This is a genomic window from Pseudomonas sp. Pseusp9, from assembly GCF_059491265.1.
This window is the reverse complement of the sequence record NZ_CP168500.1, coordinates 2,286,486-2,344,156: the sequence shown is the minus strand read 5'-3', so window position 1 is coordinate 2,344,156 and position 57,671 is coordinate 2,286,486. Positions and strand designations below refer to the sequence as shown.

Below are 57,671 nucleotides of genomic sequence, written 5' to 3'. Positions count from 1 at the left end.
GCGTTGACCTGCTTCCAGCCGCTGCCCTCCTCGCCCACCAGCGCGTCTGCGCCGAGCAAGACGTCGTCGAAGGCCACTTCGGAGAAATGCGCATCACCTGCCAGATCGACAATGGGACGCACGCTGACGCCGGGCTGCCTGAGATCGATGATGAATTGCGACAGGCCATTGTGCCGGTCCTCGGGCGAACCGCTGGTGCGCACCAGGGCGATCATGTAGTCGGCGTGGTGGGCGTTGGTGGTCCAGATCTTGCGCCCGCTCAGGCGCCAGCCCTCAGGGCAACGGTTGGCGCGGCTGCGCACGCTGGCCAGGTCCGAACCGGAGTTCGGTTCGCTCATGCCGATGCAGAAAAACGCCTGGCCTGCGCAGATTCGCGGCAGGAAAAAATCCTTCTGCGCATCGCTGCCGAACTTCAGGATCAACGGCCCGCTCTGCCGTTCGGCGATCCAGTGCGCCGCCACCGGGGCACCGGCCGACAGCAGTTCCTCGACCAGCACGAAGCGACTGAACGCATCCAGTCCTGCGCCGCCGTAAGCGGCCGGCAAGGTCAGCCCGACCCAGCCGCGCTGCGCCAGTCGGCGGCTGAAGACGGCGTCAAAACCGGTCCAGCTGCGCGCGCGCACAGCCGGCGAAACCCTCGGCAGATGCTCGGCCAGAAAGGCTTTGACCTCGGCACGAAAGGCCTCGGCGTGTGGCGGCAGCGCAGTCAGGCGGAAGGCGTCGAGCAAGCCGCTCACTGGGCACCTCCACTGACTTTGCCGTACAGCGTCACCACGCAGGCACCGCCCAGTCCGAGGTTGTGGGCCATGGCCAGGCGCGCACCTTCGACCTGCCGCTGCTCGGCGTTACCACGCAATTGCCGGGTCAGCTCGTAGCACTGCGCCAAACCGGTCGCGCCCAATGGATGGCCCTTGGAGAGCAGGCCACCGGACGGATTGATGACGATTTGCCCACCGTAGGTGTTGTCGCCGTCCATCACGAACTTCTCGGCACCACCCTCGGGGCAGAAACCCAAGGATTCGTAACAGATCACTTCGTTCTGGGCGAAGCAGTCATGCAGTTCGCAAACATCGATGTCCTGCGGGCCAACGCCAGCCTTCTCGTAGACCTGGCCCACGGCGGCGTGGGTCATGTGGGTGCCGACCCAGTCGAGCATCGACGGTTTTTCGAAATTGAAGGACTCCGGCGTATCGGTGGTCATCGCTTGGGCGACGATTTCCACGTCGCGGCGCAGGCCATGCTTTTTCGCAAAACGCTCGGACACCAGGATGGCCGCGGCACCGCCACAGGTCGGCGGGCAGGCCATCAGACGCGTCATCACACCGGGCAGAATGACCGGGTCGTTCATCACGTCTTCGACGCTGAGCACCTTGCGAAACAGCGCCAGCGGATTGTTGGCTGCATGACGGCTGGCCTTGGCGCGCACAGCGGCAAAGGTTTCCATTTTCGTGCCGTATTTGTGCATGTACTCGCGCCCGGCACCGCCGAAAGTCCGGATGGCCTGGGGCATGCCGTCCATGTCGGCGGTCAGGCCACGCAGGATCGGCAGAAAGCGTTCACGGGTTGGCGGGCGGTCGTCCCAGTGGGACTTCAACGCACCGCCCTGCATCTGCTCGAAGCCCACCGCCAGTACGCAATCGGCCGAGCCGGATTCGATGGCCTTGCGCGCCAGGTACAGCGCGGTGGAGCCGGTCGAGCAGTTGTTGTTGACGTTGACCACCGGGATCCCGGTCATGCCCACTTCGTACAACACGGTCTGGCCGCTGGTGGAGTCGCCGTAGACATAACCGGCATACGCCTCCTGCACCAGGCGGTAATCGATGCCCCCATCGGCCAGGGCCAGACGCACGGCCTCGGCCCCCATCTGCACGTAGGTCGGGCTGTCGCTGGGCTTGCGAAACGGGATCATGCCGACGCCGGCAACCAGTACTTTTTCGCTCATGGTGTCACCTGAAAATGAGGGGGAAGGATCACAACTGGCGCGCGATCAGTTCGCGCAGCACTTCGCTGGTGCCACCAAAGATGCGCGTGACGCGCATGTCGACGAAGGCGCGGGCAATCGGGTACTCGAGCATGTAGCCGTAGCCGCCGTGCAGCTGGACCATGTCGTCGATGCATTGGCAAAGCGTCTCGGTGGCGAACAGCTTGGCGATGGCCGACTCCTGCACGGTCAGGCGCCGGCGCATGTGTTCGGCGATGTAATGGTCGATGGTCAGGCGCACGGCGGTGGCCTTGGCCTTGATGTCGGCGAGTTTGAATTTGGTGTTCTGGAAGTCCCAGACGGTCTGGTTGAAGGCCTTGCGGTCCTTCACGTACTCGACGGTCTGCTCCAGCAGGCGTTCGAGTTTCGCGGCGCTGTACAGGGCGATCACCAGGCGTTCTTGCGGCAACTCTTCCATCAAGTGCATGAAGCCTTTGTTTTCTTCACCGAGCAGGTTGCCCACCGGCACGCGCACCTCGTCGAAGAACAGCTCGGCGGTATCGGCCGCGTGCTGGCCGACCTTCTCCAGCTTTCGCCCACGACGGAAACCTTCGCGATTGCACTCGACCATGATCAGGCTGCAACCCTTGGCCCCGGCGCCCGGATCGGTCTTGCACACCACAACGACCATGTCGCAGGTCAGGCCGTTGCTGATGAAGGTCTTGCTGCCGTTGATCACCCACTCGTCACCGTCGCGCACGGCGGTGGTGCGGATCGCCTTGAGGTCGGAGCCGGTGCCCGGTTCGGTCATGGCCACCGCCAGTACGGTTTCACCCGAACAGATTTTCGGCAGCCACTGCTGCTTCTGCTCTTCGGTGCCCAGGCGCACGATGTACGGCGCGACGATGTCCGAATGCACACCCAGGCTCCAGCCCGAGACACCGGCGCGGTACAGCTCTTCGATCAGCACCGCCGAGTGGCCGAAGTCACCGCCGCCACCGCCGTACTCGGTCGGTACGGTCAGGCACAACAGGTTGTGGCGCCCGGCCTTGAGCCAGGTTTCCCGGTCGACCTGCCCGGCCTCGTCCCACTGCGCCTGCTTGGGCAGGCATTCACGCTCGAAGAAACGCCGCGCGGTTTCACGCAGCATTTCGTGGTCTTCACGGTAGACGGTACGGTTGATGTGCATCGGGATCTCCAGTGGGTTGCCAGGCGGGCATGCGCCTGGTTCGTGAGTCCACTGTATTGATGCGGGTGGGTGGTGAAGCCACCCGGATCGGGTAGCGAATTGCGGGGGTTGAAAAGCTGATTTCACGCAATGGAATACCGCCCCCTGTGGGAGCGAGCCTGCTCGCGAAAGCGGTGGACCAGTCAACATCAACGCTGGCTGTCATGACGCCTTCGCGAGCAGGCTCGCTCCCACAGGGGATATGTGGTGTGGTTACTTGCGCAACTCGCGCTTGAGGACTTTGCCGGCGGCCGACAGTGGCAGTTCATCGCGGAACTCCACGCTTTTTGGGCACTTGTAGCCGGCGATGAATTCGCGGCAGTGCAGGCGCAGTTGCCCTTCATCGACCTGGGCACCGGGCTTGCGCACCACCACCGCATGTACCGCCTCGCCCCATTGCTCGTGTGGGACGCCGATCACCGCACACAGCGCCACCGCCGGGTGCCGGGCAAGGACGTTCTCGACCTCCGCCGAGTAAACGTTTTCCCCGCCACTGACGATCATGTCCTTCAAGCGATCAACGATGAACAGATAACCCCGCTCGTCCATCCACGCGGCATCGCCGGTGAACAACCAGCCGTCGCGCAATGCCTTGGCGGTTTCCTCGGGCTTGTTCCAGTAGCCCTGCATGATGTTCGGCCCGCGCACGATGATCTCGCCCACCGTGCCCCGCGCAACCTCCCGGCCCTGCGGGTCGACGATCTTCACGTTGACGCCCAGGCCGCCACGTCCCACCGATCGCGATAACCCGCTGAGGCGCGCTTCGGGCGTGTGGTTGCATGGCAGGTTGCTGGACACCACCGGACAGGCCTCGGTCAGCCCGTAGGAATGTGAGAGTTCGATGTCCGGCAGTTTCGCCAGCACTTGCTCGACCATGTCCCCGGCGCTGGGCGATGCACCGTAGGTCAGGCGTTTGAGGCTGCCGAGGTCGTGGCGCTCGAAATCCGGATGGGCCAACAGGGCAAGGATCATCGTTGGCACCAGCAGCGTCTCGGTGACCCGTTCGCGCTCGATGATCTGCAATGTCTGCAGTGGATCGAAGCCCGCCACCAGCACATGGCTTTCACCGGCCAGGAACTGAACCAGGGCGCGGGCCAGGCCGGCGACATGGAACAGTGGCGCGACATGCAACAACAGGCCACCGCGGATCGGCGGCATGTCCACCATGCGCGGCACGCACGCCGACCACAGGTTCAGGTGCGACTGCATCACGCCCTTGGGAAACCCTGTAGTGCCGCCGGTGTACATGATGCAGGCGAGGTCTTCACCACCACGCCCGGCATCCTCGACCGGCGCGGCCTGGGCAATCAATTGCTCGAAACCCAACATGCCGGCCGGCACCGCACCGTCCCCTGCATAAATCAGCAACGGCACGCGACGGGCCCTGACACAGATGCCTTCGGCCAGCGCCGCGAAGTGTTCGTCGACGATGAGAATGCCGGTACTGCAATCGTCCAGCGAATAGACAATCTCCGGCACGCTCCAGCGCGCGTTCACCGGGTTGAGCACCCCTCCGCCCCACCACACGCCCATGATGTATTCCAGGTAGCGGTCGCTGTTGAGCGCGAGCATGCCGACCCGATCACCCGCCGCCATGCCGAGCGCCTGCAAGGCACCCGCCAGGCGGGCCACACGCTCGCCAAACTCGCGGTAGGTGTGGCGGCGTTCACCGAAGAGGGTCGCGATGTGTTCCGGGTCCTGTTGCAACGTACGTTGCAGGCATTGAGTCATGTACATGCGGTCAGCTCACGCCCCGATCCGTGCCGCGCCAGAACGGCTCGCGCAGATCGCGCTTGAGCACCTTGCCCGCACCGGACAATGGCAAGGCTGTACGGAACTCCACGGTTTTCGGGGTCTTGTAGCCGGCAATCTGGCGACGACAATGTTCGATGAGCTGGGCGCTGGCCACATCGCTGTCCGGCTTGAGCACCACCACCGCATGCACCGCTTCGCCCCACTGTGCGCAAGGAATGCCGATCACCGCGCAGGCGGCAACGGCCGGGTGACTGGCGATGGCGCTTTCCACTTCGCCGGAATACACGTTCTCGCCACCGCTGACGATCATGTCCTTGAAACGGTCGACAATGTAGATAAAGCCATCCGCGTCCATGTAGGCGCCGTCGCCGGTGTGCATCCAGCCGCCGCGCAGGGCCTTGGCGGTTTCCTCGGGCTTGTTCCAGTAGCCGAGCATGATGTTCGGGCCACGCACGACCACTTCACCGACGGTGCCGCAGGGCACTTCGTTGTCATTTTCATCGACGATGCGCACAGTGACGCCCAGCCCCGGTCGCCCGGCCGAGCGCAGGCGACCGTTGGCGATGCCTTCGGCACTGTGGTTTTCCGGACCGTTGGCAGTTATGGGTGGCGCCGCTTCGGTCATGCCGTAGCCCTGGGTGAACTCGACATTCGGCAAGGCTTTCAGCGCCAGTTCCAGCAAGGGCACGGCAATCGGCGAGGCGCCATAAGTGAGGCTGCGCAGGCAACTCAGGTCATGTCCGGCGAAATCGGGATGCATGATCAGCGCCGCAAGCATGGTCGGCACGATCAGGATGTCGGTGATGCGCTCGCGCTCGATGGTGCGCATCACGTCCTGGGCATCGAAGCCCGGGACGAAAATGCTCGGCAAGCCCAGCAAGGAAATCAGGATGACCCGCGACAACGCCGCCAGGTGGAACATCGGCGCGATGTGCAGGGTCAGGGCGTCCGCCGGCACCGGCACATCGGCCGCACGGGCCACGGCAGCGCTCCACAGGTTCATGTGCGATTGCATCACGCCCTTGGGCTGGCCGGTGGTGCCGCCGGTGTACATGATGCTCGCCAGATCGTCACCGCCGCGAAACGCGTCGTCCACCGGCTCGGCGTCACGAATCAGTTGCTCATAGGACAGCATGCCTTGCGGCAATGGCCCGTCGCCGATGTGAATCAGCAGCGGCCGCACCTTGGCGCTGCTGGCGATGTCTTCGGCCATGGCCAGAAAGGTGTCGTCGATCAGCAGGATGCGCGTGTCGCAGTCGTCCAGGGAGTAGACGATTTCCGGCACGCTCCAGCGAATGTTCACCGGGTTGACCACACCGCCGCCCCACCAGGTCGCCAGGAAATACTCAAGGAAGCGGTCAGAGTTCAGGCCCAGCAAGCCGACCCGGTCGCCAGTCCGCATCCCCAGTTGCTGCAAGGCCCCGGCCAGCCGCGCCACCCGGTCGGCCAGTTCGGCATAGGTGCGGCGGCGCTCGCGAAAGACCGTCGCCACGGCTTGGGGACGTTGCTGTAGCATGCGGTGCAGGCCTTGGGTCAGATACATGGGGTTCTCCTGTGAATTATTGTTGTCAGGTCAGGACGAAGTCGGCGCTTGGCCGATGTGTCAGGTGCCGGTGTATTTCGGTGAGCGCTGCTCGACCTGGGCCATGCGCCCTTCGGCGTGATCTTCGCTGTCGCGCAGCAGGCCCCAGTGCAGATGGGCCTGGGTGACGAAATCCCGGGGGGCGAGGTGGGCGGTCTGCAAGGCCAGGCGCTTGATCGACTGCACCGCCAGCGGGCCGTTGGCAGCGATGCGCTCGGCCAGATCCAGCGCCGCTGGCAGCAGACGGTCCTGGGGCAGCAGCTCTATGACCAGACCGACATTCAAGGCTTGCTGCGCGCTGATCGATTCGCCGGTCAGGGCCATTTTCATCGCGTGTACCGTTGGAATGGCGCGCAGCAGGTACTGCACGCCACCGGCCGCCGGAATGGTCGCATCGCGCACTTCGGGCAATCCGAACGTCGCATTGGCCGAGGCGATGCGCAGATCGCATTGCAGTGCCAGCTCCAGACCGCCCCCCAGGCAGGCACCGTTGATAGCGGCAATCACCGGTTTCCAGATGTCCAGGTCGCTGAGGTCGAACAGCCGGCTGTAGCCGCCCTCCTCGGCTTCGGTCTCGCGGCTTTTGAGGGTGCCGGCGACAAAACCGGAGGCCGCCAGCAACGATTCCTTGTGGCTTGCACCGCTGCAAAACCCGCGCTCACCGGCACCGGTCAGGACGATGACCCGCACCTGCTCGTCATCCTGGCAGGCACCCAGGGTCTTGCGCAGGTGCATCAGATCGCTGACGGACAACGCGTTGTTCGACTGTTGCGCATCGAGCGTGATGAGTGCCACGTGATCGATGATCTTGAACTGAATGGCCATGGACGAGCTCCTGCGCTGCGCCGATCTTTATGTAGTTGTTCGAGGCGAACGCGCTCAGGCGCGCAATCCCAGACCCAGTTCACGCAAGCGCTCGATGGCCGCCGTGTCGAAACCCCAGTCGCGCAGTGCGTCGCCGCCGTGCTCACCACGCTCGGGGGCCGGTTGCGGTTGCGCCGATGGCGTGCCCAGGAAACGCGGCGCCGGGACCGGTTGCACCACCCCGTCGACCTCGATGAAGCTGCCACGGGCAACGCCGTGGGGGTGCCTTGCCGCTTCGGCGAGGCCAAGCACCGGCGCAACGCAGGCATCGCTGCCGTCGAAGGCTTCTACCCATTGCTGGCGGGTACGGCCGAGGAACGCGGCGGTGAATGCCTCTCGCAACCGCGGCCAGCCAGCCCGGTCGTGCTGATTGGGCAGGTCTGCGGTGGAGAGTCCGAGAATTTCCAGCATCTGCGCGTAGAAGCGCGATTCAATCGGCCCGATTGCCATGTGCTGGCCGTCACGGGTTTCGTAGGTGTCATACCAGGGCGCGCCGCCATCGAGCAGGTTGCTGCCGCGCTGTTCTTTCCAGTGCCCACCGGCCAGCAGACCCCAGATCGCCGAACCCAGCTGCGCCGCCCCCTCGGTCATGGCCGCGTCGACCACCTGCCCGGCACCACCGCGCTGCACGTTGACCAGCGCCGCAAGCACGCCCATCGCCAGCAGCATGCCGCCACCGCCGTAGTCGCCCACCAGGTTCAGCGGCGGCACCGGACGACCACCGGCCGGGCCGATGCTCGACAACACGCCCGACAAGGCGATGTAGTTCAGGTCATGCCCGGCGCGGTCGGCCATCGGACCGGTCTGGCCCCAACCGGTCATCCGTGCGTAGACCAGCCGTGGATTGCGCTTGAGCACGTCGTCAGGGCCAAGGCCCAGACGTTCCATGGTGCCGGGGCGAAATCCTTCGATCAGTACGTCGGCACGTTCGATCAGTTCCAGCGCAGCGGCGACACTGTCCGGGCGCTTCAAGTCGAGGGTGACCGAACGACGATTGCGCCCGGTGATATCGGCACGCTTGCCTTCCAGCTTCGGCCCCAGGTCAGCGGCCTTCTGCGGGCGGTCGATGCGCACCACGTCGGCGCCCATGTCGGCCAACAGCATGGTGCCAAACGGCGCCGGCCCGATTGCCTCAAACTCCACCACCCGAATGCCGCTCAGTACGCCCATCGCCAACGCTCCACTGTTCTGACGGAGCGCCGCAGCACTCCTATTCTTGTGCCTTCCAGTAGAGCAATCCGTTGATCGGCGACCACCACCCACATCGGGTGGTGGCCGCCAAAGACAGGCTCATGCCGCCCATGGTCTGGGTTACACTCGATGAGATTCGACGCACTCACAAAACAAAAAAGAATCGGACCGCCCCATGGATAAACACCGCAAGTCCAATGCATCGGACACCCATGCCAGCCAGGCCTTCAATCCGGTTCAGTCCCCTATCGTCAGCACCAAACTGATTCCGCCGCGCAGCGCCGGACGCCTGATTTCCCGCGAACGCCTGCAGGAGCAAATGCTCAAGGCCCGCCGCCTGCGCTGCATCGTACTCAAGGGTCCGGCCGGTTGCGGCAAGACCTCGACCCTGATCGCCTGGCGCCAGGCGCTGTTGCCATTGGGGTTCGACGTGGCGTGGCTGACGCTGTCGGCGGATGACAACGAACTGACGCGTTTTCTTGACTATCTGCTGGCGAGCCTCGGCCAGATCGACCCACAGCTCGTGCACGAAGCGATTCAACTGGAAGGCCGTGGTATCGACAGCGAAGCCGTGGAGCGCACGATCATCACCCTGGTGCGCAGCATTGCCAGCCGCGGGCGTGAACTGGTGCTGGTGCTCGATGACCTGCACCACCTGACCGACGTGGGCATTCACCAGGCCCTGCAATGGCTGATTGATTACGCTCCGGCCAACCTGCACCTCGCGCTGGTGTCGCGCAGTGCCGTGCCGTTATCCCTGGCGCGCTTGCGCAGCCAGGAGCTGGTGCTGGAATTGAACCTGCGCGACTTGCGCTTCACACCCGCCGAATCCGAGCAGTTTCTCAAGACCCAACTGGGCGACGTCAGCGCCGGCGACGCCCGGCAGATGCATGAGCTGACCGACGGCTGGGTGGCCGGGCTGCAACTGCTGGCAGTCAGTCGCAAGAAGAATCGTTCGGCTGTCACGGCCACCGATCAGGCACAAGTGCGCGACGATCAGGCGTTCGCGAAGTTTTTCGAAGTCGAGGTGCTGTCTCACCTGACACCGACAGATCTGGACCTGATGCTGCTCATGGCCGTCTGCAACCGTTTCTGTGCATCCCTGTGCGCCGCCCTCAGCGGCAATCCGCAAGCGGTCGGCTCGGCCAGCACGATGTTGGCCCGCCTGGAGCGCGACAACCTGTTCCTGATCCCGGTGGACAGTGCCGGGCGCGAAACCTGGTATCGCTTGCACCCATTGCTGCGCGAGACATTGCTCAAGTATTTCGACTCGCGCAGCAGGACCGAACAACAGGCGGTGCACGCGCGTGCCTGGGTCTGGTTTCACGACCACCAATACCTGGACGAAGCGGTTCACCATGCCGTCATGGCAGGCGACCCCGATGCCGCGGCCGACCTGGTGGAGCAGCACGCCGAAGCCTTGTACGCCCATGGCGACTTGCGCATGTTGATCGAACTGGTCCGGCTGCTGCCGTTCGAGCAAGTCCAGGCGCGGGTCAAATTGCGTATTCTCAAGACCCGGATGCAGCTCTATGCGCGGGATTTCGCGGCCTGCGCCCAAAGCCTCGATCAACTGTTCAGGGACGTTCCCGAAAGCGACGTCCATGACCGCTTCATGATCGCACTGCTGCGGGCCTCACTGGCCCTGCAACGCGACGACACCGACGCGGCGATGACCGTACTGCCGCAACTGCTCGACCCGCCCGCGGGCAGCAACGCCGTTGCCATTGGCTCGTGCCTGAATATCCTGTCCTGGCTCTACATGCACCGCGGTGACTACGAACGGGCCCGTCAGGTGCAACTTGACCGCCCTGCCTTGCTGATCAATGGCGAACCGCTTCTGGGCACCACGGCGGGCAGCCTGCAGGGTCGTTGCCTGGTCGGGTTGAGTCACGCCCTGGAAGGCCAGATGAAGCTGGCCGAACGGGTTTATCGCGATGTGCTGCATGAAGCCGCCCAGTGCGGCAAAGCCGGCACCGACGCAACGTACCTCGCCACCGCCCTGCTGGGTGAGGTGCTCTACGAAACCAATGACCTGGACGCCGCGTTCAAACTGCTGGCGGGTTGGGTCGATATTCTTGAGCGGATTTCGATTCCGGACTCGGTCCTGCGCGTTCTTCAGGTGCTGTGGAAGGTCCAGTGGCTGGCCGGCAACCGTCAGGAAGCGTTCGCCTTCATCGACCGACTCGACGAGTACGCGATCAAGCTTGGCCTGGATCGCTTGCAGACCTACTGCCTGACCTGGCAGGTGTACTGGAATACTTTGCTCGGCGAGACAGCCATCGCTCAGGCCAAACTGGCCCGGCTGGAGACTATCGACGCCCGTCACCGCGACTCCGGGCCCAGCGCATTCAAGGAAATCAACATCCTCACCGAGAACGTGCGGGCCCGTTGGCAAATTCACCAGGGTGACCTCGACGGTGCGCTGCAACGCATTGACCGACTGATCGAAACCTGTGACCTGCAACGTCGGCATTTGGCCACAGTGCGCCTGATAGTCCTCAGTGCCGTGATCGAGTCCCGCCGTGGCAACCTGGAGTCTTCGCGTACCAGGGTCATGGAAGCGCTGCGTCGCGGCCAACGTTTGGGCATGCTGCGTACCCTGCTCGATGCCCACCCCGATGCACTGGATCTGATTTGCGATATTGCCGGCAAGGAAGAAAACCTCGACCCGGTGCTTGCGTTTTATGTCGAGCGCCTGCAAGCGGCGCAGGTCTCGACACTCGCCGTCCCTACGGGCAAACCTTCGCCAACCGCGACAGGCAAACCGCTCGCCACTGGCATCGAGCCGTTGAGCGAACGGGAAATCGAAGTCGTGCGCCTGTTGGCCCAGGCCCTGCCCAACAAGAAAATCGCCCGCGCCCTGGGGCTGTCCCCGGAAACCGTGAAATGGCACCTGAGCCATATCTACAGCAAGCTCGGCGTCAGCAGCCGCGATGAAGCGGTGGCGCGGGTGCGGGATCTGGAATCGCAAAGCGATGCGGGCCACTGAAGACAAACCGCCCCCCTGTAGGAGCGAGCTTGCTCGCGAAAAACGTCAAGACGACGTGGGCATTCAGACAACCCGCGTCATCGTTACCCACCATCGCGAGCAGGCTCGCTCCTACAGAGGTTGTGCATGATTTTCAAGGCATCACAATCCTTGTGAATTCCCTCTCCGCCACCCACCTCGGGTGGCGTTCGCCCGATGTACCCAAGCCTATCGTAACCCTCAGATCACAGGCGCAGTCCGCGCCTTGCGTAAGCGTCCGGCCCAAGGCCGGCCTGCCATTGATGAGGAGTCTTGCGTGCACATCGCCCGAACCGTTTTCCGCGACGACCATGAGATGTTCCGCACCACCGTGCGCCGTTTTTTCGAGCGTGAATGCCTGCCGCGCCAGGCCGCCTGGGACAAGGCCGGCCAGGTCGACCGGGAAACCTGGCTCAAGGCCGGCCGCGAAGGCTTGCTCGGCATCACCCTGCCCACCGAATACGGCGGAGGTGGCGGCGATTTCGGCCACTGCGCGGTGTTCAACGAAGAGTTCGCCAGGGCTGGCGTGAGCGGTGCCTACTTCGGCATGCATTCCGACGTGATTGCCCCGTACATCAACCGTTGCGGCAATGAAGAACAAAAACAGAAATGGCTGCCGGGCATCTGCGCCGGCGAAATCATCCTCGCCATCGCCATGACCGAACCCGGCACCGGCAGCGACCTCAAGGCCGTGCGCACCACCGCCGTGCGCGATGGCGACGAGTACGTGATCAATGGCAGCAAGACCTTCATCAGCAACGGCCTGACCGCCGACCTGGTGATCGTCGTGTGCAAGACCGACCCGGCCGCCGGCGCCAAGGGCATCAGCCTGATCGCTGTGGAAACCAGCCGCGCCGGCTTCAAGCATGGCCGCAAGCTGGAAAAGGTCGGCCAGCATGCCCAGGACACCGCCGAGCTGTTCTTCGACAACGTTCGCGTGCCGGTGGGCAACCGCCTCGGCGAGGAAGGCCTGGGCTTCACCTCCCTGATGGGGGAACTGCCGCAAGAGCGTTTTTCCATCGCGATCTCGGCGGCCGCCAAGCTTGAACGCCTGCTGGAGCAGACCGTCGAGTATGTTAAAGACCGCAAGGCCTTCAACCAGACCGTGTGGGACTTCCAGAACAGCAAATTCAAGCTCGCCGACATCAAGGTCCAGGCCACCGCCCTGCGGGTGATGGTCGACCACTACCTGGGCGAACACATGCGTCGCCGGCTGACCCTCGAAGAAGCCGCCATCGCCAAGCTCCACACCACCGAAACCCTGTGGAAATGCATCGACGACATGGTCCAGCTGCACGGCGGCTACGGCTACATGATGGAGTACCCGATTGCCCGCGCGTTCGTCGACATGCGCGTCAACCGCATCTACGGCGGCACCAGCGAAGTCATGCGCGAAGTGATCGCGCGCAAGCTCTGAACCTCTCTAACAACAAGGAAAACAACGATGAGCAATAAAGTGTTCGTTGCTGGCGTCGGCATGATCCAGTTCAAGAAACCGGGGACCAACGAGCCCTACGACATCATGGGTGAACAGGCGATTCGCCTGGCCCTGGCCGACTGCGGGCTGGACTTCGGCGACATCCAGCAGGCCTACGCCGGCTACGTCTACGGTGACTCAACCTGCGGCCAGAAAGCCCTGTACCGCGTGGGCATGACCGGCATACCGCTGATCAACGTCAACAACAACTGCGCCACCGGCTCCAGCGCGCTGTTCCTGGCCCGTCAGGCCGTGGCCAGCGGCGCGGTGGACTGCGCCCTGGCATTCGGCTTCGAGCAGATGAACCCGGGTGCGTTGAAATCGGCCTGGACCGACCGTGCCCCGGCCACCGAGCGGGCCCTCAAGCTGACCAACGAACTGGTGGGCATGCCCGACCTGCCAACCGCGATTCGCCAGTTCGCCGGTGCCGGTTACGCGCACATGCAGAAGTACGGCACCCGCCTGGAAACCTTCGCCAAAATCCGCGCCAAGGCCAGCCGTCACGCCGCCAACAATCCATTGGCGGTGTTCCGCACCGTGGTCAGCACCGAAGAAGTCCTGGCCGCACCGATGCTGTGGGAAGGCGTGCTGACGCGCCTGATGGCCTGCCCGCCGACCTGCGGCGCCGCGGCGAGCATCGTGGTCTCCGAAGCCTTCGCGAAAAAACACGGCCTGCGCACCGACGTGCTGATGGCCGGCCAGGCCTTGACCACTGACCTGCCGAGCACCTATGACGCCAAGGACATGATCCGCGTGGTCGGTTTCGACATGACACGCATGGCCGCCGACATCGCCTACAACCAGGCCGGCATCGGCCCGCAAGACATCGACGTGATCGAACTGCACGACTGCTTCGCCCAGAACGAACTGCTGACCTACGAAGGCCTGGGCCTGTGCGCCGAAGGCGCGGGCGAGCAATTGGTATGCGACGGCGACAACACTTATGGCGGCGAATGGGTGACCAACCCGTCCGGCGGCCTGCTCTCCAAGGGCCACCCGCTGGGCGCCACCGGCCTGGCCCAGTGCTACGAGCTGACCCACCAGTTGCGCGGCACCGCCGAGCAGCGCCAGGTGCAGAACGCACGCATCGCCGTGCAGCACAACCTCGGTCTGGGCGGCGCCTGCGTGGTGACCGTGTACCAGAAAAACTGACACGGCCGGTAACCCAGGGAGCCATTCAGATGATCGACAAGAAACACATCGGCAGACAACTGCCCACGTTCCTCGCCACCGCCGAAGCCGGACAACTGCGCTTCTTCGCCAAGGCCACCGGAGAAACCAACCCGATCTATTTCGACGCGCAGGCCGCCCGCGATGCCGGTCATCCCGACCTGCCGCTGCCGCCGACCTTTCTGTTCTCGCTGGAATTCCAGATCCCGTCCAACGCCTGGCGCGACGAACTGGGCATCGTCACCGCACGCATCCTGCACGGTGAAGAGTCGTTCCGTTATCTCCGCATGGCCTACGCCGGCGACACCCTGCGCTTCGACGTACGCATCGCCGACATCTACGACAAGAAAGGCGGTGCTCTGGAATTCGTGGTGCGCGAAACCCGAGTAACCAACCAGCACGGCGAGCACGTTGCGGACCTGCGCAGCGTGCTTGTGCAGCGCAACAGCTGAAGCGGAGAACCCTGATGAACGCGATTAGCCTGGAAAAAATCAACATCGGCGACACCCTGCCGCCACTGGCCCTGCCGCCGATCAACCGCACCACCCTGGCCTTGTTTGCCGGCGCGTCGGGCGATCACAACGCCATTCACATCGACACCGACTACGCGCGCAAGGCCGGCATGCCCGATGTGTTCGCCCACGGCATGTTGTCGATGGCCTACCTCGGTCGCCTGCTGACCCAGTGGGTCGACCAGCGCCAGCTGCGCGAGTTCGGCGTGCGCTTCATGGGCATCACCCACCTGGGCCATCAGATCACCTGCACCGGCGTCGTGGTCGAGCGTTTCGAAACCGACGGCGAACAACGGATCAAGGTCGAAGTGCGCACCACCAATCAATACGGCGAGACCAGGATCGTTGGCGACGCCGTGATCGCTCTGTAAACAAAACCCATCATTGAGGAGCAACACCCCATGGCAAAACTCGAAGGCAAAGTCGCACTGGTCACCGGCTCCGGTCGTGGCATCGGCCAGCAGATCGCCCTGAAACTGGCGAGCGAAGGCGCACGCATCGTGATCAACGACCTGGACGCCGACCCGGCCCACGAGACCGCAGCAATGATTCGCAAGCTGGGTGGCGAAGCGGCCGTCTGCCACGGCAACGTCAGCGCTCCGGACTTTGGCGACCGCTACGTCAAGACCGCGATGGACAACTTCGGCGCCATCGACATCATCGTCAACAACGCCGGCTACACCTGGGACGACGTGATCCAGAAGATGAGCGACGAGCAGTGGTACGCCATTCTCGACTGCCACATGACCGCGCCCTTCCGCATCCTGCGTGCCGCCTACCCGATCATCAAGGCCCAGGCCCAGGCAGATATGGCCGCAGAGCGCGAAGTGTTCCGCAAGGTGGTGAACATTTCTTCGGTGTCGGCGCTCAATGGCAACGCCGGGCAGATGAACTACTCCTCGGCCAAGGCCGGTGTAATCGGCATGACCCGGGCGCTGGCCCGTGAATGGGGCCGTTTCAAGGTCAACGTCAACGCCGTGGCGTTCGGCTTCATCGAAACCCGCATGACCAAGGCTGACGCCCATGCCGGCGCCACGGTGAACATCGAAGGTCGTGACATCCGCGTCGGCATCAGCCCGGAAGCGGCCAAGTCGTTCGCCCAACGCAACCCGCTGGGCCGCCCGGGCACCGTGCAGGAAGCGGCCGACGCCGTGTACCTGTTCTGCTCGCCGGAGTCGAACTACATCACCGCCCAGACCATCGCGGTGGCCGGCAATCTGCAATAAACAAAACTGTAGGAGCGAGCCTGCTCGCGAAAAACGTCAGGACACCGCGCTCAATCAGACAGCCCGCGTCTTCATTGACGTCCATCGCGAGCAGGCTCGCTCCTACAGGACCGCAGGATCACTCCATGAACATGACTGAAAGCACCATCCACCGCGCAGTGCCGATGGAGGCAGCTTCATGAGCGACCTCATGCACCCCTTTTCCATGGCCGGCAAAACCGTGCTGGTGGCCGATGCCACCACCCGGCTCGGTGCCCATTTCGCCCGGCTGATCAGCCTCGCGGGTGCCCGGGTGGCCCTCGGCGGGCCACACCCTGCACAGCTTGAGCAGCTGCAAGCCGACCTGCGCTGGGAGGGCGGCGAGGTGCTGATCGTCAGCCTCGACAGCGCCCGCCGCCCCAGCATCGAAGCGGCGCTTGCCGCCGTCGAGGAGCGCTTGGGCAGCGTCGATGTGCTGATCAACAACAGCGCCGAGCGTGGGCACGTGGTGCCGCACAATCACCTTGTGCATTGCACCAGCCAGCACATGATCAAGGCCGAACGTGGCGGCAGCATCGTCAACATCGAGCCGCCACCGCGCCCGATCAGCGCGCCCAACCCCTGTCTGCGGCCCAACAGCAGCCTGATCCGCATGAGCCGGGCCATGGCCCAGTCACTGACGCCGCACCGGATCCGGGTCAACGTGATTGCCGCCGGACGCGGCAAGGACACTGCTCTGCAGGAGCTCAACGGCCCGCTGCTGTTGCTGGCCAGTGGCGCCGGTGCCAGCGTCACGGGTGCGGTGTTGCATGTCGACCATCACGCCACCTGATACGGGTGGCGTTTTATTTCCGACGCCCCCTGAACATCGCGATCGGTCGCCCTGCGCGACGCCCGTCAACAAGGAGCCGGTCAGATGACTCGCATAAAAAAGTGGCTGCCGAAACTCGCCCTGGTGGCGACAACGGTCATGGCAATGGCGGCCAATGCCGCCGACAAACCCAACATCCTGGTGATCTTCGGCGATGACATCGGCCAGACCAACATCAGCGCCTACTCCATGGGCGTGGTCGGCTACAAGACGCCGAACATCGACCGCATCGCTCACGAAGGCATGCTGTTCACCGACTACTACGCGGAGAACAGCTGCACCGCCGGGCGCTCTTCGTTCATCACCGGTCAGTCACCGCTGCGCACCGGCCTGACCAAGGTGGGCGTACCGGGGGCGCCGATCGGCATCCAGAAGCGCGACATCACCATCGCCCAGGCCCTCAAGTCCCAGGGTTACGCCACCGGCCAGTTCGGCAAGAACCACCTGGGTGATCGCGACGAATACCTGCCGACGAATCACGGTTTCGACGAGTTTTTCGGCAACCTGTATCACCTCAATGCCGAAGAAGAACCCGAGCGCCCGTACTGGCCCAAGGACGACCCGGACTTCGTCAAAACCCGTACGCCACGGGGCGTGATTCACAGCTACGCCGACGGCAAGATCGAAGACACCGGCGCCCTGACCACCAAGCGCATGGAAACCATCGACGACGAAACCACCGCGGCGGCCCAGGCGTTCATCGAGAAGCAGACCAAGGCCGACAAGCCGTTTTTCGTCTGGATGAACACCACCCGCATGCACGTGTTCACCCATGTGCGTGACTCGATGAAGAGCCAGAGCGGCATGCCCGGCAACGAGTATGCCGACGGCATGCTCGAGCACGATGGTGACATCGGTAAACTGCTCAAGACCCTCGACGACCTGAAGATCGCCAACAACACCATCGTCGTCTACACCTCCGACAACGGCCCGAACCAGTTCTCCTGGCCGGACGCGGCGACCACGCCGTTCCGCAACGAAAAGAACTCCAACTGGGAGGGCGCGTACCGGGTGCCGGCGATTGTGCGCTGGCCGGGCAAGATCAAGGCCGGTGCAGTGTCCAACGAGATGTTCTCGGGCATGGACTGGTTCCCTACCCTGCTCGCCGCGGCGGGCGATACCGAGGTGAAGGACAAGCTGTTGAAAGGCTGGGCGCCGACCTCGGGCGGCAGCAACTTCAAGGTGCACCTCGACGGTTACAACCAGTTGCCTTACCTGACCGGTCAGCAACCCAAAGGTGAACGCCGCGAGTTCTACTACTTCAATGACGACGGCGTGCTGGTCTCGATGCGCTTCGACAACTGGAAAGTGGTCTTCGCCGAACAGCGCGAACCCGGCGGTTTTGCGGTGTGGAGCAGCCCCTTCGTGGCGTTGCGCGTGCCCAAGCTGTTCAACCTGCGCATGGACCCGTATGAGCGCGCTGACCTGGTTTCGGATCAGTACAACGACTGGCTCGTGAAGAACTCCTACCTGCTGGCCGCAGGCGTGGCCAAGGCTGCGCGCTTCCTGCAGACCTTCATCGAGTACCCGCCGAGCCAGAAACCCGCCAGTTTCAGCATTGACCAGATCCGCGCGGCGGTAGACGCGAAAATCGAAGAAAAGCTGAAAAGCCAGGCCAAACCGTAAGAGGTGCCTCACCATGACAAAGTCCCGGTCATTCGGGGCTTTGTCATTGAGGAATCTGCACCAATGGCCAACCGGCCCGGCTGAAATTAAGCTTGGGCTAAGGTTGCCTCGTTAGGCTCGACGCTTTCCGGTAGTCGAGCATTTCGAAGATGGGTAGTGTCGATACAAACGCCAAGCCACCGTTCAGCATCGTGCTGGTCAATTACAAAACCCTTGATTTGACCAGGATCTGCCTTGACCTTTTGCGTGAGCCTGTTCGCAAAGCCGGCATTGCCGTCTGGGTGGTGGATAACGGTTCGGCGGATGCCAGCGTCGAGTATTTGCGCTCACTCGACTGGATCAACCTGATCGAACGCGATGCGCCCGCCAAGGAGCCGGGCCACATCGCCCATGGCAAAGCACTGGACATGGCACTGGCCAGGGTCGAAACCGACTATCTGTTCCTGATGCACACCGACACCTTCGTCTTCGACGCAAACGTCTTCGAAATGATGATGGAGCACTGCACCAAGGATCGAAAAGTCATCGCGGTCGGCTGCACCGAGCAACTCAATCGCGGCTTGCCAAGGACTGTCTGGCGCTTCACTTCACGCTTCGCCAAGCACCATTTCCGCCGCCTGAAACTGTCCCTGGGCCTGCGCTCAAAAGAACCGAAGCCCTACACCGAGACATACCTGAAAAGCTTCTGCACCCTGTGGAATTGCAGGCTGATGAAGCAACAGGGCCTGCATTTCCAGATCGATGATCGAGTACCCGGCTATGAACTGCAGGACCGTGTGCTCGGGCTTGGCCACAAGGTCGTGTTTCTGTCGCCCGGCAAGATCTTCAAGTACCTGGACCACGTCCAGGCCGGCACCGTCGCCGCCGCTGGCGGCTATGGCCAGGATCACCGACGGACCAGAATGTACCAGAACATACTCAAGCGCTTCAGTGCCGACAATACCTCGATGCCTTGAACAAACCTCGCATATCCGACTACAAAAAAGCCCACTGACCATTGCTGGTTCAGCGGGCTTTTTTGCATCAGGCTCACTGGCTCATGATGAACGTCGCCAGGCTTTTCAGGTCGTCCGAGCTCAACTGCGCGAAAGGCGGCATGGGCACATCCCCCCACTTTCCGCTGCCACCGTGCTCGATGCTGGACATGACCCGGGCCAGAGCCTGCGGGTCATTGGCATATTTGGCCGCCACATCGTGATAGGCCGGGCCGACGACCTTGTGGTCGACCGCGTGACACGACAGGCAGGCATTGTCCTTGAGCAAGGCCGAGGCGACTTTCGCCACCGACACCGTCGGTGGCTGATCCGCTGGCGGGTTCGAGGCCGCCTGAACATCGGCATCGCTCGCCTTGGCGCTGCCGTAGGTCACCGCCAGATAAGCGCCGATAACACTCACATCCCGGTCGCTGATCGGCGCACCGTACACGTGCTGCATCTTGCTCGCTTCGGCGGTCCACTGCGCCAGGCTCATGCCCGGAGGCTGGAAGTTGATGTAATCGGCCGAATGGCAGATGGAACACTTCTGCTGGGCCAATGGGTAGCCCGGCAATGTACTGGGCTTCAAGGCAGCCGTTTCGGGCGGCAGCGTAATCGAAAGGGGTGCTGCGCCGGCCATGCTGGCCAGACCGATCTGAGCCGCGCACAGCAAGGCGGTCATGAATTTCATGGGTTTCATGCGGCCCTCCTCAGGCGACGGTGACGTGGCTGGTTTCGACGACGTGGCGACGGTAGCCACCGGGGTTCCAGTCGGCTTGCAGCGGTTGCGTCTCGCCGGCACTGTTGCTGGCTCGCACCATCAACTGCGTGGCGCCCTTGCTGGTAAAGGTGATCGGCAGCGTCCACTCGCGGAAGGAGAAACGGCCAAGGTCCTGCCCGAGGGTGGATTCACGCCAGGTTTTTCCGCCGTCGATCGACACTTCCACCTTGTTCACCCCCACGCCGCCGTCGAACGCGATGCCCTTGAGCACCACACTTTTGTTCAGCGGCAATACCTCGCCGTGCTTGACGCTGGTGATGAAACTGCGCACCGGCAATTTTGAAATCGGCTTGGTTTTCTCCGGCGTAGTGCCGGGAGCAACACAGAAGCAGTCGTTATCCGGAACCCGATAACCCTTGGCCATGAAAAAACCGTCGTAGGTATGGTCGACGACTTCGATCTCGCTCAGGTGCTTGACCCAGTACGTGCCGAAGTAACCTGGCACCACCAGGCGTATCGGGTAACCGTTGAGAAATGGCAGGTCGGTGCCATTCATCGACCAGGCGATCATCGGCTCGCCGTCCATGGCATGGCTGATGTCCAGCGCCTTGATGAACTCCGGCGTGCTCGGCAGCACCGGTTTATCCAGGCCACGGAAGGTCACTTGCCTGGCCTCGGCCTTCACCCCGGCCTTTTCCAGCACCGCCTTGAGCGGCACCCCCAGCCAACGCGCATTGCCCATGGAGCCATTGCCCAACTGAGCGCCGAACACCCGCGGCATCGAGAAGCCCCGGCTGTTGCCCGAACACTGATTGACGGCCACCACTTCCACCGGCTCGGCGAGGGCCTTGAGGTCGGCGAGGGACAGTGACAGCGGCGTGTCGACCACACCCTTGATCGTCAGGCGGTAGGTGTCGGGGTCGATGCTGGTCGGGAAGTTGGCCAGGTGATAACGCACGAAAAAGGCGTCATTGGGCGTGATCGGCCCTTCGTTGAAGACAGAGAACGGCGTCTCCAGATGCGGTGGACGCGTGGTCACCAGGGTCAACGGACGCTTTTGCGGGTATTGCACCAGCGGTCGAGGGCCCGCGGCAAAGGTCACTTCCTCGGCAGACTCGCTGACCGCCCCGCTTTCCTCGGCAGCCCTGGCGAGGCTGGCCAACGGCGAGGCTGCCACAGCCAGAGTGAATGCATCGCGTAAAACCCGCCGGCGACTCGGCTGGCTGCTGTCTACAAAACTGAACTTCATTGCACGCTCTCCTTGATTGTTTTATCGAGATGCAACTGACAGTTCCTCGTCAGGATGAAGAGGCATCAGCCTTGATGTGCCAGTGCGGGTTCTCTTTATTGTTCGATGTCGATAAACAAACCAGTATCGTCAGGTGCACATGGCTTGCTTCGCATTGAACGTCAGGGACTTGGCAATTGATGACAGGGGTTGTCGATATGTGCGGCATAGAGAGATGCCGTTTCAATGGCTTTTTTTCACATTAGCCTAAAAACTGCCATCGCCTGCTACCGCCAAGGCAATCGTCTATTGAACTCCCAATGCCAGAGAGGATGAACGCCAACCTGTGTAGGAGCGAGCTTGCTCGCGATGGTCGTCAACGATGACGTGGGCTGTCTGAATCCCCGCGGTGTCCCGGCGTCTTTCGCGAGCAAGCTCGCTCCTACAGGGAAACGCGTTCAATCGCGATCAGGTCGGCTATCAGGCCGCCTCGCTTTGACTCTGGCTTTTGCTTTTGCTTTTGCTTTTGCTTTTGCTTTTGCTTTTGCTTTTGCTTTTGCTTTTGCTTTTGCTTTTGCTTTTGCTTTTGCTTTTGCTTTTGCTTTTGCTTTTGCTTTTGCTTTTGCTTTTGCTTTTGCTTTTGCTTTTGATCTTCTTGCCCCATCGAGAGGCCGAGCGCAGGTTCTGCGCAGTGGGCAACCCGGCATGGATGCCGGGTTAGCCGCGTACGGCCATGGATGGCCGATCGCGGCGGGCCCACGGAGCAGGACCGGAGCGAGGGAATGCCGAGCCTTGGCGAGGCACCGAACGTCAGGGGCAAGAGCCCTTGGTTACTTGGGGCTTTTCCAAGTAACCCGCTGTAAAAGCGGAACCGTTAGTGGCCGTGACCACAACAACGGATATGTACACAAAAACAACGTCGCCAGACACAAAGCCTTCGCGAGCAGGCTCGCTCCCACAATGGGACTTCATACATCCGCAAATTCAGCCAGGTTCGCGATCAATTGAAAAACCGCTGCTAAAGCCTAAAAACTGCTTCGCCTGCTACTGCAAGGCAACAATCTGTTGAATCCCCAGTGCCAAATTGCATTCAGGGCTGCAGAGGATAAACGCCAGATCGTAGGAGCGAGCCTGCTCGCGATGGTCGCCAGGACAACGCGGGCATTCAGGCAGCACGCGTCATCGTTGACGTCCATCGCGAGCAGGCTCGCTCCTACAGGTATTGATGGCGCCCGCCAATGCCAGGTCGGCTATCAGGCCGCCTCGCTTTGGCTTTGGCTTTTGATCTTCTTGCCCCCATCGAGAGGCCGAGCGCAGGTTCTGCGCAGTGGGCAACCCGGCATGGATGCCGGGTTAGCCGCGTACGGCCATAGGACCGGAGCGAGGGAATGCCGAGCCTTGGCGAGGCACCGAACGTCAGGGGCAAGAGCCCTTGGTTACTTGGGGCTTTTCCAAGTGACCCGCTGTAAAAGCGGAACCGTTAGTGGCCGTGACCACAACAACGGATATGTACACAAAAACAACGTCGCCAGACACAAAGCCTTCGCGAGCAGGCTCGCTCCCACAATGGGACTTCATACATCCGCAAATTCAGCCAGGTTCGCGATCAATTGAAAAACCGCTGCTAAAGCCTAAAAACTGCTTCGCCTGCTACTGCAAGGCAACAATCTGTTGAATCCCCAGTGCCAAATTGCATTCAGGGCTGCAGAGGATAAACGCCAGATCGTAGGAGCGAGCCTGCTCGCGATGGTCGCCAGGACAACGCGGGCATTCAGGCAGCACGCGTCATCGTTGACGTCCATCGCGAGCAGGCTCGCTCCTACAGGTATTGATGGCGCCCGCCAATGCCAGGTCGGCTATCAGGCCGCCTCGCTTTGGCTTTGGCTTTGGCTTTTGATCTTCTTGCCCCCATCGAGAGGCCGAGCGCAGGTTCTGCGCAGTGGGCAACCCGGCATGGATGCCGGGTTAGCCGCGTACGGCCATAGGACCGGAGCGAGGGAATGCCGAGCCTTGGCGAGGCACCGAACGTCAGGGGCAAGAGCCCTTGGTTACTTGGGGCCGGGCGGCGCTCCGCTTTTCCAAGTAACCCGCTGTAAAAGCGGAACCGTTAGTGGCCGTGACCACAACAACGGATATGTACACAAAAACAACGTCGCCAGACACAAAGCCATCGCGAGCAGGCTCGCTCCTACAATGGGACTTCATACATCCACAAAATCAGTTGGGTTCGCAAAAAATGGAAAAACCAAAAAAGCCCGCCAACCGTCACCGGTTCAGCGGGCTTTCTTTTATACGGGTCAGCTAACCCAAACATCCCACCTCAACGGCAGGACATCCGAATCACAACGCCATATCAGCCGATGCATTAGCCTTCGGCGCTTTTACAGCCGTATCGACCGTCACAGGCTTCACAGCCGGCGCAATCACCGCTGGTGGCGGAGTCAGTTCCAGCACCTTGGCAGTGTAGGCCCACTCTTCAGCAACCTTCTCAGCGCTGACATTCAGCTGGGTACCGTAGCTCGGCACGATCTGATGCAGTTTTGCCTGCCACTCAGGAGTCGCAACCTTGTCCTTGAACACCTTCTGCAGCACGGTCAGCATGATCGGCGCAGCGGTCGAAGCACCTGGAGAGGCGCCCAGCAGGCCGGCGATGCTGCCGTCTTGCGAAGCAACGATCTCGGTGCCCAGCTTCAACACGCCACCAGCCGCTTCGTCACGCTTGATGATCTGCACGCGCTGGCCGGCTTGCCACAGGCGCCAGTCTTCAGCCTTGGCGTTCGGGAAGTACTCCTTCAGGGCGTTCATACGGTCTTCGTCAGACAGCATCAGCTGGCCTGCAAGGTACTCGACCAACGGGTATTCCTTGATGCCGACCTTGGTCATTGGCCACACGTTGTGCGTGGTCGTGGTGGTCAGCAGGTCCAGGTACGAACCTTCTTTCAGGAACTTGGTGCTGAAGGTCGCGAATGGGCCAAACAGGATCACGCGCTTGCCGTCCAGCACGCGGGTGTCCAGGTGCGGAACCGACATCGGCGGTGCGCCTACCGAAGCCTTGCCGTAGGCCTTGGCCAGGTGTTGCTGGGCGATGGTCGGGTTCTCGGTCACCAGGAACGAGCCGCCTACCGGGAAGCCTGCGTATTCCTTGGCTTCAGGAATGCCGGACTTCTGTAGCAGGTGCAGGGCACCGCCGCCGGCGCCGATGAACACGAATTTCGCGTCGGTTTCGGTCTTGCTGCCGTCTTTCAGGTTCTTGTAGCTGACGCGCCAGCTGCCGTCTTCGTTCTTGCTGATGTCCTGCACTTCGCTGGACAGCTTCAAGTCGAACTTCGGCGTGGTCTGCAGGTGTGCTACGAACTGACGGGTGATTTCGCCGAAGTTCATGTCGGTGCCGATCGGGCTCCAGGTGGCCGCGACTTTCTGGTTCGGGTCACGCCCTTCCATCATCAGCGGTACCCACTGCTTGATCACGGCCGGGTCTTCGGAATACTGCATGCCGGCGAACAGCGGGCTCGCCTGCAGGGCTTCGTAGCGTTTTTTCAGGAACTTGATGTTGTCATCGCCCCACACGAAGCTCATGTGCGGAGTGGAGTTGATGAACGAACGCGGGTTCTTCAGCACGCCTTGCTGAACCTGCCAGGCCCAGAACTGACGGGAGATCTGGAACGCTTCGTTGATTTCAACGGCCTTCTGGATCGAGACCTTGCCGTTCTCGTCTTCCGGGGTGTAGTTCAGCTCGGCCAGGGCGGAGTGACCGGTACCGGCGTTGTTCCAGCCGTTGGAGCTTTCCTGGGCGACGCCGTCGAGGCGCTCGACCATTTCCATTGACATGCCGGGTTCCAGCTCGTTGAGCCACACACCCAGGGTCGCGCTCATGATGCCGCCGCCAATCAGCAGTACATCGACTTTCTTTGCCTCTTGTGCGTGGACGGAACTCATCCCCATCGACAACGCCAGCCCCAGCAGGGCCGTGTTCACTTTCTTAAACATCTGTAGCACCTATGATAAAACGCCATCCGCCCATCCATCCTCACGCGCACAGCCCCGTGTTTCACGGCAGTCACGGGTGCGGCACTCAAGGATTTCAGGGTGGGCACACAAGGCCGACGAACCGCATCGACCCTAGTTAAATGTCCCTTCTGAACTGACTTTTTATCTTTATTGGCTTCAGCTACTTGAGCGACAGTGATTCCGTCGGCACGTCTCGCGGACGCGCCAACTGAACAGGTCAAACCAAGTTGGCGCGAAGAATATCACGACAAGGCTTACCCGCGCGTCTGTTGCCGGCTCCTACAGGTTCCGGTGCACGAGGTTACGGCGGATCGGCGACTATACTCAGTGGTCTTCGGATGAGCAGGTGAGGACAAGTCATGAGCGACAAAGACGATCTGCGCAAGTACTCCTCTCAAGTCATCGACGGTGTTGAAGCCGCCCCCGCACGCGCCATGTTGCGGGCCGTGGGCTTCACCGATGCAGACTTCGGCAAGCCGCAGGTCGGCATCGCCTCGACCTGGGCCATGGTCACGCCCTGCAACATGCACATCGACAAGCTGGCGCTCGAAGCCGAAAAAGGCGCGAATGCCGCGGGTGCCAAGGGCGTGATCTTCAACACCATCACCATCTCCGACGGCATCGCCAACGGCACCGAGGGCATGAAGTATTCACTGGTGTCCCGCGAGGTGATCGCCGACTCTATCGAAGTGGTCACCGGTTGCGAAGGTTTCGACGGACTGGTGACCATTGGCGGCTGCGACAAGAACATGCCGGGATGCCTGATCGGCATGGCGCGGCTCAATCGCCCGTCGATCTTTGTCTATGGCGGCACCATCCAGCCGGGGGCCGGCCACACCGACATCATTTCCGTGTTCGAGGCCGTGGGTCAGCACGCGCGGGGCGACATCAACGAAATTCAGGTCAAGCAGATCGAGGAAGTGGCGATCCCCGGTCCCGGGTCCTGTGGCGGCATGTACACCGCCAACACCATGGCCTCGGCCATCGAGGCATTGGGCATGAGCCTGCCCGGTTCCAGCTCCCAGGACGCCATTGGCACCGACAAGGCGTCGGACAGCTTCCGGGCCGGCCAGCAGGTCATGGAGTTGCTCAAGCTCGACCTCAAGCCCCGCGACATCATGACCCGCAAAGCCTTCGAGAACGCCATCCGCGTGGTGATCGCCCTCGCCGGCTCGACCAACGCCGTGCTGCATCTGTTGGCCATGGCCAATGCGGTGGATGTCGAACTGACCCTGGATGACTTCGTCGAACTGGGCAAGATTTCCCCGGTGGTCGCCGACCTGCGCCCCAGTGGCAAATACATGATGAGTGAACTGGTGGCCATCGGCGGTATTCAACCGCTGATGAAGCGCATGCTCGATGCCGGCATGCTGCACGGCGATGTGCTGACCGTCACCGGCCGGACCCTGGCGGAAAACCTGGCCAGCGTGCCCGATTACCCGGCCGGCCAGGACGTGATCCGGCCTTTCGACCAGCCGATCAAAAAGGATTCCCACCTGGTCATTCTGCGCGGCAACCTCTCGCCCGGCGGTGCCGTGGCCAAGATCACCGGCAAGGAAGGCCTGCGCTTTGCAGGCACGGCCCGGGTCTATCACGGCGAGGAAGGTGCGCTGGCCGGCATTCTCAATGGCGAGGTACAGCCCGGCGAAGTGATCGTGATCCGCTACGAAGGCCCCAAGGGTGGGCCGGGCATGCGCGAAATGCTCTCGCCGACGTCGGCGGTCATGGGCAAGGGCCTGGGCAAGGAGGTGGCGCTGATCACCGATGGGCGTTTTTCCGGCGGCTCCCACGGCTTCGTGGTCGGCCACATCACGCCGGAAGCCTTCGAGGGCGGGCCGATTGCGCTGGTCGAGAATGGCGACAGGATCATCATCGATGCGCAAACCCGGCAGATTACCGTGGACGTCTCCGAGGCTGTGCTGGCCGAGCGCAAGTCGCGTTGGGTGCCGCCGCCGCCCAAGTACAAACGCGGGGTGCTGGCCAAGTATGCGAAAACGGTGTCCAGTGCTTCGGAGGGGGCTGTGACGGATAAATACCTTTAGGCCAATAGTCCAGGGGTGCCTGAACCAATGCCTTCGCGAGCAGGCTCGCTCCCACAAGGGATCTTCATCATAAGGAGATCGACTGTGGGAGCGAGCCTGCTCCGGGCGGCGTTCCGACGAAGGCGTCCTTTCAGGAAACAACCAACCTCAAAGCCTGAACCGATCCACTGACTGCGCCAACTGCCCCGCCAGGCTGGACAACTCATCGGTGGTCGAAGCCGTCTGCCCGATCACCTTGCTGTTGCCTTGCGACATGCCGGCAATCATCTCCACCTGATGGGCGATTTCGTTGCTGGCCAGGCTTTGTTCGCCGATGGTGCGGCTGATGTCATTGACCAGTTGCGTGGTGTTGAGCGTGGCATCGAGGATTTCACGAATGGCGCGCTCGACATCGGCCGTCACCGCCATGCCTTTGTCGACCTGGGCCACGCCCTCCTCCATACTGATCACCGCCTCGCGGGTGCTTTGCTGGATGCGCGCAACCATGCTGGCGATTTCCTGGGTGGAAGCGCTGGTGCGCCCCGCCAGGCTGCGGACCTCATCGGCCACCACGGCAAAACCACGACCCTGCTCGCCGGCTCGGGCGGCTTCGATGGCGGCGTTCAGCGCCAACAGGTTGGTCTGGTCGGCAATGCCCTTGATCACCTGAATGATGCTGAAAATCCCCTCGGACTCTTTATCCAGCGTGCGAATCACCTGCGCCGAGTGCTGCGCCGAACGCGCGATGCCGTCCATGTCCTTGACCACCTGATGGATCACGCGGCCACCGTCCTTGGCCAGCGCCTCGGCCTGATTGGCCATGTCCAGCGCCCGCTCGGCATGCCGGGTGATTTCCTCGATGCTCGCCGTCATTTCACTGGCGGCCGCGGCCATGGTGCTGGCTGCGGCACTTTGCTGCTGGCTGCTGCCTGCCACCTCATGACAACCGTTGCTCAGTTGTTCGCTCATGCCGCTGACACCGTGGGCGTTGCTGCGCACGACTTCGATCATGCCGCGCAAATCCCGCTGCATGGTCGCCAGGCTACGAATCAATGCGCTGGCTTCGTCCTTGCGGGTGGGTTCGACAATCGGTTCGCCGAGGTTGCCATGGGCGATGCTCTGGGCAATGCGACTGGCTGTTTGCAGCGGGCCCATGATGCTCAGGATCGCCGAACGCCCCAGTGCCAGCAGCAGCAACAAACTGGCGATCAGCATGCCACCGAGGGTCAGGTTGGCGTTGCTGATGGCTTGCGCCGTGCCCTGGCTGGTCTGTTGCGTGTTGCTTTCGATCAACTCGCTGAGAGCCGCCATCTGGTCTTCCAGCTGGCTGAAGGCGTTGTTGAATGTGCCCAGTTCCTGTTGCGCCGCTTCGGGGTGTTCCAGCGCCAGCCCGACGATGCGCTCGGCGGCGCTGATGTAGGTGTCGAGGCTCGGCTTGATCTTGTTCAGAGCGGCCTTGATGGTGGCGTTGACCGGCAGCTTGAGGTTCTCCCCGAGCACTTCGCGAAAGCGCCGGGTGTGCTCTTCGATGGAATTGCGCACCTCGGCCTTGCTGCTGGTGCTTTTGTTCAAGCCCACCAACATGGCCGACAACACATCGGCGCGCAACGCGTCGTGCATCATGTCGGCTTCCAGGTGGTTGCGCAGCGCGGCCATGCTGACGTTGTTGTCGTCCACGGCCTCGGCCATCCGGGTGTTTCCCAGGTAACTGACCAGGCTCATGATCAACGCAGTGAGCAATCCGGTGCCGATCAGCAACGTTAAACGCAGTTTTATGGACACGCTGTGGTTCCTCTCTGGCATGTTTGGCGACGGGATTTGCCTGGCGCGGATGGCACGCTTGAAGAGGTTATCGACGGGTTCGAGCCGTAGTTGAAGGCGACTCCCACAGATTGTTGTTTTTGCGACATGCGGTCGCCGGGCAAGTTCGCTTTTTTCCTCCATCGCATGATAGGTTGTACGATGACTGACGAATATTCGGCCAGTTGTCGTGCTATCCCTACAACAACAAGGAAACACCCATGAAAAAAGCAACCGTGCTGATTGGTTTTCTGTGCCTGTTCAGCGGCTACGTCGCCGCCACCCCGGCTGCCGCGGACAAGGAAGTGGCCCAGGCGGTCGACCACCTGACCCAGGCCATGCTGCACAAAGACATCCCGGAGCTGAACGCCCTGACCGCCGAGAACCTGACCTACGGGCATTCCAGCGGCAAGATCCAGGACAAGCAGGCCTTCATCGCCGACATCGAAACAGGCAAGAGCGCCTTCAAGACCCTGGAGATGCAAAACCAGACCATTACTGTCTCGGGTGATGTCGCGCTGGTCCGCCACCACTTCTCGGCGCAAGCGCTCAAAGGCACCGAAGTGGTGCCAACCGAAATCGAGAACTTGCAGGTCTGGCAAAAACAGAACGGCAAATGGCTGTTGGTGGGACGGCAGGCGTACAAGTTCTGATTTGCGCATAAACAAACCCCGACGCTGGACCTGTGGGAGCGAGCCTGCTCGCGAAGGCGGTGTATCCGACACTATTGATGTCGCCTGACACACCGCATTCGCGAGCAGGCTCGCTCTCACAAGTACTTTGGTCGGCCGTAGAATGGGCATTCACTGAAGATCAGGACTGTGGTCAGCTGCCCTTCCACTCCCGTGGGCTGAGCCCGGTCTTGCGGCGAAACGCCCGGGCCAGCGCCGAGGGGCTTTCGTAACCGACTTCTTCGGCAATCAGCGCAATCGGCCGGCCCTCGCGCAAGCGTTTCTGCGCCAGGCTGATGCGCCAGCTCACCAGGTAATCCATCGGCGTCTGCCCGACCACCCGGCGAAAATGTTCGGCAAAACCGGCCCGCGACATGTTGGCGGCGACCGAGAGTTCGGCCACGCTCCAGGCCTTGGCCGGGGTTTGATGCATCAGGCTCAGGGGGCGCGCCAGGCGTGCATCGGCGAGGCCGGCCATCATGCCCGGTTGCTGGCCACCGGTACTCAGAATGTGCCGCAGCAACAGAATCACCAGCAATTCAAACAGCCGGTCCATTACCGCTTCACGCCCGCATGTACCGTCAAACGCCTCGTTGAACAGCCATTCCAGGGTCCCGGCCAGCGCCGGGATTTCATCGAGCTTGAGCACCAGGTAATCCGGCAGTGCCGCCGCCAGGGCATTGCCCGCACCGCCGTCGAAATCCAGGCTCGCGCAGACCAGTTGCGTGCCGGACGCTTCTGAGGCGAGCAGGCGATGGCGATAGGGCCGGGGGAAAAAGATCAGGGTCGGCTCGCTCAGTTGCAGGTCCGCTTGATCACCCAGCCTGAGCAGCAATTCACCCGCCTGAAGCAGGTGCAAATGACCGCCGGCCTGTTGGCCGTCGAAGGCGGCAGTACCGCAAAACGTGCCGCTATGGAACGTACCGGCATTGACGCCAAAGTGTGTGAGCAACGTGGACAAGCGATCCATGACAAGGCTCCCGAGGGCAGTTCTGGACGATCTGTTGCATATCCTCGACGATTTGCATCCAACACGCCAGGCGTTCTCCCTAACATCCGCTCCGTACCCGGCGCATTCCGCGCTTCACACCACGGAGTATCACCATGACCCGCATTGCCCCGATCAGCCTGGAACACGCCACCGATGCCACCCGCCCGCTGCTGGAAGGCGTGCAGAAGAAAATCGGCTTTTTACCCAACGTCTTCAAGGTATTGGCCCACGCCCCGGCGGTGTTGGCCTCGTACCTGCAAAACTCCGCCGCACTGGGCAAGACGTCCTTGAGCGCCACGGAAAAGGAAGCGGTGTTCCTTGCCACGTCGCAAATCAACGGTTGCGATTACTGCCTGGCGGCCCACACGCTGTTCGCCGGCAAGGCCGGGCTCTCGGGCCAGGACATCCTCAGCGCGCGTCAGGGGGAACTCAATCCCTATGCCACCCTCGCCCGCCAGGTCACCGAAAGCCGTGGCCACCTGACGGTCGAGCAGATTGCCGCCGCCCGTGCCGCCGGCATCGACGACGGCAAGATCATTGAAGTGATCGCCCACGTGGCTGCGCAAACGCTGACCAACTACCTGAACAACGCTGCGCTGACCGACATCGACTTTCCGGCCATCGACGCCTGAATGACTTGAACGACGGAGTACCCACCATGAATACCGTGACCTTGTACACCACCGACACCTGCCCTTACTGCCGCAACGCCAAGGCCTTGCTCGCCAGCAAAGGCGCGGTAATGGAAGAAATCAACATCCAGCGTGAGCCCGGAAAGTTCGAAGAAATGCTCAGCCGCAGCAACCGCCGCAGCGTGCCGCAGATTTTCATCGGCGACACGCACATCGGCGGTTTCGACGACCTGGCCAAACTGGATCGTCAGGGTGGGCTGATGTCGATGCTGGCCTGAACAGGTCAGGTATTGGTTTTCAGCTTGGTCCACAAGCGCGTGCTCAGGCGTGCGATGGCCGCGGGCAAGTCCTCGACGGTGAACAGCTTGTCCATCACGGTCTTCGGCGGATAAATCGCCAGGTCCTGCTTCACCGCCGGGTCGACAAAGGCATCCGCCGCGCTGTTGGGGTTGGCGTAATGGATGCTGTTGCTGATGTTGGCGATCACCTTGGGCTGCAGCAGGTAGTTCATGTAGGCGTAGCCGTTGTGTTCATGGGGCGCGCTCTTGGGCATGACCACCATGTCGAGCCACAGCGTGGAACCTTCGTCCGGGATCGAGTAGGCAATATCGATCCCGTTTTTGGCTTCCCTGGCGCTGGCGGCGGCCTGCACGATATCGCCGTTGAAACCGATCACCGCGCAGACGTTGCCGTTGGCCAGGTCGCTGATGTACTTGGACGCATGGAAATACTGCACGTATGGGCGGATTTTCAGCAGCGCCTGCTCGGCTTTCTTGTAGTCGGCAGGCTCATGGCTGTGGGGCGGCAAGCCCAGGTAATTGAGGGTGATCGGCAGGATCTGCGTCGGATTGTCGATGATCGCCACCCCACACTCGCTGAGCTTCCTGATGTTGTTCTCGTCGAAGAACAGGCTCCAGGAATGGGTGACGTCGGTGTTGCCGAAGATCGCCTTGATCTTCTCGACGTTGTAACCGATGCCCGCCGTGCCCCACATGTAGGGGAAGCCGTACTGGTTACCCGGATCGTTGACCTCGAGTTTCTTCATCAACGCCGGGTCAAGGTTTTTCCAGTCGGGCAACTGGCTCTTGTCGAGTTTCTGGATGGCCCCGGCCTTGATCAGACGCGACAGGAAGTGGTTCGACGGGCTGACCACGTCATAACCGGTGTTGCCGGTCATCAACTTCGATTCCAGCACTTCGTTGCTGTCATGGATGTCATAGGTCGCCTTGATCCCGGTTGCCTGGGTGAAACTGGGCAAGGTGTCGTCGGCGATGTAGCCGTTCCAGTTGGAAATGTTCACGGTTTCGTCGGCATAGATCGCGGCGGAAAAGGTCGAGATCAGGGCCACAAGGGAAAACGTATGGACGCGCATGTTGAATCACCTTCGATGGGAAGTGCTTTTGTTCTTGTCGTTAAACGGGTGTTTTCAGATTTCGCTTCTGGCCCGGACCGCCTCCACGCGCATACGCAGCATGGCACCGATATCGAGCAACGGCTTGGGCGGCAGCCAGCCGGGCTGCGCCCGTTGGATGACCGAGTGCAGCAGCGGGGATTCGCGACCCGAGGCCCACTCCGCCAGCAAGCGGCCCCACAGCGTGCCCCGGGCCACGCCGGAGCCATTGCACCCGGCCACGGCGAAAACGCCCTCCTCGACCTTGGCGAAATACGCTTGCCCGGAGCGCGAAGCGCTGAGATGGCCGGTCCAGGTGTATTCGATGTCCTGCTCACCGAGCATCGGGAACCGCCGCTGCAATCCCAGCACGTGGTGCTGGCGGCGGGTCGACAATTCGCCCGGGGACAGATCCCGGGAACGGTACTCCGCGGTGTTGCGGATCATCACCCGGCGATCCGGCGTCAGGCGCACCGTGGCGCCCAACGGGCGGGTCGACAGCACGCCCCAGGACGCGGGCGCACCCATGGCCTGAAACTCTTGATCGCTGAGCGGCCGCGTGAGGCTGGCGCTGAGCTCCATGGCAAAGGTGCCGCTGTCGTCGATACCCGCCCGAGGTACAAAGGCGTTCAGGCAGACCAGTACTTGCCTGGCCTCGACGCAGCCGTTTTGGCTGCGGGCGCGAATCCGCCCGTCGCCCAGGCGCTCAAGGCTGGTGATGTCAGTGTTTTCGCAGACCGTCACGGTCTGCGGCAAGGCCTCGAGCAAGCCCCGCACGTACTTCGCCGGTTGCAGCAGCGCATTGCCATTACCGCACCAGATCGCGGCGCGGTAGTGCCGGCTGCCGAGTTTCTCGTTCAATGCCTGGCCCTGCAGAAAATGCGCGCTGGCGCCAACGGCACGCAGGGTCTGCAGCTTGGCCTCGACCTGGGTCAGCTTGCGTGGATCGCTGACGGCGAAGAAGTAGCCCGATTCCCTGAAGTCGCACTCGATGCCATGGCGGGTGATCTGCTGGCGGACTTCGTCGGCGGCGGCGCGGCCGATGGCCGTATCCACCTGATAGCCGGCGAACCCGGCGCTACCCAGCAGTTCGCCAGCGGCGGGATGCTCATGGGCCACCACAAAACCGGAGTTGCGCGCCGATGCCCCTTGCGCAGCCCGCTGGCGATCAACCACCACGATGCGGGCCTGGGGGTGCATTTGCGCCAGAGCGTGCGCCGCACTGAGGCCGGTGATGCCGCCACCGATCACCAGCCAGTCGGCGTGTTGCGTGCCTTTGAGCGAGTCGCGCAACGGAGAGCTCCCCGCTTGCGCAATCCAGCCACAGATATTTTCCATGCGTCACCTCAGATTCTTGTTCTGCCGGCCGTCTCGATCCAGAGCAACACTGCATGCAGGATTCGCATGAGTGGTTTTCGAGCACGGCGGCAATGACTAGAATCTAAAGGGCCATAACGCGAACAACCAACGTTATTAAATCATCGAGGCATTCTGAAAACGCATGGATAAAATTCGCCACGTGCCCTCGCTGCAGGGCTTGCAGGCCTTGGTCGAGGTTGCCGGATCAGGCAGCTTCACCCAGGCGGCACAAAAGCTCTGCCTGACCCAAAGCGCCGTGAGCCGACAGATCCAGCAGTTGGAGAGCCACTTTGGCGTGCCGCTGTTTGTCAGGAGCAGCCGCAGCATTCAACTGACCGCGGAGGGCGAGCAGGTACTGGCCAGTGCCCGCAGCATCCTCGAACAGTTACGGTCCCTCGAAGAGCGGCTCGCGCCGCAGGAACGCCCGTTCCGCATCCGCATGCATGTGTCACTGGCGGTGCGCTGGCTGCTGCCCAAGCTGAGCGATTTCTACCGGCATCACCCGGACGTATCCCTGGCAATCGAAACCGTGGCCACCGAAGTGGTTGAGCCGGCCAGTGACAGTGACGCCTACATTCTCTACCTGCCCGAGCCGTCCACAGCGCCCGATTGCCTGACCCTGTTCGAGGAAGCCCTGGTGCCGGTGTGCGCGCCAGGCCTGGGCAACCCCGGTCGGCCGATGACATCGCTGGAAGATTTATCGGGGTTCGCCCTGCTGCACCGTTCTTCCGATCAGCATGACTGGCAGGCCTGGCTGGCGGCCAACGGCGGCCTGTCGTTGCAAGACTATCGGCATATCCCCTTCAACCTCGACGAACTGGCACTCGATGCCGCCGCGCGTGGCCTGGGGGTGGCGATGACAGACATGACCCTGGCGGGCGAATCGATTCAACGCGGCGAACTGCTGATTCCGTTCGGCGAACCGTTGAAGACCCGGGGGATTTACTCGCTGTGCCTGCAACCCTCGGCCGCTGCGCATCCCGCCTGTGGGGCGGTGATGCAGTGGTTCACCGCGCAAGCCACTGCAAAACCCTGTGGGAGCGAGCCTGCTCGCGAAGACGGAATGTCAGTCGAGGTCAAAGGTGACTGACACAACGCCTTCGCGAGCAGGCTCGCTCCCACAGGGGTTGAGCTAAGCCCTCAATCATCCTCATGCAACTTGATGCCGCGTTTATGCAACACATAGGGCACCACCAGCACCAGCAGCGTCAGGGCTAGAAAAAACGCCGAGATCGGTTGCGTGACGAACACCGTCCAGTCGCCCTGGCTGATGGACAAGGCGTTACGCAGTTGCTTCTCGGCCATCGGCCCCAGCAGCATGCCGACGATCACCGGGGCGACGGGGAAGTCGAACCGCCGCATCAGCACCCCGCCCCAGCCAATCGCCAACATCAGGATCAGGTCGAAGGATGAGTGGCGCATGCCATACACGCCGATGGTGGCGAAGACGAGGATGCCGGCATTCAGGTACGGCCGGGGGATTTGCAGCAGCTTGACCCACAACCCCACCAGCGGCAGGTTCAACACCAGCAGGATCACGTTACCGATGTACAGCGAGGCCACCAGCGTCCACACAAGGTCAGCGGAGGTTTCGAACAGCATCGGCCCTGGTTGCAGGTTGTAGTTCTGGAACGCGGCCAGCAGGATCGCCGCGGTAGCGGAGGTCGGGATGCCCAGGGTCAGCAACGGCACCAGGGACCCGGTCGCGCTGGCATTGTTGGCCGCTTCGGGACCGGCGACCCCTTCGATGGCGCCCTCGCCCTTGTTGGCCGAAAACTCCTTGGGGTAGCGGCTGAGCTTGCGCTCGGTGGAGTAGGACAAAAAGGTTGGGATCTCGGCGCCACCGGCCGGAATCGAACCAAACGGAAAACCGATCAGCGTGCCCCGCAGCCACGCCGGCACCGAGCGTTTCCAGTCCGCGCGGGTCATCCACAACGAGGTCAGGCGGTGCCGTCCTTCGTTTGATTCCCCTTGATAGAGCAGGCTGTACAAGGCCTCGCCAACCGCGAACAATCCCACCGCCACCAGCACCACTTCGATACCGTCGACCAGTTCGGGCACGCCGAGGGTGTAGCGGGCAATGCCCGAGGTCGAGTCCAGGCCGATCAAGCCGATGGTCAGGCCGACGCCGAGCGAAGCAAACCCGCGGAGCATGGACGCGCCAAGCACCGCCGACACCGTGGTGAACGACAGCACCAGGATCGCGAAGTATTCGGTCGGGCCGAAATTCAGGGCCAGCCTGGCGACGATGGGTGCAAACAGCGTCAGCAAAATCGTGGCGATGGTGCCGGCGACGAATGAACCTATCGCCGCCGTTGCCAGCGCCGGCCCGGCCCGGCCGTTGCGCGCCATCAGGTTGCCTTCCAGGGCCGTGACCATGGACGACGATTCACCGGGGGTGTTGAGCAGGATCGAAGTGGTGGAGCCGCCGAACTGTGCGCCGTAATAAATCCCGGCGAACATGATCAGCGCGCCAGTGGGGTCGACCTTGGCGGTGACCGGCAACAGCAGGGCCACCGTCAGCGCCGGACCGATCCCCGGCAACACGCCGATGGCGGTGCCGAGCAGGCAGCCGATGAACCCCCACATCAGATTGATCGGCGTCAGTGCCGAGGAAAACCCCATCGCCAGGCTGGAAAGAATGTCCAAGGTGTCGATCTCCTCTCACAGCCAGATGTTGATCAGCGATGGCAGGGAAACCCCCAGCCCGGCGTTGAACAACCAGTAGATCGGCAGGGTCAAGGCAATACCGATGGCCAGGTCCCGCAGCGGATGACGGCTGCCAAAACCCCGCGCCGAACAGGCAAACAACAACCCGGCGGCCAGCACAAAGCCGATGAGGTTGATCAGCACCGCCACCCCGAGAAGTCCCCCGGTCACCCAGGCCGCACCCGACTTTCCACCGGGCACCGTGGCGGCGTCGTGTTCCAGTTCGCGAAAGCCGCCACTGATGGCCTGATACCCCAGCACCAGGCCCACGGCCCCCAGAAACGCCGCCACGATATAGGGATAAACGTACGCAGGGAGGATGACGAAACCCATTTCCGGCGGAAAACGGTAGGCGCCCATCGCCAACACCACGCTGATGGCGATCAGGCCGATGCCGACCGCCAACTGCGTCGGCACCACTGTGCGCAGTGTGGTCATCTCAAAGCAGCCCGACCTTGACCAGCATGGCGTGCAGCCGCGTGTGTTCTTCGTCGACGAATTTGCCGAACTCATCGCCGGTCAGCACGCTGGGCGTCCAGGCGTTGGTCTGGAGATTGTCTTGCCAGACCTTGCTCCGGGTGGCGGCCACGACCGCGTCGGTGACCTCTTTGCGCTGCTCCGGAGCAAGGCCCGCTGCACCGTAAACGCCGCGCCAGTTGCCGATCGTCACGTCGTAGCCGCTTTCCTTGAGGGTTGGTGCATCAATGCCCGGAACGCGCTCCGGCGCACCGATGGCCAGGACACGGAACTGACCGTTCTTGATGTATTGGCCCAGCTCGGCGTACCCGCCAGTGATCACCTTGAGCTGGCCGCCCAGCGCCTGGGCAACCACTTCGCCTCCCCCGCCAAACGCCACGTAGTTGACCTTGTTGACCGGCACGTCCAGCTTGCCCGCCAGCTCGGCGATGCCGATGTGATCCACCGAGCCCTTGGAGCCGCCGCCCCAGGTGATGCTCGGCGGGTTGGCCTTGAAGGCCTTGATCAGGTCATCGAGGGTCTTGTACTCAGACTCTTTGCGCACCGCAATCACGTTGTATTCGGTAAACAGACGCGCAATCGGCGTTACATCCTTCAGGCTGATCTGCGGTTTGTTCTGTTCGATGCCCGCGACCATGATCGCGCCAACCACCAGCAATGCATTCGGGTCACCCTTGGTGCTGTTGGCAAACTGCGCCAGCCCCAGGGTCCCGCCCGCCCCGCCCTTGTTCTCGAAGGTCACCGCCTTGGCCGTATTGGCTTCGACCATGGCCTTGCCCAGTACCCGGGCGGTCTGGTCGTAACCACCGCCCACCGAGCCCGGGGCCATGAATTTCACGGTGTCCAGTGCGAAGGCTGGTGCGACCAGCATGGTAGCGGCCAAACCAGCGGCCATGTTGAGACTGAAACGACGGATCAAAGCGGACATGGGCATCTCCTGATTGCATTGTTTTTATAGGTGCCGCTTGCCCATCGAGGTGCTCGATGGGCATGGGCCTGCGAACAAGCTTAGGCCATGGATCCACGGGTTGATCTGTTTTGCTGAAACCATATCCCAATGGCGCTGCTGGCCCCTTGTGGGAGCGAGCCTGCTCGCGAAGAGGCCATCACATTCAACATTGATGTTGGCTGATACACCGCCTTCGCGAGCAGGCTCGCTCCCACAGGGACCTGGGTGTTCAAACCGGCGTTTCATTACAACTTTGTCATCAAGCTGTTGGTCGGCTGTCCGGATCGCCTCGTTAACCTGAACTCACTGTCAGGCCAACCACCGGCAGCCACCCTGCCCTTGTAGAGAGAGACTCGTCATGAAAATGTTGATCCCTGGTTTAGTCGCCCTGCTCGCCACCGGTTCGGCGTTTGCCGCGACACAATCCACTTCACCCGTCATCCACGACAAGGACGGCTTTTACGTGGACGTGGATGTCGCCAAAGTGCTGTCCATGACCGATCTCAATGGCCAGTGCGGCATCGTGCCGGCGCAGTTCAACTACCTCGATCACCAGGGTCGCGAGCACCAGCTGGACTATCAGGCCCTGGGCGTGAATTGCATTGGCGAGAACTGATCGCATGCCTGTATCGACGATTGATCGGGCTACACTTGCGCCACTGGCTTGCCCCTGTAGCCCGACCGAACCAGGCAGACTTTCATGAACATCCTCGTAGTCGAAGACGAACCCAAGGCCGGCAATTACCTGCTCAACGGCCTGCAGGAACTCGGATATACCGTGAGCCTGGCGCGGGACGGCGTCGATGGCCTGCACCTGGCCCTGGAACACGACTTCGATGTGATCGTGCTGGACGTCATGATGCCGAAGATGGATGGCTGGGAAGTCCTGCGCCGCTTGCGCAAGGAAGCCGACACACCGGTGTTGTTCCTCACCGCCCGGGATGACATCGCCGACCGCATCAAAGGCCTGGAACTGGGCGCCGATGATTACCTGATCAAACCGTTTTCCTTCGCCGAACTGGTGGCACGCCTGCGCACCCTGACCCGGCGCGGCCCTACCCGGGAAGAAGAGCACCTGCACGTCGACGACCTGCAGATCGACGTGCTCAAGCGGCGCGTCAGCCGCGCCGGCAATCGCATTACCCTGACCAACAAGGAATTTGCCCTGCTGCACCTGTTCGCCACGCATCAGGGCGAAGTGCTGTCACGCTCGATGATCGCCTCGCGGGTCTGGGACATGAATTTCGACAGCGACACCAATGTCGTCGATGTCGCGGTGCGCCGCCTGCGCCTGAAAATCGATGATCCGTTCCCGCTCAAGTTGATCCACAGCGTGCGCGGCATCGGCTACCGCTTCGACACTCAACCCTGAACGCCCCCATGAATGCGATGACACCGCTGCAATCCGCCTCCCGTCTGAGCCACTCCCTGACCCTGCGCCTGGCGTTGGTGTTTGCCCTGCTGGCGTTTGTCTCGCTGGGGCTGCTGGGTGTCGCGCTGTACCGCGACCTGGAGCGCGAGTTGATCCGTCGCGACGACATTGCCCTGATCACCCGCATCGACCAGTTGCGCACCTTCCTCAATGACAGCAATACCCTGGACCTGATCAAGGCCAAGCCGGCGCTGTTCCAGAACATGATGGGCAACCGCGAGGCCCTGCTGACCATCGGCACCCCTGGCCAACCGCCGTTGCTGGTGGTCAACCCGGGCAACCTGCAAATGCCGGTGCTGACCCCGGTGGCGATGGATCATCGGCTGACCCTGAACGACGTGCAGCATTTGCCCAACGTCAATGGCGTGCCGTTTTCCGCCCTGGCGGCGACCATCGACTCGGGTGACCTGGGCAGCCTGCAAGTGGTGACCGGGCGCTTGATGACCGAACGCACCGCCGTGCTCGCCGACTACCGCTTCAATGTGTACCTGTTCGCCAGCGTCGCGGCGATTTTGCTGTCGCTGTCCGGTTATGTGCTGGTGCATCGCGGCCTGTTACCCGTGCGGCGCCTGGCCCGTCACACCCAGAGCATCGACGTCGGCAATCTCAACGAACGCCTCGACAGCCAGGGCGCGCCGCTGGAACTGTTGCCGATGATCGACGCCTTCAACGCCATGCTCGACCGACTGGACAAAGGCTTCATACAGCTGGGCCAGGTATCGACCGACATGGCCCACGAGCTGCGCACGCCGATCAACAATCTGCTGGGCGAAACCCAGGTGGCCTTGCAGCAGAACCGCAGCACCGACGCCTATCAGCAGCTGTTGGCCTCGAACGTCGAAGAGCTGGAACGCCTGGCGCGGATGCTCGACAACATGCTGTTTCTGGCCCGCACCGATCCGCGCAGTGCCTTGCGCCAGCGTCAGGAACTGGATGCCGCCGACGAAATGCAACGCATGGCCGATTACTTCGAAGGCCCGGCGGGCGACGTTGGCATCTGCATCAATGCCCAGGGCAGCGGCTTGATCTGGGCCGAGCCCATGTTGCTGCGTCGTGCCCTGGCCAACCTGTGCGCCAACGCCATCAAGTACGGCGCCCCGCATTCGGAGCTGTGCATCCACGCCAACCCGACTGCCGACGGCATCCAGGTGCAAGTGCGCAACCACGGCCCGACCATCGCGCCCCACCATCTGCCACGGCTGTTCGAACGCTTCTACCGGGTCGATGAATCCCGCGAACGCTCCTCCCAATCCAATGGCCTGGGCCTGTCGATCGTGGCGACCATCATGCAACTGCACAACGGTGCCTGCCATGTCAGCAGTGCCGACGGCATCACCTGCTTCGAGCTGTTTTTCCCGGCGCGGCAACAGCATGAGTAACACCCGGGCGAAACCCGCCCGGGTCACTTGCGACAAAACATCGCTCAAGGGTGCGTGTCATGGCCTAACCTCATTGGCTAAGTGAATAACCCGTCGAGCACGCCGATGTGCAATGTATTGAAGTCAATGATCTGCATCGCCTTCGCATTTCTGGCGGCAAGCCCGGGCTGGCTGTTGGCGACACCCATGGCCGACAGTCTTGCCCCCGCCGCCACCCCTCCGGTCATCAGCATCCCCGACAACGACCTGCTGGGGCTGCAAAGCCAGTTGAACAGCCTCAAGCAGCAGGTTTCCCTGGCCACTAATTACACCCAACTGGAAAGCGCACAGAATCAGGTGCAGGTACTCATCAAGGATATTGATAGCCTGTCGACATCGCTGCTGCCCGGGCAGGCGCAATTGCAGGCGCAACTCAACGTGCTGGGGCCCGTGCCCCTCGCCGAGAACGCACAGGTGACGTCAGCCATTACCACCCAGCGAGACACCCTGGGCGAACAGAAAAACAGGATCGATAGCCAACTCAAGACCCTGGAAGCGCTGAAAAAAAGTGCCGCCGAGCTGATCACCCAGATAGCCAGTATTCGTCGCAGCCTGCTGGAAGCGGAAGTGACCCAGCAAACCACCAGTATCCTGAACCCGGTTTTCTGGTCGCCCCTGTTCAACCTTCCGGCAGAAGACCGCCAGCGTTTCAGTGCCCTCATCGAGCAACTCGGGGCCACGCACCGGGCGGCCTGGCAACCCGGGCAGCGCGGGATCACGGCCGCCCTGTTGATACTGGCCCTGGCCATCTGGACCGTGGGGCGACGGTTCGCCGGCCGGGGTCTGGCGTGGCTGTGCATCCATCGAATGCCTGAAGGCCGGTTGCGGCGCAGCTCCCTTGCATTGGCGTCGGTACTGGCAACGGTGCTGACCGCCGGCGCAGCCTTGCAACTGCTGCATTTTGCCGCGACCCGGCAACTGCCCTACACCCCGTTGCTGGCCGATCTGGCGCAGTATCTGGAAAAGCTGGCCTATACCTGCGTGCTGATCACCGGATTGAGCCGTGCACTGCTGTCGACCAGACATCCCTCATGGCGCCTGCCCGATATTGCCGATCCGGTGGCGCTGGCGATGGCGCGCTATCCGAGGTTGCTGGCAAGCCTGCTGCTGGTGCTGGTGACACTGGTGCAGATGAGTAATGTCACCGGCATGAGTGCCGAAGTGGTGTTGCTCGGCCGGGGCATCGTGGCGCTGGTCGCGGCCCTGGTGATCGGTGCGCTGCTGTTGCGCGTCAGCAAGACTCGCCGGGACCTGATCATCGCCGGAGAATCCCCCGAAGGCGTCACTACCTCCGCCGGCCTGATTTATGCGTTTACCGGCGCAGCCGTAGTGGTGTCGCTGTTCGCCCTGATGATCGGCTACGTGACGATGGCCCGGTTCATCACCTATGAAATGGTCTGGATATTCATCATCTTCTCCGGTTTCTACCTGCTTACGCAGGTTTACCAGGACAGCTGCGATTACCTGTTTTCACCCCGGCAACCCACCGGCAGGACCATCAAACAGCTGCTGGGTATCGGCAATCCGCGCCTGGAACAGATCTGCACCGTGTTATCCGGGGCGGGCCGCGCCATCCTGATACTGATTGCCGTCATTGCGTTGTTTGTCGGCGGGATCGGCACGACACTCGGGCAACTGGTCACCGGCACTGTGGCCATACTCGGCGGTGAAGGGCTGCGCGCGCTGAACATCGTCCCGGACAACTTGATGCGTGCCGTCCTGACACTGATGATCGGCGTCTATCTGATCCGCACGCTACGCCGCTGGCTGGACAAGGAGTTCCTGCCGAAAACCGAGATGGACCCGGGCATGTGCGCCTCGCTCAGTACCCTGTTTGCCAATCTCGGTTACGCGTCGGTGGTGCTGCTGACGCTGTCGTCGCTGGGGATCAAGTGGACCAACCTGGCCTGGATCGTCAGTGCCCTGTCAGTGGGTATCGGCTTCGGCCTGCAGGAGATCGTGAAGAACTTCATTTCCGGCCTGATCCTGTTGACCGAACGCCCGGTGAAGGTCGGCGACCTGATCAGCATCAGCGGCGTCGAAGGCGATATACGTCGGATCAACGTGCGGGCCACGGAAATACAACTCGCCGACCGTTCGATCATGATCGTGCCCAACTCGCATCTGATTTCGCAGAACCTGCGCAACGTCACCCTCGGCGGCAGCGCCCAGGGTGTGGTGAAACTCGAACTGATGTTTCCGCTGGACATCGACCCTGAGCAAGTACAGAACCTGCTCTACGACACCTTCGCCGAACATGAATCCATTCTGGATAAACCGGTGCCATATCTGCGCTTCAGTGAGCTCAAACCTGAAGGCATCACGTTGGCCATCACCGGTTATGTCGCCAGCCCGCGCACGGTCGGTGCGATCAAAAGTGCGCTGCTGTTTGAAATACTCAAGCGGCTGGGTGCCGCAGGTATTGAACTGGCGAAACCGCCTGCCGCGTGATGCCCGATCACGCAGCAGGCAGTCACTGGGTCAATGCGCGATGCACACCGACTTGAGCTCGGTGTAAGCCTCGATCACCGCACGGCCGAACTCGCGGCCCATGCCCGATTGCTTGACGCCACCGAACGGCATCGCCGGGTCGAGCAGCACGTGGGCATTGACCCACACGGTGCCGGCCTCGATGCGTGGCACCAGGTTCATCGCCTTGCCCAGGTCGTTGGTCCACAGGCTGGCGGCCAGGCCGTAGCGGTTGTCGTTGGCCAGTTCGATCACGGCGTCTTCGTCGTCGAACGGCATCACGCCCAGCACCGGACCGAAGACTTCTTCGCGGGCCACGGCCATGCTGTGGTCGATGTCCGCCAGAATGGTTGGCTGCACGAAGAAACCGTCGCCTTGCAGCAACTCACCGCCGGTCACCACCCGCGCACCTTCCTTGCGGGCCAGTTCGATGTGCTTGAGTACGCTTTGCTGTTGCTTGCGCGATACCAGCGGGTTGATCGCCGCGTCGCAGTTCATGCCCGCGCCAATCGGCATCGCCGAGACGGCGGCGGCCAGGGCCTCGACAAACTGGTCATGGATCGAACGGTGCACATAGAAGCGCGAGGCTGCTGCGCAGACCTGGCCGTTGTTCAGCAAGCCACCGAGGATCGCGCCTTGCACGGCTTTCTCGATGTCGGCATCGGCGAGCACGATCATCGGGTTCTTGCCGCCCAGCTCCAGGGAGAAGCGCGTCATGTTCTCCATGCACGCCACGCCGACGCTCTTGCCCACGGCGGTGGAACCGGTGAACGACACTTTGCTCACCAGAGGATGCGAGGTCAGCACGCCGCCGACGGAGGCGCCACCGCCGGTGACCACGTTGAATACGCCGGCCGGGATGCCCGCTTCCAGTGCCAGTTCGGCCAGGCGCATGGCGGTCAGCGGGGTTTCCATGGCCGGTTTGATGATCACGGTGCAACCGGTGGCCAGGGCTGGCATCAGCTTCCAGGCCGCGATCAGCAGCGGGAAGTTCCACGGCACGATGCCGACCACTACACCGACAGGCTCACGCTTGGTGAAGGCGGTGAACTTGGCACCCGGTGGCAACGGGATCGACACGTCGAAGGTCTGGCCTTCGATCTTGGTCGCCCAGCCGGACATATAGCGCATGAATTCCACGGTGGCGTTCAGGTCCAGCGCGCGGGCCATGTTGATCGACTTGCCCTGGCTCAGGGTTTCCAGCTGGGCCAGTTCTTCGGCGTGTTCTTCGACCAGACGGGTGAAGTTCAGCAGGATGCGCTCACGGTCCGCCGGGCGCAGGCCCGACCAAACGCCCGACTTGAAGGCCTGGTGCGACGACTGCACGGCGCGTTCGACGATTTCCAGCGGTGCATCCAGGGTTTCACACAGGGTTTGCCCGGTGGCCGGGTTGACCACGGCGATGCTGTCGCCCTCGGCAAACACCCACTGGCCATCGATGAAGCAGCCGTGGCGACGTTCGAGGAATGCAGCAACCTGGGGCAGGATTTCAACGTTGCTCATAATTCACCTTTCATTCAGACGATGTGTTCAGGCGCAAATCCGGCCTGATCAGTGTTGTTCTTTAAGGAAGCATGCAACGGCCTGGCGGTCGTCGGCGGAGGCCAGGCCCATGTACGGCATGTAAGTGCCCGGCACGTAGGCCTGGGGCTGGGTGATCAGTTGCGTGATGTTCTCGGCTTGCCAGTCAACGTCCTTGTCGCGCATGGCCTGGGAGTAGCTGAAGCCCGGCAGCGAGCCGGACTTGCGTCCATACACACCGAACAGGTTCGGCCCCATCATGCCGGTGGTGCCTTTGGTCACCGCGTGGCAGACGCTGCATTCAGTGGCAAACACTTCGGCACCACGGTGGGTATCGGTGGCGCACTCGGCAGCAGACACCGCCTGAACCAGGGTGAAGGACAGCAAACCGATCAGGGACAAACGCAGCGAAGTGAACATAAGAAACCGACCTTGAAAATCCGCGCACTCGCCGCCAGGCGAACGCCAACACTAAAAATGCCAAGGCAGGGAGCTTCGGCAGGTTGGTAGGGATTGTCGGTGGTCGCCGGCCCGCAGGTTTTGCCCTGCGTGCCAGTTGTGTTGGCCGGGCTGCCAAACCGGGCAATCTGGCATGCACAGCCAACTTATTGGCAAACAGGGAAAAGGGCAGGGAAAAGTCGGGCCTTAGTATCTAAAAAGACCGCAAACCTGCGCTCAAGAACAAGAACGGATGCCACACCATGCTCAAGTCCCCCTTGCTTCGTCTCTCGACGCTGGCGCTGATGATCAGTGCCGGAAATGCCGGTGCCTATGAACTCTACGCCGATGACGACAGCCATCTGAACGCCACTCTGGAAGCGGCGTTCGGCATTTTCCACAGCCAGGAAAACTACGCCCTGTCCGGCCGCCTCGACGAAGGTTCGTCGTCGTGGCGCGAGGGCTACATCAAATACGGTTTGAGTTTCGACAAGGGCCTTGGCGGTGCGGGCACGGCTTACGGCGCGGGCAACATGCTCAGCTCCGGCACCTGGGGCGATGGCGATGCCGCCGGCTTCAGCGACGGTTCGGAACGCACCACCAAGTTCGAAGACGCCTACCTCGGCTGGCGTTCCGCGGACCTGTTCGGGGCGCTGGGCAAGGACGGCGTCGACCTGTCCTTCGGTCGCCAGAACATCATCGTCGGTGATGGTTTCCTGATCGATGGCGACGCGCTGAACATCGGCAAAGGCCTGGCCGACGGTGAATTCAACCGCGGCGGCGCCTACTATCTGGCGGCGCGCAAAGCCTTCGACGAAACCGCTGTATTGCGTCTGGGTGGCAAGGAAGGCTGGCGCAGCGACCTGATGTGGCTCAAGTCCGACAACCGCGCCCAGGCCAAGACCGAAATGTACGTCGGTACCCTGGAGCACGTGGCCGAGGCCGGCACGGTCGGCCTGACCTACATCAAGACCACCGACGTCGACGAACAGTTCGCCTCCCCGGCGCAACTCGAACGCGACGGCATGAAGACCTACAGTGTGCGCGCGGCAGGCAATGCCGGCGTGAAAGACCTGTTCCTCTCCGGTGAATACGCCAAGCAGGACAAACCCCACGCCGCCAACGAAGACGCCTGGTACCTGGAAGCTGGCTGGACGTTCTCCGACGCTGCCTGGAAGCCGAACGTCAGCTACCGCTACAGCCGCTTCTCGGAAGGCTACGACACCCTGTTCTACGGCATGAGCCGTGGTTTTGGCACCTGGTTCCAGGGCGAAGTGGCGGGCAACTACGCCGGGCCGTTCAACACCAACTCGCGCATCCAGAACGTCGGGCTGAAGGTCTCGCCGCTGGAAAACCTGAACCTGGGCGCGCTGTACTTCAACTACGACACCATCGACCGCAACCTGGGCAACACCGATGGTCACGAAGTCGATCTGTATGCCGAATGGCACGTCAACGATCACCTGACCGTGATGCCGCTGGTGGGCATCTACCAACCGGACAAGAGCGCTGACAACGGCGGCACGCAACTGGGTAACAACGACCAGAACGTTTATACCCAACTGCTGTTCGTCACTGGCTTCTAATTTCGGCCACGGGCAACGGCGCTGTCGTTGCCCGTGTGGAAAAAGGTATTTCCAATGCACAAAAAATTCCTGACGATCCAGAGCAAGATCACCCTCCTCGCCGGCCTCTGCCTGCTGCTGGTCGTCGGCTTGCTGATGGGTTTGTCGCTCTATCAGACCCACAAGAGCAGCCAGCAAGTGGCGCAAGCCAGCGGCGACATGCTCGCCAATGCGGCCAGGGAGCACATGCAGGCTCTGGGCAAAGTGCAGGCCATGCAAGTGCAACGCACCTTCATGCAGACCCACGAATTCGGCCAGGGGTTATCGCGGTATCTGTTGTACCTGCGACAACTGCAACAAAGGGGCAACCTGACCCGCCAACAACTGCGCCAGGAGCTGAGCACCCAGCTCCACCAGGCCTTGATCGACAAGCCCGACCTGCTCGGGCTTTATGTCATTTTCGAACCCGGCGCCCTCGATGGCGCCGACGCCGGTTTCGCCAACCAGGCGGAATTTGGCAGCAACGAAACCGGACGCTTTTCGCTGTATTGGGTGCAGAGCAAACCCGGCGAACTGCAAGCGGTGATCGGCGACGAAGGCCTGCTCGCCAACACCGAGCCGGGGCCGAGCGGCGCACCGTACAACGCCTTCTATACCTGCGCCCGCGACACCCGCCAGGCCTGTGTGCTGGAGCCCTACTTCGATGAAGCCTCCGGCAGCCGCAAACTGGTGACCAGTGTGGCCTTCCCTCTACTGGAAAACGGCAAGGTCATCGCCGTGGTGGGCCTGGACATCAACCTCGCCGCCCTGCAGCAGAACAGCGAAACCAGTGCCCGTGCACTGTTCGACGGCAACGGCCGGATCAGCATCGTCAGCCCGCGCGGGGTGATCTCCGCCAACAGCCAGGATGTCAATCGCCTGGGCCAACCGATGGACAGCAACGAGGTCATGGACGCCCTGCACCAGGGCAAACCCGAGGTATTTGTCGACACCCGGCAGATCAAGGTCCTTGAGCCGCTGTCGCCGATTGCCGGTGCCGCGCCATGGGGCGTGTTGGTCGGCGTGCCACAGAGCGTGTTGCTGGCACCGGTCACCACATTGCAAAAAGAACTTGATGCCCAAGGCGTGCAAAGCACTGCCCTTGAATTGCTGCTCGGTGGCGGCTCGGCCCTGCTCGGCCTGCTGCTGATCTGGTACACGGCGCTGCGCATCACCCGGCCGCTGCAAGTGCTGACCCGGGTCATGGAAGACATTTCCCTGGGCGAAGGCGACCTGACCCGGCGCCTGCAAGTGCAATCTCGCGATGAAATCGGGCAACTGGCGACCGCTTTCAACCGCTTTGTCGAGCGCATCCACCATTCGATCCGCGAGGTGTCATCGGCGGCGCTGGGGGTCAACGAAGGCGCGAGGCGGGTACTGGATGCTTCAAACTCGTCGATGAGCAATTTCGACGATCAATCCACCCGCACCAATAGTGTGGCGGCGGCGATCAACCAGTTGGGCGCAGCCGCACAGGAGATCGCCCATAACGCCTCCGATGCCTCGCATCAGGCCTCCAATGCCCGGCAACAGGCCGAGGATGGGCGCCAGGTGGTGCAGCGTACGATCGAAGTGATGAACGAACTGTCCGGCAAGATCAGTGCATCGTGCGCCAACATCGAAGTGCTCAACGACAAGACCGTGAACATCGGGCAGATCCTCGAGGTGATCAAGGGCATCTCCCAGCAGACCAACCTGCTGGCGCTCAACGCAGCGATCGAAGCGGCGCGGGCCGGAGAAGCGGGCCGTGGTTTCGCCGTCGTCGCTGACGAAGTGCGCAGCCTGGCCGGACGCACCCAGACCTCGGCGCTGGAGATCCAGCAGATGATCGAAGAGCTGCAAGTGGGTGCGCGGGAATCGGTGACCACCATGACCGAGAGCCAGCGCCACAGCGAAGAAAGCGTGACCATCGCCAACCTCGCCGGCTCCCGCCTGGGCAGCGTGACCCAGCGCATCGGCGAGATCGACAACGTCAACCAGTCCGTCGCCGCCGCCACCGAAGAACAGACCGCGGTGGTCGAGGCCCTCAACGTCGACATTACCCAGATCAACACCTTGAACCAGCAAGGCGTGGAGAACTTGCAATCGACATTGCGCGCTTGTACCGAGCTGGAGCAACAGGCGGCGCGGTTGAATCAGTTGGTGGGGAGTTTTCGGATCTGAGGATGGTTTTAGCTGATATATGGCTTTGGCTTGATCCATACCAACTAACGTAAACAATTAGTACATAATCACAATAAACGGCCGGACTAAACACCGGCCGAGTCACGCGTGGTTCATGGCCATTACTTGCTCCCTTCTCAATGACTAAATCAATCGCCCGCAGCAGCGGGCATAACCTTAACCACAATTAAGTAACTTAATATTACTAAATATGCAATTTCCCGCATAAAATCCAGACACGCCTCCATATTTTGCGATCCGCAATAGATTGATTCAAATTCAAATTCTGTAATTTAGTAGGATTTTATTGTAAGAAAACAAGATTATTTCTAGACGAACATTCCTACAAGTCAGTTTATTGACCATTTTTTAAAATAGGTCTAACTAAACACCAAGCGAAGATGTTTTATTAACTCATCAACAGACCTTGAGTTCTTTTGCTTGAGCAACAAAATATCTATTTTGCAAAAAATCAGACAATGTACAGCCTCAAAAGGAGCAAACTGTGAGACCTCCTCAAGTAAAAGGCTACAATTATCTATGCGGAATTCGACTTAGCAGTTCAGCCACGTTATGGGTAGATTTCATTCTAATTTTCACAGTACTCACATTTGGATTCGATGCATCACCATTAACTTTAGGATATGCAGCAGCATTATATGGGCTTCCATCCCTTTTATTAGGCCCAATTTTAGGCACTTTAGCTGACCACACAAACCCTTTCAAGTTCTTGATATTCAGCTTTACAAGCCGATTCATTATCGCTTGTTTGCTATTCGGAGCAACCACTGAAGTTTATTTTTTATTTTTTGTCTGCATGAAGGGAATATCGAACCTTGGATCCGGCGCAGCGGAAATAATTTTAACCCGAAAACTATTAACAAACAAAGATCTTGTCAATAACATTTCACTCATTACAGTAACTGATCAATTTATAAAAGTCTGCTCGCCACTCGCAGCGGGAGTCATAGCCAGCACAACCGACAAAGCAAACGGTTTTTTAATCTCCGCTGCTTTCTCACTATTCGGCATTTTCTGTGTGACCATGCTTTCATTACGTACTCGAGATAAAAAAACACACCAGGTGGAAAAACGATCGCTGGGCAATCTCCAGGCTCTAAGAGTAATGCTCCAAAGCGGCCCTTCTACGCAATTATTCTTTATTTGCGCCTTGATTCAATCAGCGGTGCTGGGGTGTTACGACTCCCTTCTTAGTCTGTTCTTAAAGGAAATCGGCTTTGAAGCTTACGTATTTGGAGCAATCGTTAGCTCAACAGCTCTTGGTGGAATCCTGGCTGGTTTGTGCTTCAAACTTGTCTACCCCAGCAAGATTTATTTTTGCTCCACACTTTCCATTTTTACGTTTGGGCTGATGATAGCCGTAGCAGGACTGTTCGAAAAACCAGAATCGACATCAATATTTCTGATATTAACGTCTTTATTTTTTGTCGCCGGCTTTACGTATGGGCTAACTTCTTTAGGATTTAGTGTAAGCCTACAAAAATACTGCCCTGTATCTAATCTTGGAACAGTTTCAGCGACGGCACGGAGTTTAACCTTATTATTCATGATAGTTGACCCGATTTTTGGTGCTTGGCTTTCTGCACTCATTTCAATCAGCGGGGTATTTATTCTCTCGGGGGGCATTGCAATTGTTTCCGGCGGTTTTCTCCACTTCAAATATCTTGATGTTTTCAATTTAGAAGCAGTTCGTATATCTGAAGAATAACGTGTTGCGAGCCGGCACTGAATGACCGTGGGGGATGACGGAGTGAGAACCTTTGCTTCCACAGGCAATTTCCTCACCACCAAATCTGGCACCCACAACCAACGACATGGCATGCGCACACACCTGCCGCGCAGCCCCCCAGGCGTAGTATCGAAGCCGAACCCAGGGCCTAACCCGCTCCAGGGTGCCCTGCAAAGCAACGCTGAACCCCTCCATACCTCACTAAAACAATAATTCGGCCTTCGGGTCGCGGGAGACTTCTGTGCTTAAGAAAAGTGCGCTGGGCTGGCCAAAGATTGCCGGCCTCGGAATTGCGTTGGTGGTGGCCGGGCAGTTTTCCGGCTGGAACTTCGGGCTGGCGGCCGGTGGCTGGCTGAACATGCTGATTGCCACCTTGTTGATGGCCCTGCTCTGTGGCGGCCTGGCCTTGTGCGTGGCGGAACTGTCCACGGCGTTGCCGAGTGCCGGTGGTGTGTTCGTGTATGCACAAAGTGCATTCGGACCGTTCGTGGGTTACCTCGTCGGCGTCGCCTGCGCGATTGCCCTGACTATCGGCACCGGTGCGGCGGCCACCTTTATCTGCGCCTACACCGAATCGATTTTCGGCCTCGGTGGCTGGCCGGTGAAGATTGCCCTGTTCGCGGTGATCATCGGCATCCACATGCGTGGCGTCGGTGAAGCCATGGGCCTGACGTTCATTGCCGGTGTGATCGCCGTCGTCGCCCTGCTGACGTTTGGCGTGGCCATGGCGCCCCATGTCGAGTTGGCCAACCTGCTGAAGTTGCCCGCCAGCGTCGCAACACCGGTCAGCCTTGGCGGCATCTTCGCCTGCGTGCCATTCGCCATCTGGTTGTTCATCACCGTTGAGCAAACCGGCTCGGCCGCCGAAGAAGCGCACAACCCCGGTCGCACCATGCCCCGCGGCATTCTGGCGGCCATTGGCACCTTGCTGGTGACCGCGCTGGTGGTGCTGGTGTGTGCACCAGGTGCCGGTGGTGTCGAACTGGTTGGCTCGGCGGGCGATCCGCTGTACGCCGCGATGTCCAGTAACAGCGCCTTCGGTGAAGGCTCGTGGCTGGCCAAAGTGATTGGCTGCGGCGCGGTATTCGGCCTGATCGCTACCTTCTTTTCGCTGGTGTATGCCGCCTCCCGACAACTGTTCGCCATGGCCCGTGACGGCCTGTTCCCGCAATGGCTGGGCAAGACCGGCAAACGGGGCACGCCTTACCCGGCACTGTTGCTGATCAGCGCCATCGGCCTGCCGATGTCCGAAGTCGACCCGGCCACGGTGATGCTGGCGGTCGTGCTGCTGCTCAACGTTTGCTACCTGTTCATTTTCGGCGCGTACCTGCACATCAAGCGCAACCAACCGGACCTGCCACGGCCGTTCACCCTGGTCGGCGGCAAACTGGTTGCGTCGCTGGGCCTGGTCCTGACGCTGGTGGTGATCGCCGCCTGCTTCCAGCTCGACATGCTGATGCTGATCGCCCTCGCCGTGACCTTCACCCTGAGCATTTTCAATTACCTGCTGCGCAACCGTCGCACCACCGTTATCGAGGTTCCAGACCATGCCTGAAGACACTCTCCTGCATCGCCGTCATCGCGTGCTCGGCAGCGCTTCGCCGCTGTTCTACGACAAACCCCTGCACCTGGTGCGTGGCGAGGGCGTTTGGCTGTTCGACGTCGACGGCCGCCGCTACCTCGACGTCTACAACAACGTGCCCTGCGTCGGTCACTGCAACCCCCACGTGACCGAGGCCATGCACCGCCAGGCCACCACGCTGAACATCCACACCCGCTACCTGGATGAACACGTGGTGCGCTACGCCGAACGCCTGACCGCGACCTTCGCCGCACCGCTGGACACCGCGATGTTCACCTGCACCGGCAGCGAAGCCAACGAACTGGCGCTGCGCCTGGCGCGGTTTGCCAGTGGCGGCACCGGCATTATCGTCAGCGACTACAACTACCACGGCAACTCGGCATCGCTGGCAGAAGTCACCACCGCCCTGCCCTCGCCGGAGCCCTTCGCCGCCCATGCGCGCGCCGTGCCGATTCCGTGCCTGTACCACGCACCGGCCGGTACCACCGAGGCACAACTGGCCGAGGAATATGCGGCGAACATCGCGGCGGCGATTGCCTCGATGCAGGCCCAGGGCATTCGCCCGGCCGCCCTGCTGATCGATACCCTGTTCGCCAACGAAGGCCTGCCCCGGGTGCCGGCCAGCTTCGTCAACAAGGCCGCGGCGCTGATCCGTGCCGCTGGCGGGCTGTTCATCGCCGACGAAGTGCAATCGGGCTTTGGCCGCACCGGCGATCACCTGTGGGGCCATCAGGCACACGGCGTGGTGCCGGACATCGTCACCCTCGGCAAACCGATGGGTAACGGCTATCCACTGGCCGGGCTGATCACCCACAAGGCGCTGGTCGAGTCCTTCGGGCGCCACGCCATGTACTTCAACACCTTCGGCGGTTCGCCCGTGGCGGCAGCGGTCGGCATGGCGGTACTGGACGTGATCGAAGAACAGCAACTGCTGAAAAACGCACAAAGCGTCGGTGCCTATGTGCAGCAACGCCTGCAAGTGTTGGCCGACAAGCACTCGATCATCGGCGACGTGCGCGGCAAGGGCCTGTTCTTCGCCATGGAACTGGTGCGCGACCACGCCAGCAAAGAGCCGGCCGGACTGGAGGCACGCAAGGTGGTGAACGACATGCGCGAGAACGGCGTGCTGATCAGCAAGATCGGCGCTGGCGACAACATTCTCAAGCTTCGCCCACCGCTGGTGTTCGGCCGCGACCACGCGGACCTGTTCGTCGACACCCTGGACAACGCGCTCAGCGCGATTTGAGGCTCTTGCCATGACTGAATTCCACAGCCTGCCCCATGACCAGCAAGTGGCCCGTCTGCACGAACTGGCGCGCCATGCCCTGCAACAGTGGGACGGCGAATTCGCCGACATTGAACTGGTGAAGTTTCGCGAGAACGCGGTATTTTCCGCCCACCGCCACGACGGCCAGCGGGTGGCCCTGCGCATCCATCGCAATGGCTATCACTGCGAAGCCGCGCTGCGCTCCGAGCTGCAATGGATGGAAGCGCTGGCCGGCGCCGGCATCACCGTGCCGCAGATCATCCGTGCGCAAGATCAAAGCCACCTGGTCGAAGTCACCCATCAGGCCATCGGCGAGCCACGCCACATCGACATGCTCGCCTGGCTGCCCGGCGCGACCGCCGGCACCTCGGAGAACGGGGTGCAGGCCGGTACCGAAATCGATTTCCTGTTCAGCGAAGCTGGCGCCATTGCCGCGCGCATTCACCTGCATTCGGTGGACTGGCAGCAGCCGGACGAGTTTGTCCGGCATGCCTGGGACGAGGAAGGCCTGATTGGCGCCAACCCGTTCTGGGGGCGCTTCTGGGAGCTGGAGCAGCTCAGCGAGGAGCAGCGGGATCTGCTGCAACAGGCCCGGCGCACGGCACGCAAGGACTTGCGCCAATATGGTCGGCACCTGGGTAACTTCGGCATGATTCACGCCGACCTGGTGCCCGAAAACCTGCTGATCGAAGGGCCGCGTCTACGGTTGATCGACTTCGACGATGCCGGGTTTGGCTGGCACATGTTCGAGCTGGCCACGGCACTGTACTTCTGCCTGGATGACCCGCGTTACGAGCAGATCAAGGCGGCGCTGCTCGACGGCTACAACGCGGTCAAACCGCTGACCGAGGCGGATCGCCAGAGCCTGGCGCTGTTTCTGATGCTGCGCGGCACCACCTACCTGGGCTGGATTCACACCCGCCAGGGCACACCGACGGCGATTGAAATGGCGCCGATGCTGATTGAACGGGCTTGTTTGTTGGCTCGGGAATATCTGCAGGCCTGATACACCGCTATCGCGAGCAGGCTCGCTCCCACATTGGTTCTCTGTACGACACAAAATCAATGTGGGAGCGAGCCTGCTCGCGAAAGGGCCATTACATCCAGCATATTTACTGCCTGACACTCTCCCCCACTGTATTCAGCGCCTAGCCGGGTGGATCGAACTGATCCAAAGCCCGGTTCACCGCCAACTCCCCCAACATGATCACTTGCGCGATGCCCAGCAGGGTATTGCGGTGCGTGCCTTGCAGAAATCCCGCCAGATCGTTCGCCATGACACTCGCCGATGCCAGCGATTCGCAGGCGTGGACCAGCAGGGTTTCGGTGTCGATTTGCGGGTTGATGGTGAACATCGTGGAGGGCTTGTGTGGGGTGGCCATGATGTGGGCCGTGGGGTTGGGACAGGAATCGGTATGTGGTGGATCGGGGGTAACCTTCAACATCGATCGGTCTCCAGAACTGGAGCCGTCACCGATACGCTGCTAAACGAAGGGTGGCGGCTGTACGCAGGTTAGCAGACCGGGGAGACACAAAACCGGCGCGCCCGAGGGCGCCCTGCGCACAGCTGCCATCAAGTGCAGGGATGGGAAAACCTGACTGTCTGGACTGCCAATGCGTCTCATGTCACCACGGGCTGCTAAACCCGATCACTGGGAATCAGTGATGCGGACCAAGTTACCGATGGCCTCCAGGGCGCACAAGCCGGCGGATTCTGGCGTAGCTGTAGGTAATGACGCAAGGCGTTGTAGCTTGCAGGAAGTTGCTCCTACGACCGTTAAACAAGCACTCCAGATAGACACCGCCATCGCGGGCAGGCTCGCTGAACGCGTTTCCCTGTAGGAGCGAGCCTGCTCGCGAAAAACGCCGGGACACCGCGGGGATTCGGGCAGCCCGCGTCATCGTTGACGTCCATCGCGAGCAGGCTCGCTCCTACAGAAGAGCAGAGCAGGCCGAGCGTTAGCTCGCCTGCCGCTTTTGATCTTGATCTTGATCCACCCGCCCCCTCGGCAGGCTGAGTGGAGGCGTTCATCCGGGGAATGGCGCGCAGCGCCGTGCGGCGAAGCCGCACACATTGCAGGGAGGTGCAGCGAAGCAAACCGTAGGGCAATGCCCCCGGATGAATGCCGGAGCGAAGGAACCCCGAGCCTAAGCGAGGGGCCGTACGTAAGGGGCGAGACCTTTTGGTTCCTTTTGGGGCGTTTGCCAAAAGGGACTCGCCGTAAGGGCGAAACCGCCAGTCGCCATTACCGAAGCAACGGATATACACACCGTCAACAAAAGACAGGCCGACTAAAACACCGCCTTCTCAGCAATGCGCCCCCGCATGCTCAAGGCGATGAAACAATCGGTTGAAATACACCAGGCTATCGCGCGGCTCCCGCACCCCGACCTTTTCCAGCTCGACAAACATCACCGAGTGCGACCCCACTTCCTTGCACTCGCTGATCCGCCCTTCCAGCTGCACCAGCGCATCGCGCAGCACCGGCACGTCGGCCGCACCGTCGTCCCACAGGTCCCAGGCAAAACGCTCGGCCATCGGCACCTGGGTCATGCCGGCGAAGTGCCGGGCCAGATCTTCCTGTTCGCCACACAGCACGTTGACGCACAACCGGCCATTGGTGCGGAACACGTCGTGGGTAGCGCTGTTGCGGTTGACGCACACCAGCACGGTGGGCGGCGAGTCGGTCACCGAGCACACGGCGCTGGCGGTGATGCCGCAGCGCCCGCCCGGGCCGTTGGTGGTGATGATGTTCACCGCCGCCGGCAGCTGCGCCATGGCGTTGCGAAAGTCGATTTGCTGCTGGCTCAGGTCGGCCATGTCGATGCCCCTTCCTTCAGGAGGACCGCGTCGAAAGCGGCCCGTAGGTGATGGAACAAGACTAAGGCTGCGGGCGCGGCACGACCATTCTGACGATCCCCATGGTGAGGTTGGGTTTCCGCTAGTCGACTAGGTGGTTTCTTTATCGCAAGGGCCGGCCACAGTGGGTATTCTGCATACTGGCTCCAGAACGATGAGCCAATGCGTGCCGCGCGTTCGCGTGCGAAAACAATAATTAGAATTTTTCGTGGCAGCCCCGATGGAAACCCGTAAACCGATTGTTTATATCGTTGACGACGACAAGGACCTGCGCACCTCGCTGGCCTGGTTGCTGGAGTCGGTCAGCGTGCAGGCGCAGTGCTTTGCCGGCGCCGAAGAGTTCCTCAGCCAGTACGACCCCAGGCAGCCCGCTTGCCTGGTGCTCGACGTGCGCATGCCGGAGACCAGCGGCTTTCAGTTGCAGGAAATCCTCAACCAGCGCGGCAGCACCTTGCCGACCATTTTCGTCTCGGCCCACGGCGATATTCCGATGTCGGTCACGGCGATGAAGAATGGTGCGCTGGATTTCGTCGAGAAGCCCTACAACCCGCAGCAGATGATCGACCGCATCCAGGCCGCGCTGAAGACCGCCGTACACGCCCAGGCCGATCAGCAGCAGCGGCAGAACCTGCAAGGCAAGCTGGCACTGCTGACCAGCCGTGAGCGGGAAGTGTTGATGCTGGTGATCGATGGCAAGGCCAGCAAGGTGATTGCGCGGGAGCTGAACATCAGCGTGAAGACCGTTGACGTGCACCGTACCAAGATCAAGGAAAAGATGGGCGTGACCAGCATTGCCATGCTGGTGCGCGAGGTGCTGCATTTGCC

Annotated in this window: 46 protein-coding genes and 3 pseudogenes (2 of these 49 cut by a window edge); 26 read left to right on the top strand and 23 right to left on the bottom strand. The window is 61.6% G+C overall.

What is annotated here, in order from left to right:
• From ACEN8E_RS10605 to ACEN8E_RS10575, 7 genes and pseudogenes are all read right to left on the bottom strand, one after another.
• Positions 1-737: the 5' portion of an acyl-CoA dehydrogenase family protein gene (locus ACEN8E_RS10605; RefSeq protein WP_495592553.1), read on the bottom strand. The gene continues 421 nt to the left of window position 1, outside the view; 737 of the gene's 1,158 nt are visible here — the first part of the coding sequence; its start codon is at positions 735-737; its stop codon lies beyond the left edge, outside the window.
• Positions 734-1,942, bottom strand: a complete 1,209-nt coding sequence (locus tag ACEN8E_RS10600) for a lipid-transfer protein (protein WP_495592552.1) — start codon at positions 1,940-1,942, stop codon at positions 734-736. The genes ACEN8E_RS10605 and ACEN8E_RS10600 overlap by 4 nt, the downstream gene beginning before the upstream one ends.
• 28 nt (positions 1,943-1,970) lie before the next feature.
• On the bottom strand, positions 1,971-3,110 hold the full coding sequence (locus ACEN8E_RS10595; protein WP_495592551.1) for an acyl-CoA dehydrogenase family protein: 1,140 nt from the start codon (positions 3,108-3,110) through the stop codon (positions 1,971-1,973).
• Positions 3,111-3,362: 252 nt separating this feature from the next.
• Positions 3,363-4,886: an acyl-CoA synthetase gene (locus tag ACEN8E_RS10590; RefSeq protein ID WP_495592550.1), complete on the bottom strand. Its 1,524-nt coding sequence runs from the start codon at positions 4,884-4,886 to the stop codon at positions 3,363-3,365.
• Between the two features lie 4 nt (positions 4,887-4,890).
• Positions 4,891-6,450, bottom strand: a pseudogene (locus ACEN8E_RS10585) (acyl-CoA synthetase); the annotation flags it as partial.
• Positions 6,451-6,507: 57 nt separating this feature from the next.
• A complete protein-coding gene (locus tag ACEN8E_RS10580; protein WP_495592549.1) occupies positions 6,508-7,311 on the bottom strand; it encodes an enoyl-CoA hydratase/isomerase family protein in 804 nt (267 codons plus the stop codon).
• A gap of 54 nt (positions 7,312-7,365) precedes the next feature.
• Entirely contained in the window at positions 7,366-8,520 is a 1,155-nt protein-coding gene (locus tag ACEN8E_RS10575; RefSeq protein ID WP_495592548.1) for a CaiB/BaiF CoA transferase family protein, read from the bottom strand.
• A 196-nt stretch (positions 8,521-8,716) separates the two neighbouring features.
• Here ACEN8E_RS10575 and ACEN8E_RS10570 point away from each other — a divergent pair, with 196 nt between their 5' ends.
• The 9 genes from ACEN8E_RS10570 to ACEN8E_RS10530 all read left to right on the top strand — a co-directional run bounded on the left by ACEN8E_RS10570 (position 8,717) and on the right by ACEN8E_RS10530 (position 19,368).
• Positions 8,717-11,533, top strand: a complete 2,817-nt coding sequence (locus tag ACEN8E_RS10570) for a winged helix-turn-helix domain-containing protein (protein WP_495592547.1) — start codon at positions 8,717-8,719, stop codon at positions 11,531-11,533.
• 334 nt (positions 11,534-11,867) lie between these two features.
• Positions 11,868-12,968 carry an acyl-CoA dehydrogenase family protein gene (locus ACEN8E_RS10565; RefSeq protein WP_495593302.1) on the top strand — a complete coding sequence of 367 codons (1,101 nt, stop codon included), beginning with the start codon at positions 11,868-11,870 and terminating at the stop codon, positions 12,966-12,968.
• Between the two features lie 27 nt (positions 12,969-12,995).
• Complete coding sequence (locus ACEN8E_RS10560) at positions 12,996-14,180, top strand: lipid-transfer protein (protein WP_495592546.1); 1,185 nt, start codon at positions 12,996-12,998, stop codon at positions 14,178-14,180.
• Positions 14,181-14,209: 29 nt separating this feature from the next.
• Positions 14,210-14,650: a MaoC family dehydratase N-terminal domain-containing protein gene (locus ACEN8E_RS10555; protein WP_495592545.1), complete on the top strand. Its 441-nt coding sequence runs from the start codon at positions 14,210-14,212 to the stop codon at positions 14,648-14,650.
• Between the two features lie 14 nt (positions 14,651-14,664).
• Positions 14,665-15,081: a MaoC family dehydratase gene (locus ACEN8E_RS10550; RefSeq protein WP_495592544.1), complete on the top strand. Its 417-nt coding sequence runs from the start codon at positions 14,665-14,667 to the stop codon at positions 15,079-15,081.
• Positions 15,082-15,111: 30 nt separating this feature from the next.
• Complete coding sequence (locus ACEN8E_RS10545) at positions 15,112-15,936, top strand: SDR family NAD(P)-dependent oxidoreductase (RefSeq protein WP_495592543.1); 825 nt, start codon at positions 15,112-15,114, stop codon at positions 15,934-15,936.
• Positions 15,937-16,114: 178 nt separating this feature from the next.
• Positions 16,115-16,747 (top strand): SDR family NAD(P)-dependent oxidoreductase, encoded by a 633-nt coding sequence (locus ACEN8E_RS10540; RefSeq protein WP_495592542.1) that lies wholly within the window; start codon positions 16,115-16,117, stop codon positions 16,745-16,747.
• 84 nt (positions 16,748-16,831) lie between these two features.
• Positions 16,832-18,412: an arylsulfatase gene (locus tag ACEN8E_RS10535; protein WP_495592541.1), complete on the top strand. Its 1,581-nt coding sequence runs from the start codon at positions 16,832-16,834 to the stop codon at positions 18,410-18,412.
• A 149-nt stretch (positions 18,413-18,561) separates the two neighbouring features.
• Positions 18,562-19,368 carry a glycosyltransferase family 2 protein gene (locus ACEN8E_RS10530; protein ID WP_495592540.1) on the top strand — a complete coding sequence of 269 codons (807 nt, stop codon included), beginning with the start codon at positions 18,562-18,564 and terminating at the stop codon, positions 19,366-19,368.
• A gap of 73 nt (positions 19,369-19,441) precedes the next feature.
• Here ACEN8E_RS10530 and sorB read toward each other — a convergent pair whose 3' ends face one another.
• From sorB to mqo, 4 genes are all read right to left on the bottom strand, one after another.
• Complete coding sequence (gene sorB / locus ACEN8E_RS10525) at positions 19,442-20,086, bottom strand: SorB family sulfite dehydrogenase c-type cytochrome subunit (RefSeq protein WP_495592539.1); 645 nt, start codon at positions 20,084-20,086, stop codon at positions 19,442-19,444.
• A gap of 10 nt (positions 20,087-20,096) precedes the next feature.
• Positions 20,097-21,356 carry a SorA family sulfite dehydrogenase catalytic subunit gene (sorA, locus tag ACEN8E_RS10520; RefSeq protein WP_495592538.1) on the bottom strand — a complete coding sequence of 420 codons (1,260 nt, stop codon included), beginning with the start codon at positions 21,354-21,356 and terminating at the stop codon, positions 20,097-20,099.
• 437 nt (positions 21,357-21,793) lie between these two features.
• Positions 21,794-22,042: a hypothetical protein gene (locus ACEN8E_RS10515; RefSeq protein WP_495592537.1), complete on the bottom strand. Its 249-nt coding sequence runs from the start codon at positions 22,040-22,042 to the stop codon at positions 21,794-21,796.
• 1,633 nt (positions 22,043-23,675) lie between these two features.
• The gene (gene mqo / locus ACEN8E_RS10510) at positions 23,676-25,322 is read right to left on the bottom strand and encodes a malate dehydrogenase (quinone) (RefSeq protein WP_495592536.1); all 1,647 of its coding nucleotides are present in this window, start codon (positions 25,320-25,322) and stop codon (positions 23,676-23,678) included.
• A 380-nt stretch (positions 25,323-25,702) separates the two neighbouring features.
• On the opposite strand from mqo, the gene ilvD reads away from it, so the two are divergent.
• Positions 25,703-27,385 (top strand): dihydroxy-acid dehydratase, encoded by a 1,683-nt coding sequence (gene ilvD, locus ACEN8E_RS10505; RefSeq protein ID WP_495592535.1) that lies wholly within the window; start codon positions 25,703-25,705, stop codon positions 27,383-27,385.
• Between the two features lie 147 nt (positions 27,386-27,532).
• Here the strand turns inward: ilvD and ACEN8E_RS10500 are convergent, their stop codons facing one another.
• Both ACEN8E_RS10500 and ACEN8E_RS10495 read right to left on the bottom strand, forming a co-directional pair.
• Positions 27,533-28,258 carry a methyl-accepting chemotaxis protein gene (locus ACEN8E_RS10500; RefSeq protein ID WP_495593301.1) on the bottom strand — a complete coding sequence of 242 codons (726 nt, stop codon included), beginning with the start codon at positions 28,256-28,258 and terminating at the stop codon, positions 27,533-27,535.
• A 132-nt stretch (positions 28,259-28,390) separates the two neighbouring features.
• Positions 28,391-29,167: pseudogene (locus tag ACEN8E_RS10495) on the bottom strand (MCP four helix bundle domain-containing protein); the annotation flags it as partial.
• A gap of 218 nt (positions 29,168-29,385) precedes the next feature.
• Here ACEN8E_RS10495 and ACEN8E_RS10490 point away from each other — a divergent pair.
• A complete protein-coding gene (locus ACEN8E_RS10490; protein ID WP_495592534.1) occupies positions 29,386-29,817 on the top strand; it encodes a nuclear transport factor 2 family protein in 432 nt (143 codons plus the stop codon).
• Positions 29,818-29,989: 172 nt separating this feature from the next.
• On the opposite strand, the gene ACEN8E_RS10485 is transcribed toward ACEN8E_RS10490, so the two are convergent.
• The gene (locus tag ACEN8E_RS10485) at positions 29,990-30,805 is read right to left on the bottom strand and encodes a helix-turn-helix domain-containing protein (RefSeq protein ID WP_495592533.1); all 816 of its coding nucleotides are present in this window, start codon (positions 30,803-30,805) and stop codon (positions 29,990-29,992) included.
• 134 nt (positions 30,806-30,939) lie between these two features.
• Here ACEN8E_RS10485 and ACEN8E_RS10480 point away from each other — a divergent pair, with 134 nt between their 5' ends.
• Both ACEN8E_RS10480 and grxC read left to right on the top strand, forming a co-directional pair.
• Complete coding sequence (locus tag ACEN8E_RS10480; protein WP_495592532.1) at positions 30,940-31,458, top strand: carboxymuconolactone decarboxylase family protein; 519 nt, start codon at positions 30,940-30,942, stop codon at positions 31,456-31,458.
• A gap of 26 nt (positions 31,459-31,484) precedes the next feature.
• Complete coding sequence (grxC, locus tag ACEN8E_RS10475; protein WP_495592531.1) at positions 31,485-31,736, top strand: glutaredoxin 3; 252 nt, start codon at positions 31,485-31,487, stop codon at positions 31,734-31,736.
• 5 nt (positions 31,737-31,741) lie between these two features.
• Here grxC and ACEN8E_RS10470 read toward each other — a convergent pair whose 3' ends face one another.
• Together ACEN8E_RS10470 and ACEN8E_RS10465 are read right to left on the bottom strand one after the other, a co-directional pair.
• The gene (locus tag ACEN8E_RS10470; RefSeq protein WP_495592530.1) at positions 31,742-32,830 is read right to left on the bottom strand and encodes a polyamine ABC transporter substrate-binding protein; all 1,089 of its coding nucleotides are present in this window, start codon (positions 32,828-32,830) and stop codon (positions 31,742-31,744) included.
• 54 nt (positions 32,831-32,884) lie between these two features.
• Positions 32,885-34,186 (bottom strand): NAD(P)/FAD-dependent oxidoreductase, encoded by a 1,302-nt coding sequence (locus ACEN8E_RS10465; RefSeq protein ID WP_495592529.1) that lies wholly within the window; start codon positions 34,184-34,186, stop codon positions 32,885-32,887.
• Between the two features lie 163 nt (positions 34,187-34,349).
• On the opposite strand from ACEN8E_RS10465, the gene ACEN8E_RS10460 reads away from it, so the two are divergent.
• Positions 34,350-35,297, top strand: coding sequence for a LysR substrate-binding domain-containing protein (locus ACEN8E_RS10460; RefSeq protein ID WP_495592528.1), 948 nt, complete (start codon positions 34,350-34,352; stop codon positions 35,295-35,297).
• A gap of 50 nt (positions 35,298-35,347) precedes the next feature.
• Here the strand turns inward: ACEN8E_RS10460 and ACEN8E_RS10455 are convergent, their stop codons facing one another.
• The 3 genes from ACEN8E_RS10455 to ACEN8E_RS10445 are packed head-to-tail and all read right to left on the bottom strand — an operon-like array spanning position 35,348 to position 38,321.
• Positions 35,348-36,856, bottom strand: coding sequence for a tripartite tricarboxylate transporter permease (locus ACEN8E_RS10455; RefSeq protein ID WP_495592527.1), 1,509 nt, complete (start codon positions 36,854-36,856; stop codon positions 35,348-35,350).
• A 15-nt stretch (positions 36,857-36,871) separates the two neighbouring features.
• The gene (locus tag ACEN8E_RS10450; protein ID WP_495592526.1) at positions 36,872-37,354 is read right to left on the bottom strand and encodes a tripartite tricarboxylate transporter TctB family protein; all 483 of its coding nucleotides are present in this window, start codon (positions 37,352-37,354) and stop codon (positions 36,872-36,874) included.
• A 1-nt stretch (position 37,355) separates the two neighbouring features.
• Positions 37,356-38,321: a Bug family tripartite tricarboxylate transporter substrate binding protein gene (locus ACEN8E_RS10445; protein ID WP_495592525.1), complete on the bottom strand. Its 966-nt coding sequence runs from the start codon at positions 38,319-38,321 to the stop codon at positions 37,356-37,358.
• Between the two features lie 379 nt (positions 38,322-38,700).
• On the opposite strand from ACEN8E_RS10445, the gene ACEN8E_RS10440 reads away from it, so the two are divergent.
• From ACEN8E_RS10440 to ACEN8E_RS10425, 4 genes are all read left to right on the top strand, one after another.
• A complete protein-coding gene (locus tag ACEN8E_RS10440) occupies positions 38,701-38,958 on the top strand; it encodes a DUF2790 domain-containing protein (protein WP_495592524.1) in 258 nt (85 codons plus the stop codon).
• An 84-nt stretch (positions 38,959-39,042) separates the two neighbouring features.
• Positions 39,043-39,714: a heavy metal response regulator transcription factor gene (locus tag ACEN8E_RS10435; RefSeq protein WP_046040381.1), complete on the top strand. Its 672-nt coding sequence runs from the start codon at positions 39,043-39,045 to the stop codon at positions 39,712-39,714.
• A gap of 8 nt (positions 39,715-39,722) precedes the next feature.
• Entirely contained in the window at positions 39,723-41,153 is a 1,431-nt protein-coding gene (locus ACEN8E_RS10430) for a heavy metal sensor histidine kinase (RefSeq protein WP_495592523.1), read from the top strand.
• Between the two features lie 186 nt (positions 41,154-41,339).
• The gene (locus tag ACEN8E_RS10425) at positions 41,340-43,643 is read left to right on the top strand and encodes a DUF3772 domain-containing protein (protein ID WP_495592522.1); all 2,304 of its coding nucleotides are present in this window, start codon (positions 41,340-41,342) and stop codon (positions 43,641-43,643) included.
• A gap of 30 nt (positions 43,644-43,673) precedes the next feature.
• Here ACEN8E_RS10425 and ACEN8E_RS10420 read toward each other — a convergent pair whose 3' ends face one another.
• Complete coding sequence (locus tag ACEN8E_RS10420) at positions 43,674-45,164, bottom strand: aldehyde dehydrogenase family protein (RefSeq protein ID WP_495592521.1); 1,491 nt, start codon at positions 45,162-45,164, stop codon at positions 43,674-43,676.
• Positions 45,165-45,212: 48 nt separating this feature from the next.
• On the bottom strand, positions 45,213-45,602 hold the full coding sequence (locus ACEN8E_RS10415; RefSeq protein ID WP_495592520.1) for a c-type cytochrome: 390 nt from the start codon (positions 45,600-45,602) through the stop codon (positions 45,213-45,215).
• A gap of 281 nt (positions 45,603-45,883) precedes the next feature.
• On the opposite strand from ACEN8E_RS10415, the gene ACEN8E_RS10410 reads away from it, so the two are divergent.
• From ACEN8E_RS10410 to ACEN8E_RS10380, 7 genes and pseudogenes are all read left to right on the top strand, one after another.
• A complete protein-coding gene (locus ACEN8E_RS10410; protein WP_495592519.1) occupies positions 45,884-47,206 on the top strand; it encodes an alginate export family protein in 1,323 nt (440 codons plus the stop codon).
• Positions 47,207-47,260: 54 nt separating this feature from the next.
• Positions 47,261-47,989: pseudogene (locus tag ACEN8E_RS10405) on the top strand (cache domain-containing protein); the annotation flags it as partial.
• A gap of 126 nt (positions 47,990-48,115) precedes the next feature.
• Positions 48,116-49,387 carry a methyl-accepting chemotaxis protein gene (locus ACEN8E_RS10400; protein ID WP_495593300.1) on the top strand — a complete coding sequence of 424 codons (1,272 nt, stop codon included), beginning with the start codon at positions 48,116-48,118 and terminating at the stop codon, positions 49,385-49,387.
• 505 nt (positions 49,388-49,892) lie between these two features.
• Complete coding sequence (locus tag ACEN8E_RS10395) at positions 49,893-51,116, top strand: MFS transporter (RefSeq protein ID WP_495592518.1); 1,224 nt, start codon at positions 49,893-49,895, stop codon at positions 51,114-51,116.
• Between the two features lie 262 nt (positions 51,117-51,378).
• Complete coding sequence (locus tag ACEN8E_RS10390; RefSeq protein WP_495592517.1) at positions 51,379-52,692, top strand: amino acid permease; 1,314 nt, start codon at positions 51,379-51,381, stop codon at positions 52,690-52,692.
• Positions 52,685-53,965 carry an aspartate aminotransferase family protein gene (locus tag ACEN8E_RS10385; protein WP_495592516.1) on the top strand — a complete coding sequence of 427 codons (1,281 nt, stop codon included), beginning with the start codon at positions 52,685-52,687 and terminating at the stop codon, positions 53,963-53,965. The genes ACEN8E_RS10390 and ACEN8E_RS10385 overlap by 8 nt, the downstream gene beginning before the upstream one ends.
• Positions 53,966-53,975: 10 nt before the next feature.
• Positions 53,976-54,992, top strand: coding sequence for a phosphotransferase enzyme family protein (locus ACEN8E_RS10380; protein ID WP_495592515.1), 1,017 nt, complete (start codon positions 53,976-53,978; stop codon positions 54,990-54,992).
• A gap of 142 nt (positions 54,993-55,134) precedes the next feature.
• Here ACEN8E_RS10380 and ACEN8E_RS10375 read toward each other — a convergent pair whose 3' ends face one another.
• Both ACEN8E_RS10375 and hpaC read right to left on the bottom strand, forming a co-directional pair.
• On the bottom strand, positions 55,135-55,431 hold the full coding sequence (locus tag ACEN8E_RS10375; RefSeq protein WP_495592514.1) for a DUF6124 family protein: 297 nt from the start codon (positions 55,429-55,431) through the stop codon (positions 55,135-55,137).
• 863 nt (positions 55,432-56,294) lie between these two features.
• The gene (gene hpaC, locus ACEN8E_RS10370) at positions 56,295-56,807 is read right to left on the bottom strand and encodes a 4-hydroxyphenylacetate 3-monooxygenase, reductase component (RefSeq protein WP_495592513.1); all 513 of its coding nucleotides are present in this window, start codon (positions 56,805-56,807) and stop codon (positions 56,295-56,297) included.
• Positions 56,808-57,066: 259 nt separating this feature from the next.
• Between hpaC and ACEN8E_RS10365 the strand changes: the two genes are divergently transcribed.
• On the top strand, positions 57,067-57,671 hold the 5' portion of the coding sequence (locus tag ACEN8E_RS10365) for a response regulator transcription factor (RefSeq protein ID WP_413427132.1). The gene runs 25 nt beyond the window's last position; 605 of the gene's 630 nt are visible here — the first part of the coding sequence; its start codon is at positions 57,067-57,069; the stop codon falls past the right edge of the window.

What these genes read in the sequence shown, in the direction of transcription:
- sorA (WP_495592538.1), bottom strand. Translation starts at nt 21,356, where the DNA reads ATGAAGTTCAGTTTTGTAGACAGCAGCCAGCCGAGTCGCCGGCGGGTT.
- ACEN8E_RS10435 (WP_046040381.1), top strand. Translation starts at nt 39,043, where the DNA reads ATGAACATCCTCGTAGTCGAAGACGAACCCAAGGCCGGCAATTACCTG.
- ACEN8E_RS10420 (WP_495592521.1), bottom strand. Translation starts at nt 45,164, where the DNA reads ATGAGCAACGTTGAAATCCTGCCCCAGGTTGCTGCATTCCTCGAACGT.
- sorB (WP_495592539.1), bottom strand. Translation starts at nt 20,086, where the DNA reads ATGAAACCCATGAAATTCATGACCGCCTTGCTGTGCGCGGCTCAGATC.
- ACEN8E_RS10590 (WP_495592550.1), bottom strand. Translation starts at nt 4,886, where the DNA reads ATGTACATGACTCAATGCCTGCAACGTACGTTGCAACAGGACCCGGAA.
- ACEN8E_RS10600 (WP_495592552.1), bottom strand. Translation starts at nt 1,942, where the DNA reads ATGAGCGAAAAAGTACTGGTTGCCGGCGTCGGCATGATCCCGTTTCGC.
- ACEN8E_RS10485 (WP_495592533.1), bottom strand. Translation starts at nt 30,805, where the DNA reads ATGGATCGCTTGTCCACGTTGCTCACACACTTTGGCGTCAATGCCGGT.
- ACEN8E_RS10445 (WP_495592525.1), bottom strand. Translation starts at nt 38,321, where the DNA reads ATGTCCGCTTTGATCCGTCGTTTCAGTCTCAACATGGCCGCTGGTTTG.
- ACEN8E_RS10570 (WP_495592547.1), top strand. Translation starts at nt 8,717, where the DNA reads ATGGATAAACACCGCAAGTCCAATGCATCGGACACCCATGCCAGCCAG.
- ACEN8E_RS10530 (WP_495592540.1), top strand. Translation starts at nt 18,562, where the DNA reads ATGGGTAGTGTCGATACAAACGCCAAGCCACCGTTCAGCATCGTGCTG.
- ACEN8E_RS10565 (WP_495593302.1), top strand. Translation starts at nt 11,868, where the DNA reads ATGTTCCGCACCACCGTGCGCCGTTTTTTCGAGCGTGAATGCCTGCCG.
- mqo (WP_495592536.1), bottom strand. Translation starts at nt 25,322, where the DNA reads ATGTTTAAGAAAGTGAACACGGCCCTGCTGGGGCTGGCGTTGTCGATG.
- ACEN8E_RS10460 (WP_495592528.1), top strand. Translation starts at nt 34,350, where the DNA reads ATGGATAAAATTCGCCACGTGCCCTCGCTGCAGGGCTTGCAGGCCTTG.
- ACEN8E_RS10535 (WP_495592541.1), top strand. Translation starts at nt 16,832, where the DNA reads ATGACTCGCATAAAAAAGTGGCTGCCGAAACTCGCCCTGGTGGCGACA.
- ACEN8E_RS10580 (WP_495592549.1), bottom strand. Translation starts at nt 7,311, where the DNA reads ATGGCCATTCAGTTCAAGATCATCGATCACGTGGCACTCATCACGCTC.
- ACEN8E_RS10465 (WP_495592529.1), bottom strand. Translation starts at nt 34,186, where the DNA reads ATGGAAAATATCTGTGGCTGGATTGCGCAAGCGGGGAGCTCTCCGTTG.
- ACEN8E_RS10425 (WP_495592522.1), top strand. Translation starts at nt 41,340, where the DNA reads ATGGCCGACAGTCTTGCCCCCGCCGCCACCCCTCCGGTCATCAGCATC.
- ACEN8E_RS10385 (WP_495592516.1), top strand. Translation starts at nt 52,685, where the DNA reads ATGCCTGAAGACACTCTCCTGCATCGCCGTCATCGCGTGCTCGGCAGC.
- ACEN8E_RS10450 (WP_495592526.1), bottom strand. Translation starts at nt 37,354, where the DNA reads ATGACCACACTGCGCACAGTGGTGCCGACGCAGTTGGCGGTCGGCATC.
- ilvD (WP_495592535.1), top strand. Translation starts at nt 25,703, where the DNA reads ATGAGCGACAAAGACGATCTGCGCAAGTACTCCTCTCAAGTCATCGAC.
- ACEN8E_RS10540 (WP_495592542.1), top strand. Translation starts at nt 16,115, where the DNA reads ATGAGCGACCTCATGCACCCCTTTTCCATGGCCGGCAAAACCGTGCTG.
- ACEN8E_RS10545 (WP_495592543.1), top strand. Translation starts at nt 15,112, where the DNA reads ATGGCAAAACTCGAAGGCAAAGTCGCACTGGTCACCGGCTCCGGTCGT.
- hpaC (WP_495592513.1), bottom strand. Translation starts at nt 56,807, where the DNA reads ATGGCCGACCTGAGCCAGCAGCAAATCGACTTTCGCAACGCCATGGCG.
- ACEN8E_RS10410 (WP_495592519.1), top strand. Translation starts at nt 45,884, where the DNA reads ATGCTCAAGTCCCCCTTGCTTCGTCTCTCGACGCTGGCGCTGATGATC.
- grxC (WP_495592531.1), top strand. Translation starts at nt 31,485, where the DNA reads ATGAATACCGTGACCTTGTACACCACCGACACCTGCCCTTACTGCCGC.
- ACEN8E_RS10480 (WP_495592532.1), top strand. Translation starts at nt 30,940, where the DNA reads ATGACCCGCATTGCCCCGATCAGCCTGGAACACGCCACCGATGCCACC.
- ACEN8E_RS10470 (WP_495592530.1), bottom strand. Translation starts at nt 32,830, where the DNA reads ATGCGCGTCCATACGTTTTCCCTTGTGGCCCTGATCTCGACCTTTTCC.
- ACEN8E_RS10415 (WP_495592520.1), bottom strand. Translation starts at nt 45,602, where the DNA reads ATGTTCACTTCGCTGCGTTTGTCCCTGATCGGTTTGCTGTCCTTCACC.
- ACEN8E_RS10550 (WP_495592544.1), top strand. Translation starts at nt 14,665, where the DNA reads ATGAACGCGATTAGCCTGGAAAAAATCAACATCGGCGACACCCTGCCG.
- ACEN8E_RS10515 (WP_495592537.1), bottom strand. Translation starts at nt 22,042, where the DNA reads ATGCCGGGTTGCCCACTGCGCAGAACCTGCGCTCGGCCTCTCGATGGG.
- ACEN8E_RS10560 (WP_495592546.1), top strand. Translation starts at nt 12,996, where the DNA reads ATGAGCAATAAAGTGTTCGTTGCTGGCGTCGGCATGATCCAGTTCAAG.
- ACEN8E_RS10595 (WP_495592551.1), bottom strand. Translation starts at nt 3,110, where the DNA reads ATGCACATCAACCGTACCGTCTACCGTGAAGACCACGAAATGCTGCGT.
- ACEN8E_RS10575 (WP_495592548.1), bottom strand. Translation starts at nt 8,520, where the DNA reads ATGGGCGTACTGAGCGGCATTCGGGTGGTGGAGTTTGAGGCAATCGGG.
- ACEN8E_RS10440 (WP_495592524.1), top strand. Translation starts at nt 38,701, where the DNA reads ATGAAAATGTTGATCCCTGGTTTAGTCGCCCTGCTCGCCACCGGTTCG.
- ACEN8E_RS10375 (WP_495592514.1), bottom strand. Translation starts at nt 55,431, where the DNA reads ATGTTGAAGGTTACCCCCGATCCACCACATACCGATTCCTGTCCCAAC.
- ACEN8E_RS10490 (WP_495592534.1), top strand. Translation starts at nt 29,386, where the DNA reads ATGAAAAAAGCAACCGTGCTGATTGGTTTTCTGTGCCTGTTCAGCGGC.
- ACEN8E_RS10430 (WP_495592523.1), top strand. Translation starts at nt 39,723, where the DNA reads ATGAATGCGATGACACCGCTGCAATCCGCCTCCCGTCTGAGCCACTCC.
- ACEN8E_RS10500 (WP_495593301.1), bottom strand. Translation starts at nt 28,258, where the DNA reads ATGGCCGCGGCCGCCAGTGAAATGACGGCGAGCATCGAGGAAATCACC.
- ACEN8E_RS10555 (WP_495592545.1), top strand. Translation starts at nt 14,210, where the DNA reads ATGATCGACAAGAAACACATCGGCAGACAACTGCCCACGTTCCTCGCC.
- ACEN8E_RS10380 (WP_495592515.1), top strand. Translation starts at nt 53,976, where the DNA reads ATGACTGAATTCCACAGCCTGCCCCATGACCAGCAAGTGGCCCGTCTG.
- ACEN8E_RS10400 (WP_495593300.1), top strand. Translation starts at nt 48,116, where the DNA reads ATGGACAGCAACGAGGTCATGGACGCCCTGCACCAGGGCAAACCCGAG.